Annotated in this window: 56 protein-coding genes and 1 pseudogene (1 of these 57 running past the window's edge); 26 read left to right on the top strand and 31 right to left on the bottom strand. The window is 63.0% G+C overall.

Features of this window, described 5'->3' with window-relative positions; all coding sequences use genetic code 11:
• The 3 genes from APH42_RS08530 to APH42_RS08520 form a co-directional block, all read left to right on the top strand.
• On the top strand, positions 1 to 515 hold the final stretch of the coding sequence (locus APH42_RS08530; protein WP_012272527.1) for an MFS transporter. Its footprint begins 691 nt before the window's first position; 515 of the gene's 1,206 nt are visible here — the last part of the coding sequence; its start codon lies beyond the left edge, outside the window; the stop codon is at positions 513 to 515.
• Positions 516 to 596: 81 nt separating this feature from the next.
• Entirely contained in the window at positions 597 to 1,142 is a 546-nt protein-coding gene (locus APH42_RS08525; protein ID WP_003248033.1) for a cupin domain-containing protein, read from the top strand.
• 2 nt (positions 1,143 to 1,144) lie between these two features.
• Entirely contained in the window at positions 1,145 to 1,444 is a 300-nt protein-coding gene (locus APH42_RS08520) for a hypothetical protein (protein ID WP_012272528.1), read from the top strand.
• On the opposite strand, the gene APH42_RS08515 is transcribed toward APH42_RS08520, so the two are convergent.
• Both APH42_RS08515 and APH42_RS08510 read right to left on the bottom strand, forming a co-directional pair.
• The gene (locus tag APH42_RS08515) at positions 1,417 to 2,031 is read right to left on the bottom strand and encodes a 2-hydroxychromene-2-carboxylate isomerase (protein ID WP_012272529.1); all 615 of its coding nucleotides are present in this window, start codon (positions 2,029 to 2,031) and stop codon (positions 1,417 to 1,419) included. The two genes, APH42_RS08520 and APH42_RS08515, sit on opposite strands and share 28 nt — an antisense overlap.
• A 29-nt stretch (positions 2,032 to 2,060) precedes the next feature.
• Positions 2,061 to 2,792: an SDR family oxidoreductase gene (locus APH42_RS08510; RefSeq protein WP_060493133.1), complete on the bottom strand. Its 732-nt coding sequence runs from the start codon at positions 2,790 to 2,792 to the stop codon at positions 2,061 to 2,063.
• 89 nt (positions 2,793 to 2,881) lie between these two features.
• Here APH42_RS08510 and APH42_RS08505 point away from each other — a divergent pair, with 89 nt between their 5' ends.
• On the top strand, positions 2,882 to 3,445 hold the full coding sequence (locus APH42_RS08505; RefSeq protein ID WP_012272531.1) for a TetR/AcrR family transcriptional regulator: 564 nt from the start codon (positions 2,882 to 2,884) through the stop codon (positions 3,443 to 3,445).
• Entirely contained in the window at positions 3,432 to 4,025 is a 594-nt protein-coding gene (locus APH42_RS08500) for a DUF4157 domain-containing protein (RefSeq protein WP_012272532.1), read from the top strand. Before APH42_RS08505 ends, APH42_RS08500 begins: the two co-directional genes overlap by 14 nt.
• Positions 4,026 to 4,071: 46 nt before the next feature.
• Here the strand turns inward: APH42_RS08500 and APH42_RS08495 are convergent, their stop codons facing one another.
• Positions 4,072 to 5,064, bottom strand: a complete 993-nt coding sequence (locus tag APH42_RS08495) for a bile acid:sodium symporter family protein (RefSeq protein WP_223296380.1) — start codon at positions 5,062 to 5,064, stop codon at positions 4,072 to 4,074.
• Positions 5,065 to 5,182: 118 nt separating this feature from the next.
• Here APH42_RS08495 and ampC point away from each other — a divergent pair, with 118 nt between their 5' ends.
• Positions 5,183 to 6,325, top strand: a complete 1,143-nt coding sequence (gene ampC, locus APH42_RS08490) for a class C beta-lactamase (RefSeq protein ID WP_012272534.1) — start codon at positions 5,183 to 5,185, stop codon at positions 6,323 to 6,325.
• 301 nt (positions 6,326 to 6,626) lie between these two features.
• The gene (locus APH42_RS08485; RefSeq protein ID WP_012272535.1) at positions 6,627 to 6,959 is read left to right on the top strand and encodes a hypothetical protein; all 333 of its coding nucleotides are present in this window, start codon (positions 6,627 to 6,629) and stop codon (positions 6,957 to 6,959) included.
• Positions 6,960 to 7,005: 46 nt separating this feature from the next.
• On the opposite strand, the gene APH42_RS08480 is transcribed toward APH42_RS08485, so the two are convergent.
• From APH42_RS08480 to APH42_RS08460, 5 genes are all read right to left on the bottom strand, one after another.
• Entirely contained in the window at positions 7,006 to 7,317 is a 312-nt protein-coding gene (locus tag APH42_RS08480) for a hypothetical protein (RefSeq protein ID WP_012272536.1), read from the bottom strand.
• Positions 7,318 to 7,457: 140 nt separating this feature from the next.
• Entirely contained in the window at positions 7,458 to 7,646 is a 189-nt protein-coding gene (locus APH42_RS08475; RefSeq protein WP_003253897.1) for a hypothetical protein, read from the bottom strand.
• A 138-nt stretch (positions 7,647 to 7,784) separates the two neighbouring features.
• Positions 7,785 to 8,105, bottom strand: a complete 321-nt coding sequence (locus tag APH42_RS08470; RefSeq protein ID WP_012272537.1) for a YbjQ family protein — start codon at positions 8,103 to 8,105, stop codon at positions 7,785 to 7,787.
• A 70-nt stretch (positions 8,106 to 8,175) separates the two neighbouring features.
• Positions 8,176 to 9,060, bottom strand: a complete 885-nt coding sequence (locus APH42_RS08465) for an O-acetylserine/cysteine exporter (RefSeq protein WP_012272538.1) — start codon at positions 9,058 to 9,060, stop codon at positions 8,176 to 8,178.
• A 240-nt stretch (positions 9,061 to 9,300) separates the two neighbouring features.
• Complete coding sequence (locus APH42_RS08460; protein WP_012272539.1) at positions 9,301 to 10,344, bottom strand: ABC transporter substrate-binding protein; 1,044 nt, start codon at positions 10,342 to 10,344, stop codon at positions 9,301 to 9,303.
• Positions 10,345 to 10,521: 177 nt separating this feature from the next.
• Here APH42_RS08460 and APH42_RS08455 point away from each other — a divergent pair, with 177 nt between their 5' ends.
• The 3 genes from APH42_RS08455 to APH42_RS08445 all read left to right on the top strand — a co-directional run bounded on the left by APH42_RS08455 (position 10,522) and on the right by APH42_RS08445 (position 14,396).
• Complete coding sequence (locus APH42_RS08455; protein WP_012272540.1) at positions 10,522 to 12,474, top strand: FAD-dependent oxidoreductase; 1,953 nt, start codon at positions 10,522 to 10,524, stop codon at positions 12,472 to 12,474.
• A 39-nt stretch (positions 12,475 to 12,513) separates the two neighbouring features.
• Positions 12,514 to 13,113 carry a helix-turn-helix domain-containing protein gene (locus APH42_RS08450; RefSeq protein ID WP_012272541.1) on the top strand — a complete coding sequence of 200 codons (600 nt, stop codon included), beginning with the start codon at positions 12,514 to 12,516 and terminating at the stop codon, positions 13,111 to 13,113.
• 80 nt (positions 13,114 to 13,193) lie between these two features.
• Positions 13,194 to 14,396, top strand: coding sequence for an NAD(P)/FAD-dependent oxidoreductase (locus tag APH42_RS08445; RefSeq protein WP_060493132.1), 1,203 nt, complete (start codon positions 13,194 to 13,196; stop codon positions 14,394 to 14,396).
• A gap of 63 nt (positions 14,397 to 14,459) precedes the next feature.
• Here the strand turns inward: APH42_RS08445 and APH42_RS08440 are convergent, their stop codons facing one another.
• Entirely contained in the window at positions 14,460 to 15,071 is a 612-nt protein-coding gene (locus APH42_RS08440; protein ID WP_012272543.1) for an FMN-dependent NADH-azoreductase, read from the bottom strand.
• Between the two features lie 133 nt (positions 15,072 to 15,204).
• Here APH42_RS08440 and APH42_RS08435 point away from each other — a divergent pair, with 133 nt between their 5' ends.
• Together APH42_RS08435 and APH42_RS08430 are read left to right on the top strand one after the other, a co-directional pair.
• Positions 15,205 to 16,107, top strand: a complete 903-nt coding sequence (locus APH42_RS08435; protein WP_012272544.1) for a LysR substrate-binding domain-containing protein — start codon at positions 15,205 to 15,207, stop codon at positions 16,105 to 16,107.
• The gene (locus tag APH42_RS08430) at positions 16,100 to 16,459 is read left to right on the top strand and encodes an MmcQ/YjbR family DNA-binding protein (protein WP_012272545.1); all 360 of its coding nucleotides are present in this window, start codon (positions 16,100 to 16,102) and stop codon (positions 16,457 to 16,459) included. The genes APH42_RS08435 and APH42_RS08430 overlap by 8 nt, the downstream gene beginning before the upstream one ends.
• A gap of 38 nt (positions 16,460 to 16,497) precedes the next feature.
• On the opposite strand, the gene APH42_RS08425 is transcribed toward APH42_RS08430, so the two are convergent.
• Both APH42_RS08425 and APH42_RS08420 read right to left on the bottom strand, forming a co-directional pair.
• Positions 16,498 to 16,911 (bottom strand): DUF1294 domain-containing protein, encoded by a 414-nt coding sequence (locus APH42_RS08425; protein ID WP_012272546.1) that lies wholly within the window; start codon positions 16,909 to 16,911, stop codon positions 16,498 to 16,500.
• The gene (locus tag APH42_RS08420; RefSeq protein ID WP_012272547.1) at positions 16,904 to 17,734 is read right to left on the bottom strand and encodes an undecaprenyl-diphosphate phosphatase; all 831 of its coding nucleotides are present in this window, start codon (positions 17,732 to 17,734) and stop codon (positions 16,904 to 16,906) included. The genes APH42_RS08425 and APH42_RS08420 overlap by 8 nt, the downstream gene beginning before the upstream one ends.
• 299 nt (positions 17,735 to 18,033) lie before the next feature.
• Here APH42_RS08420 and mcpP point away from each other — a divergent pair, with 299 nt between their 5' ends.
• The 11 genes from mcpP (at position 18,034) to APH42_RS08365 (ending at position 29,843) form a co-directional block, all read left to right on the top strand.
• Positions 18,034 to 19,668: a methyl-accepting chemotaxis protein McpP gene (gene mcpP / locus APH42_RS08415; protein WP_060493131.1), complete on the top strand. Its 1,635-nt coding sequence runs from the start codon at positions 18,034 to 18,036 to the stop codon at positions 19,666 to 19,668.
• A 194-nt stretch (positions 19,669 to 19,862) separates the two neighbouring features.
• Positions 19,863 to 20,429, top strand: coding sequence for a nicotinamide riboside transporter PnuC (gene pnuC / locus APH42_RS08410; RefSeq protein ID WP_012272549.1), 567 nt, complete (start codon positions 19,863 to 19,865; stop codon positions 20,427 to 20,429).
• Positions 20,426 to 20,995 (top strand): AAA family ATPase, encoded by a 570-nt coding sequence (locus APH42_RS08405; RefSeq protein WP_060493130.1) that lies wholly within the window; start codon positions 20,426 to 20,428, stop codon positions 20,993 to 20,995. The genes pnuC and APH42_RS08405 overlap by 4 nt, the downstream gene beginning before the upstream one ends.
• Before the next feature lie 297 nt (positions 20,996 to 21,292).
• Complete coding sequence (locus APH42_RS08400; RefSeq protein ID WP_012272551.1) at positions 21,293 to 21,733, top strand: hypothetical protein; 441 nt, start codon at positions 21,293 to 21,295, stop codon at positions 21,731 to 21,733.
• A gap of 1 nt (position 21,734) precedes the next feature.
• The gene (locus APH42_RS08395) at positions 21,735 to 22,313 is read left to right on the top strand and encodes a hypothetical protein (RefSeq protein WP_012272552.1); all 579 of its coding nucleotides are present in this window, start codon (positions 21,735 to 21,737) and stop codon (positions 22,311 to 22,313) included.
• Between the two features lie 49 nt (positions 22,314 to 22,362).
• Entirely contained in the window at positions 22,363 to 23,814 is a 1,452-nt protein-coding gene (locus APH42_RS08390; RefSeq protein ID WP_012272553.1) for a hypothetical protein, read from the top strand.
• 62 nt (positions 23,815 to 23,876) lie between these two features.
• Entirely contained in the window at positions 23,877 to 24,557 is a 681-nt protein-coding gene (locus tag APH42_RS08385) for a C39 family peptidase (RefSeq protein ID WP_012272554.1), read from the top strand.
• A 45-nt stretch (positions 24,558 to 24,602) separates the two neighbouring features.
• Positions 24,603 to 25,355, top strand: a complete 753-nt coding sequence (locus APH42_RS08380) for a hypothetical protein (protein ID WP_060493129.1) — start codon at positions 24,603 to 24,605, stop codon at positions 25,353 to 25,355.
• A 46-nt stretch (positions 25,356 to 25,401) separates the two neighbouring features.
• A complete protein-coding gene (locus APH42_RS08375) occupies positions 25,402 to 26,682 on the top strand; it encodes a hypothetical protein (RefSeq protein ID WP_012272556.1) in 1,281 nt (426 codons plus the stop codon).
• Positions 26,683 to 26,818: 136 nt separating this feature from the next.
• Complete coding sequence (locus APH42_RS08370) at positions 26,819 to 29,020, top strand: LTA synthase family protein (RefSeq protein ID WP_060493128.1); 2,202 nt, start codon at positions 26,819 to 26,821, stop codon at positions 29,018 to 29,020.
• A 94-nt stretch (positions 29,021 to 29,114) separates the two neighbouring features.
• Positions 29,115 to 29,843: a thioredoxin family protein gene (locus APH42_RS08365; protein WP_060493127.1), complete on the top strand. Its 729-nt coding sequence runs from the start codon at positions 29,115 to 29,117 to the stop codon at positions 29,841 to 29,843.
• Between the two features lie 18 nt (positions 29,844 to 29,861).
• Here APH42_RS08365 and ureG read toward each other — a convergent pair whose 3' ends face one another.
• The 9 genes from ureG to xerC form a co-directional block, all read right to left on the bottom strand.
• On the bottom strand, positions 29,862 to 30,485 hold the full coding sequence (gene ureG, locus APH42_RS08360; protein ID WP_010953755.1) for an urease accessory protein UreG: 624 nt from the start codon (positions 30,483 to 30,485) through the stop codon (positions 29,862 to 29,864).
• Positions 30,486 to 30,496: 11 nt separating this feature from the next.
• Positions 30,497 to 31,171: an urease accessory protein UreF gene (locus APH42_RS08355; protein WP_012272559.1), complete on the bottom strand. Its 675-nt coding sequence runs from the start codon at positions 31,169 to 31,171 to the stop codon at positions 30,497 to 30,499.
• Positions 31,171 to 31,716, bottom strand: coding sequence for a HupE/UreJ family protein (locus APH42_RS08350; protein ID WP_012272560.1), 546 nt, complete (start codon positions 31,714 to 31,716; stop codon positions 31,171 to 31,173). Before APH42_RS08350 ends, APH42_RS08355 begins: the two co-directional genes overlap by 1 nt.
• An 18-nt stretch (positions 31,717 to 31,734) precedes the next feature.
• Complete coding sequence (gene ureE, locus APH42_RS08345; RefSeq protein WP_012272561.1) at positions 31,735 to 32,232, bottom strand: urease accessory protein UreE; 498 nt, start codon at positions 32,230 to 32,232, stop codon at positions 31,735 to 31,737.
• 10 nt (positions 32,233 to 32,242) lie between these two features.
• Entirely contained in the window at positions 32,243 to 33,946 is a 1,704-nt protein-coding gene (gene ureC / locus APH42_RS08340; protein WP_060493126.1) for an urease subunit alpha, read from the bottom strand.
• Positions 33,943 to 34,260, bottom strand: coding sequence for an urease subunit beta (locus tag APH42_RS08335; protein ID WP_060493125.1), 318 nt, complete (start codon positions 34,258 to 34,260; stop codon positions 33,943 to 33,945). The genes ureC and APH42_RS08335 overlap by 4 nt, the downstream gene beginning before the upstream one ends.
• Positions 34,261 to 34,279: 19 nt before the next feature.
• Positions 34,280 to 34,582 (bottom strand): urease subunit gamma, encoded by a 303-nt coding sequence (locus tag APH42_RS08330; RefSeq protein ID WP_060493124.1) that lies wholly within the window; start codon positions 34,580 to 34,582, stop codon positions 34,280 to 34,282.
• Positions 34,583 to 34,591: 9 nt separating this feature from the next.
• Positions 34,592 to 35,425, bottom strand: a complete 834-nt coding sequence (locus APH42_RS08325) for an urease accessory protein UreD (protein ID WP_060493123.1) — start codon at positions 35,423 to 35,425, stop codon at positions 34,592 to 34,594.
• A gap of 273 nt (positions 35,426 to 35,698) precedes the next feature.
• Complete coding sequence (gene xerC, locus APH42_RS08320) at positions 35,699 to 36,613, bottom strand: tyrosine recombinase XerC (protein WP_012272565.1); 915 nt, start codon at positions 36,611 to 36,613, stop codon at positions 35,699 to 35,701.
• 214 nt (positions 36,614 to 36,827) lie between these two features.
• Here xerC and APH42_RS08315 point away from each other — a divergent pair, with 214 nt between their 5' ends.
• Complete coding sequence (locus tag APH42_RS08315; RefSeq protein ID WP_060493122.1) at positions 36,828 to 38,009, top strand: NnrS family protein; 1,182 nt, start codon at positions 36,828 to 36,830, stop codon at positions 38,007 to 38,009.
• 31 nt (positions 38,010 to 38,040) lie between these two features.
• On the opposite strand, the gene APH42_RS08310 is transcribed toward APH42_RS08315, so the two are convergent.
• The 9 genes from APH42_RS08310 to APH42_RS08270 all read right to left on the bottom strand — a co-directional run bounded on the left by APH42_RS08310 (position 38,041) and on the right by APH42_RS08270 (position 50,730).
• Positions 38,041 to 39,072 carry a hypothetical protein gene (locus APH42_RS08310; RefSeq protein WP_256217803.1) on the bottom strand — a complete coding sequence of 344 codons (1,032 nt, stop codon included), beginning with the start codon at positions 39,070 to 39,072 and terminating at the stop codon, positions 38,041 to 38,043.
• Positions 39,073 to 39,206: 134 nt separating this feature from the next.
• Positions 39,207 to 41,468 (bottom strand): ATP-dependent DNA helicase, encoded by a 2,262-nt coding sequence (locus APH42_RS08305; RefSeq protein ID WP_060493121.1) that lies wholly within the window; start codon positions 41,466 to 41,468, stop codon positions 39,207 to 39,209.
• Entirely contained in the window at positions 41,465 to 43,114 is a 1,650-nt protein-coding gene (locus tag APH42_RS08300) for a VRR-NUC domain-containing protein (protein WP_060493120.1), read from the bottom strand. Before APH42_RS08300 ends, APH42_RS08305 begins: the two co-directional genes overlap by 4 nt.
• A gap of 228 nt (positions 43,115 to 43,342) precedes the next feature.
• Positions 43,343 to 44,644: an MFS transporter gene (locus APH42_RS08295; protein WP_049773234.1), complete on the bottom strand. Its 1,302-nt coding sequence runs from the start codon at positions 44,642 to 44,644 to the stop codon at positions 43,343 to 43,345.
• A 99-nt stretch (positions 44,645 to 44,743) separates the two neighbouring features.
• Positions 44,744 to 45,961: a fumarylacetoacetate hydrolase family protein gene (locus APH42_RS08290; RefSeq protein WP_012272570.1), complete on the bottom strand. Its 1,218-nt coding sequence runs from the start codon at positions 45,959 to 45,961 to the stop codon at positions 44,744 to 44,746.
• A 20-nt stretch (positions 45,962 to 45,981) separates the two neighbouring features.
• Positions 45,982 to 47,040 carry an Ldh family oxidoreductase gene (locus tag APH42_RS08285; protein WP_060493119.1) on the bottom strand — a complete coding sequence of 353 codons (1,059 nt, stop codon included), beginning with the start codon at positions 47,038 to 47,040 and terminating at the stop codon, positions 45,982 to 45,984.
• A gap of 34 nt (positions 47,041 to 47,074) precedes the next feature.
• Positions 47,075 to 48,616, bottom strand: coding sequence for a UxaA family hydrolase (locus APH42_RS08280; protein ID WP_012272572.1), 1,542 nt, complete (start codon positions 48,614 to 48,616; stop codon positions 47,075 to 47,077).
• A 185-nt stretch (positions 48,617 to 48,801) separates the two neighbouring features.
• A complete protein-coding gene (locus tag APH42_RS08275; RefSeq protein ID WP_060493118.1) occupies positions 48,802 to 49,755 on the bottom strand; it encodes a LysR family transcriptional regulator in 954 nt (317 codons plus the stop codon).
• Positions 49,756 to 49,782: 27 nt separating this feature from the next.
• Positions 49,783 to 50,730 carry a LysR family transcriptional regulator gene (locus APH42_RS08270; RefSeq protein ID WP_012272574.1) on the bottom strand — a complete coding sequence of 316 codons (948 nt, stop codon included), beginning with the start codon at positions 50,728 to 50,730 and terminating at the stop codon, positions 49,783 to 49,785.
• A 101-nt stretch (positions 50,731 to 50,831) separates the two neighbouring features.
• Between APH42_RS08270 and APH42_RS08265 the strand changes: the two genes are divergently transcribed.
• Positions 50,832 to 52,145, top strand: coding sequence for an L-fuconate dehydratase (locus tag APH42_RS08265; RefSeq protein WP_012272575.1), 1,314 nt, complete (start codon positions 50,832 to 50,834; stop codon positions 52,143 to 52,145).
• A gap of 66 nt (positions 52,146 to 52,211) precedes the next feature.
• Complete coding sequence (locus tag APH42_RS08260; protein WP_060493117.1) at positions 52,212 to 53,513, top strand: MFS transporter; 1,302 nt, start codon at positions 52,212 to 52,214, stop codon at positions 53,511 to 53,513.
• A gap of 111 nt (positions 53,514 to 53,624) precedes the next feature.
• Here APH42_RS08260 and APH42_RS08255 read toward each other — a convergent pair whose 3' ends face one another.
• Complete coding sequence (locus tag APH42_RS08255) at positions 53,625 to 54,977, bottom strand: GntR family transcriptional regulator (protein ID WP_012272577.1); 1,353 nt, start codon at positions 54,975 to 54,977, stop codon at positions 53,625 to 53,627.
• Positions 54,977 to 55,829: pseudogene (locus APH42_RS30125) on the bottom strand (hypothetical protein); the annotation flags it as partial. The pseudogene APH42_RS30125 and the gene APH42_RS08255, both read right to left, overlap by 1 nt.

The following is a 55,829-nucleotide window of genomic DNA, read 5'->3' as shown; positions in this document are numbered from 1 at the left end:
TCAGCGCCATGCTCAGCGTGACCGTGTCGCAGATCATCGTCGGTTTCTTTGCCCTCGACCGCTTGCATCTGGGCCCCGCCGAAGCGGCCCAGGCTGCCGGCATCGCGCTGACCACGGTGGGCGTAGCGCTGATGCTGGCGCAGGTATTGCTGCGCCAGCTGGAGTGGCCACCGCTGAAGATGATCCGGGTAGGTGCCACGGTATCGGCACTGGGCTTTGCCTGCGGGTCGCTGGCCACCACGGCCCCTTGGCTATGGGCTTGCTACTTTGTTGCGGCAGCCGGCATGGGCTTTGTGTTCCCAGCGTTTTCGGCACTGGCAGCCAATGCCATGCACGCCTCCGAGCAGGGCGCCACAGCCGGCTCCGTGGGAGCTGCCCAGGGCATGGGTGCGGTGATCGGGCCGCTGGCCGGCACCTTGGTATATGCCCTTGATCCGCGCCTGCCATTCTTGGCCGTAGCCGTGCTGTTGCTGCTCGTCGGACTGTGGCCGATGCCACGTGAACAGCGGGTTTGACAAGCACAGCGCGCAAGCGCGCAGAGTGTGTTTTAATGCGCATCGCTCATTATTATTGACACCTCTGATTACAAGGCGGCTATGGACACGGGGACGCGACTCAAACTGGTGCGTGAACGCAACAACCTCTCCCAACGGGAACTGGCCCGCCGCAGCGGGTTGACCAATTCGACGATCTCGCAGATCGAGCAGAATCGCGTCAGCCCTTCGGTCAGCTCCCTGAAAAAGCTGCTCGAAGGCATACCCATGAGCCTGGCGGAGTTTTTCAGCTTCGACGAGCCGGTGCGTGAAGAGCGCTACGTGTTCCGGGGTGGCGAACAACCGGATCTGGGCCGCAACGGCCTGCGCATGCTGCTGGTCGGCGCCAGCGTCGAAGGCCGGCAGATGCGCATGCTGCGCGAGCTGTATGCACCCGGCGCCGATTCGGGCGAGCCGATCGTGCATGCCGAGGGCGAAGAATGTGGCCTGGTCACCCGCGGCACCGTAGAGCTGTGGGTCGATGGGCAGGTCAGCGTGCTCAACTCGGGCGACGGCTACTACATCCCCACTACCCTGCCGCACAGTTTCAAGAACATCGGCCCGGACGAGGCCGAGATCATCAGCGCCAACACGCCGGCCAATTTCTGATCTTGGCGCGCAGCGGTGCACTGAACACTCGGGATATTTACCAGCGCCTACGCAACGCGGCCCTTGGTGTGCAGCACCTGGAGGTGAGTGCACGCCACGATGGCGGTCTGGTCGATGTCGACATCCAGGGCTGGCGATTGACGCTGGCCCTGGATGCCGAAGGCTTGGCACATTGCATTCATTGCCAGGCCCCCGACGGTGAACAGGCCGGGCTTGAGGACTGGCAGCGCTACGGCACCAACCCCACCGACCTGCTCAGCCTGTGGGAGCGCACTCAGCTGGAGAAGCTGCTGGCGCCCTGACGCAGCGCTTCTTCGACAAAGTCCAGGCGGTCCTGGCCAAAGAACATCGCATCGCCCACAAAGCAGGTGGGCGCACCAAACACCCCGCGCGCCACAGCCGCCTCGGTTGCCTGCTTCAGCGCAGCTTTTACCTCACCGTCAGCCGTCAACCCGTGAAATACCTGCGGGTCGAAGCCTGCCTGGGTCAGCGTCTCATCCAGAACTGCGTTATCGCCCAGGTTGCGGCGTTGTGCCCATAGCCCATTGAACAGCGCCGACAACAGGGCCTCGAACCGCTCCGGTGAACGCAACTGGGTACCCAGCACGCCGCGCATCAAGGCCAGGGTATTGATCGGGAACCCTGATGGCATCCCGAACGGTACCTCGTAGCGTGCGGCAAAGCGTGCCAGGTCGGTAAACATGTAGCGCCCCTTGGCCGGGATCGTCGCCGGCGAGGCGTTGCCGGTGGCCTGGAACACCCCTCCAAGCAGAATTGGCTGGTAGCGCAGTGTGGCACCTTGGCGGGCACACAGGCTCGGCAGTTGGGTCCAGGCCAGATAGCTGGCCGGGCTGCCCAGGTCAAAATAGAAATCGACAGTCTTGTTCATGCTTAGGGTCCTTGCGGGGTGATAGGGGCTTACCAGCGTTCCATCCAGGGGCGCAGGTCCAGCTCGAACGTCCACGCATCGCGAGGCTGGGCGTGCAGGAACCAGTAGCTGTCGGCAATGTGCGCCGGATCAAGGATGCCATCCTGGTCCTTGAGGGCATAGCGCTCGGGAAAGCTGTCGCGGATGAAGGCCGTGTCGATGGCACCGTCCACCACCACATGGGCGACATGGATGTTGCGTGGCCCCAACTCGCGCGCCATGCTCTGCGCCAGGGCACGCAGGCCATGCTTGGCCCCGGCGAAGGCAGCAAAACCAGCCGCGCCGCGGGTACCGGCAGTGGCACCGGTGAACAGAATCGTGCCGCGCTCACGCTGGACCATGCGCCTGGCCACCGCCTGGGCCGTCAGAAAGCCGGCAAAGCAGGCCATTTCCCAGATCTTGAAGTACTTGCGTGGGGTTTCTTCCAAAATGCTGCACGGCACATTGGCGCCGATATTGAAGACAAAAGCTTCGATTGGGCCAATATCGCGCTCGATGGTCTCGATCAGTGCAGCTACCTCATCTTCTTTTCGCGCATCAGAGCCAAACCCGTGGGCCTGGCCGCCAGTGGCGCGTATCTCCTCCAGCAGCGGCTGCAATTTCTCAGCCTGGCGCCGAGTTACGCAGGCGATGTAGCCCTCACGGGCAAAGCGCTTGGCAATCTCGCCCCCGGTGGCGTCCCCTGCCCCGATCACCAGCACCACTTTTTGTTGTTCTGTCATGCCCGCCTCCATTGGTGAATGATCGTTTAGTAAACGAACGCTATGTTATGATCGCGGTCTTCGTCAAGCCCGCTTGCAGAGGCATGTGAATGCGCTACTCCAACGAACACAAACAGCAAACCCGCGACCGGTTGCTGGCCAGCAGCGGCGCGCTGGCCAAACGCGGGGGGTTCGCCAGTACCGGCGTGGCAGGGCTGATGAAGGCGATTGGCCTGACCGGCGGTGCCTTCTACAACCACTTCCCGTCAAAGGACGACCTGTTCACCGAGGTAGTACGCCAGGAGCTGTGCAACAGCCCGCTGACACGCCTGACCAGCCAAGGTGCCAACCGCGAGCGCCTGGGCCGCTGCCTGCAGCAGTACCTGAGCCTGGCCCATCTGCACAATGCCGAGGGTGGCTGCCCACTGCCGCCACTGGGAGTGGAAATTGCCCGCGCCGAAGCACCGGTGCGTGAAGTGGCTGAGCACTGGCTGCTGGAACTGCACCGTGCCTGGAGCACAACCCTGGAGGATGAACAATTGGCCTGGGTGCTGATCAGCCAGTGCGTCGGCGCACTGCTGGTCGGGCGCATGTTGGCCAGTGAAAGCGTACAAGCGCAGGTACTGGACGCCAGCCGCCAATTTGTCGAACAGGCCTTGCATGAGGCGGATTAGTGCCCTGCTGGGGTTGCTGCTGGCCCTGCCAGCGTTCGCCGAACAGGCCTGCCCGCCAGGCCAGTACCAGGTGTGCCTGATGGGCTGCTTCTGCGCCCCGATCGACCCTGGCCAGGCCGGGCAGATCCTCAAGGATGTTGAGGTGATGGCCTCGTCCAGTCTGACCTACGCCTTGCGCCAGGCTCGCGACGAGGCCACGGCCAGCGGAGTGCAGCCGATTCCGTTGCATATTCGGGCGCAACTTGAACCTTGGTACGACTTTGCCGTGCTCGATGCGGCGCGCTTTCGGGTGGGGGATGAGCAACAGATGAGCGCAGCCAATGCGCTATTGCAGAACCCCGATGTGAACGCCGTGACACTGATCGACACGATCATCTTCCGCCGTGCCAACGATGCCGAGGACAACGTGGCCTTGTGGGCGCACGAACTCAAGCATGTGCAGCAGTACCAGGAACTGGGCGTGGAGGAGTTTGCCCGACGCTATACGCGCAACTATGACGACCTGGAAGGCCCCGCTTACAAGATCGAGGCCGAGGTGAGCAAGGCGCTGCGCGAGCGTACTTCCGGGCAGGCCAGATAGCAGCAGTTGCCGCTGCGCGGGTGCGGCATCTGCTGCTACGTGACAGTCAGGGCGCCGCCGAAGCCTCTTGCGCCACCTGCTCACGGCTGGCGTAACGCTGCGCCAGCACAGCACACACCATCAGCTGAATCTGGTGGAACAGCATCAGCGGCAAGATCATCGCGCCAATACCACTGCCCACGAACAACACCTGGGCCATGGGTACGCCGGTAGCCAGGCTTTTCTTGGAACCGGCGAACAGGATGGTGATGCGGTCCTCGAGGTCGAAGCCCAATGCCTTGCCAAGCAGGCGAGTACCAAACAGCACCACCGCCAGCAAAATACCGCACACCACGAACAAGCCGGCCAGGTGCTGCGGCGATACGGTGTGCCACAGGCCGGTCACCACAGCCTCGCTGAAGGCCGTGTACACCACCAGCAAGATCGACCCCTGGTCCACCACCTTGAGCCACCGCGCATTGCGCTTGACCCAGGCGCCAATCCAGCGCCGCGCAATCTGGCCAGCAACGAACGGCACCAGCAGTTGCAGGGTGATCTTCAACACCGCATCCAGCCCAGAGCCCGTATCACCACTGGCGCCCAACAACATCATCACCAGCAACGGCGTCAGGAAGATACCCAGCAGGCTGGAAGCCGCCGCGCTGCAGATCGCCGCCGGCACATTGCCACGGGCCAACGAGGTGAAGGCGATGGCCGACTGCACGGTAGCCGGCAAGGCGCACAGGTAGAGCACGCCCAGGTAAAGCTCGTTACCCACCAGTGGCACGAACAGCGGCTTGAATGCCAGGCCCAGCAGCGGGAACAGCACGAACGTACAGGCGAACACCAGCAGGTGCAGGCGCCAGTGCCCGGCACCGGCAATGATCGCTTCACGCGACAGCTTGGCGCCATGCAGGAAGAACAGCAGGCCGATGGCCAGGTTGGTCAGCCAGCCGAAATACACCGCGCCATCGCCCGAGCAAGGCAGCACGGTGGCGATAAGCACCACCCCGAGCAAGGCCAGGGTGAAATTGTCGAATAACATGCGTAGATACTTCATCACTGTGTCCATCTTGTCATTGTGCAAGGGCAGACGATAAGGTCTGCGGCTTTTCGCTGCTAACGCCGGAACCCCCAGCGGTATCGCTCAACGGACACGCGCCATAAAAGGACCCGCCATGCCCCGCCCTCGCCTGGCTGCACTTGCAGCCGCCATCACCCTCACTTTGGGTCACGCCTGCGCACAGGCCGACGACCAGTTGCAGGCCAAGGTCGACCAGATCATCCGCCCGCTGATGCAGGAACAAGGCATCAGCGGCATGGCCGTGGCCATCTATGCCCGCGACCATGCGCACTACTTCAGCTACGGCGTGGCCAGCAAGGCCGACAACGTGCCGGTAAGCCGCGACACGCTGTTCGAGATCGGCTCGCTGAGCAAGACCTACACCGCCACCCTCGCCGCACTGGCCAGTGCCGAAGGCAAGTTGGACCTCGATGCCCCGGCAAAGCGCTATCATCCGGCACTGGCCGGCGTACCCATTGGCGACGCGACCGTGCTGGAACTGGGCGCCTACAGCGCCGACTGCCTGCCGCTGCAGTTCCCGGATACGGTGCAAACACCACAGCAGGTGGTCGATTTCTTCCGCCACTGGCAACCTCGCGCCAAACCCGGCACCCAACGCTGCTATTCCAACCCCAGCCTGGGCTTGTTCGGTGACCTGGCCGCCCGCGCACAGCACCAACCGTTCGCCACGCTGATGCGCGAAGGCCTGTTGGCGAAAATGGGCCTGGAGAACACCTACTTGCAGGTTCCAGCCAGTGCCCACGGCCTTTATGCCCAAGGCTACGACGCCACCGACAAGCCAGTGCGCGTCGGCCCCGGCCCTTATGCCGACGAGGCCTACGGTATCAAGACCAGCGCCAGCGACTTGCTACGCTATGTGCGCCTGCAGATGCAGCCACAGGGCCTGCCAGCGGCGCTGGTGAAAGCCACGGCCATTACCCAGCAGGGCTACTTCCAGGTCGGCGCCATGACCCAAGGCCTGGGCTGGGAACGCTACCCCTACCCGGTTACGTTAAGCACCCTGGTCGATGGCAACAGCCCACGGCTGATCCGTGAACCGCAGGCAACCACACGCTTGCAACCGGCCCTGCCCGCGCTGTCGGCAGCCTGGTACAACAAGACAGGTTCAACCAATGGCTTCGGCGCCTATGCCGCGTTTGTCCCCTCCGAACAGCTGGCAGTAGTGCTGCTGGCCAACCGGAATTATCCGAACGAAGCGCGGGTTCGCGCGGCCTTCGAAATACTGTCCGGGCTGTAGCCGAAGCCGCGATTGTCGAACAAAACGACAGAAATGTAGTGCTCGAAAATATTCACTACAAAATAGTTGACGCCGTTCATCGCGCTTGTGCATGATGAAGCCGTCTCCCCGATCGGGAGCGGTGGCAAGGGTGTTCCAGACGGCCTGCGCGGTAACGCAGGCCGTCCGTGGAGAGGGAAACTGTCCAAAAGGCAGCGTGAGAAAGCCCCTGTTGCGATGCTGCTGTAGCAGCCTTGGTAGTGCGCTACACCGTGGTAGCGCCAACTGTGAAAATCACCTACGAATGGGTAATGGGGGCTTTATGATGAACTTGAACAACAATCCGACTATCGACCAATTGGCTCAGCTGTTCGCCATCCGCAAGGACAGCCTCGACGACCACCTGCTGTGGGTTAGCCAAACCGGTGAAGTGCGCCTCGACCGCCTGCCACCGAACACCGTCGAAGATGAATTTGAAGAGCACCTGCCCAGCATGCGTGCCCGCTTCAAGGTCTACCGCCGTGGCCAAGGCTACGTCGGCAAGAAGGCCGCCGCCGACACCGAGTTCGTTGGCCGCGTGCTGCAGACCCTGCAACAAGAATGGCCCGCTGCCCGTGAGCAGCAGGCAGTCAAGGTGATCGAACCGCTTAACTGAGGGTTCGCACCCTTACCAGAGCCCGGCCAGCATAGGCCGGGCTTTTTCATGCCTGGCGCCGCTGCAGGCGGGTTTCCGGCAAGGGCAAGGCGCCCGTTGCCATCGCTCGGGCGCGGTCGACACCCCATACCAGCGCGCGGGTCATGGTCTCGCCTGGCCGGGCGGGGTAATACTCTTCCAGCAACGCCCGCCCATCCCCGGCGTACAAACCCAGAAACAGCTGCGTCGCCCCAAGGCGCGACAAGCGCACCTGTACGTCCAGTGTGGTGCCGTCGCTGAGTGCTTCGTCGTGGCAGCGGCTGTGCAGCTGGGCGTCGGCCCACTGCCAATAGGTCTGTTCCCTGACTCGCATGAGCATTCAATCCTCCGTTACTGGAATGCCGCATCAGAAAACCACAGCCTTGGCCATCCGGCGAGCGTTACCCGGCAATACCATGAGGCGTATCAACGAATGGCAAAAAAAACCCCGCCATTGGGCGGGGCTTTGCTGGAGCGGGCTTACTTCTTCAGTGGTACCCGCGGCATGAAGCGGCCTTTTTTGCTGCGCTGCAGATGTGCAGGCTGGAGCTGTTCGGAATCATCCAGCGTCATGTGGGCGAACCCCAGGCGGAATGCCGCCTGGCCGCAACGCACCTGGCTGTTGATCGGGAACGCATCGTTCAGGTCTTCGAAAAAGGATTCGCTCATGCCCTGTCTCCCTCCAGTGGCGGTCGCGCCGGCAACCAGAAAAGTTGCCCAGGAAACGCGGCCTGTGAAAGTGAGACTAGCTGGTCATTTGCAGACCGCTCGGACAAGCACCTTGCCGCCGACCAGTGGCAGACGGCTCTACTTCAGGCGCACTGCCGTACCGGTTGCAAATACCACGACCATGCCGCCCTGTACCGACGGCATGCTGATCTCGAAATCCACCCCCACTATCGCATCGGCTTGCAACTGGCGTGCCCGCGCCATGAGTTCTTCGGTGGCCTGTTCGCGGGCCTCGCGCAGCGCGCTTTCCAGGGTTTGCGAACGGCCGCCGAAGAAATCGCGAAAGCGTGTAAAGAAATCGCGCACGAAGTTGATGCCTTGCACCGATTCGGAGCTGACCACGCCCAGGTACTCGGCAATCGGGCGGCCTTCGAGTTGGCTGGTGGTGGAAATGATCATGAATGCGCTCCGCAGGTCTGGCCAAAAGAGACCGATTCTAACAGAGCGCAGCTCAATGAATTTAAGCCCTTTATGCCATGGCAGCCCGCAAACGCTGGCCGATCCGCGCACCAAACACGTTTACCAGCAAACCAGCCATCACCAGCAATGCGCCCCAGCCCTGGGTAGTGGTCAGGCGTTCGCCCAGCAGCAACGCCGACGAGCTCAAGCCGATCACCGGTACCAGTAACGAGAACGGTGCCACCTTGCCTGCCGGGTGACGCGACAGCAGTGTGCTCCACAGGCTGTAGCCAAGCATGGTGGCGACAAACGCCAGGTACGCCAGGGCCAGTACCGAACTCCAGCTGATGTTGGCCAGGGCATGGCCGATGCGTTCAGGGCCTTCCAGCCACCAGGACAGCGCCAGGAATGGCAGCGGCGGGATCAACCCACCCCAGATCACCAATGCCACCAGGTCAACCGAGCCAAAACGCCGGGTAATGATATTGCCCAGCCCCCACATGGCACCGCCACACAGGGTCAGCACCAGCGCCAGCATTGGCACGTGGCCGCCGTCCTCGCTGCCGATCAACGCCAGGCCGCTGGCCGCCACCAACAGCCCAAGCACGCTGGCCAGGCGCAGCCGCTCACCGAGGAACAGCGCAGCGAAACCAAGGGTAAAGAAGGCTTGCGACTGCAGGATCAACGAAGCCAACCCTGGCGGCATGCCGCTGTACATGGCCTGGAACAGGAACGCGAACTGGCCCAGCGAAATGGTCGCGCCGTAGGCGATCAACCAGCGCCACGGCAGTTTCGGCCGCCTGACCAGCAATACCGCCGGGAACGCCACCAACAAGAAGCGCAATGCCCCCAGCAACATCGGCGGCAAGCCATCGAGGCCAACTTTGATGACCACGAAGTTGACTCCCCAGGCGACAATCACCACCAGGGCGATGAGCAGGTCCTTGAGCGGCATTGCGACTTCCTTCTGCAATCTTTCTAGACATATTTCGTTACAGCATAAGGCTATTCCTTGAGTTGGGACCAGCACAGTTGTGGCCAAGGGTTGCGCAACAGTGACTGTTCCTACTCACCAGTATCGGCACGTTCATGCTTGATAATCGGGCGAGACCTTGCTCAGCATCCGTAGCCAGGCCGCCAGCGCCTGCCGCTGGCTTTTTTGTTGCAGTCATCATGGTTGTGCCTGTGCTGAGCGCTATTTACTGGCCCAGGCATTGAAGCGCTGCTCCAGTTCTTCGCCATGATCGACCCAGAATTCCACATTCATCGCCAGCGCCCCCTGCAGGTTTTGCGGCGACGTAGGCACCCAGCTGGCCAAGGCCGGGTCAAGCTTGGCGGCTGCCTGGGTGTTGGTCGGCCCATAGGGGATCTGTTGCACATACCGCACCTGCGTATCTGGCTGGTTGGCGTAGGCGATCAGCCGTTTCGCCTGGTCGACATGCCGCGAGCCTTTGATGATTGCCCAATAGTCCATGCCGTACAGGCTGCCAGGCCAGACCACGGCCAGCGGGCTGCCCTGCTGCGCGGCCACAGCGATACGCCCGCTGTAGGTCGACGTCATCACCACATCCCCCGCCGCCAGCCATTGCGCTGGCTGGGCGCCGGCGTCCCACCACTGGATGTAGGGTTTGAGTTCACTGAGCTTGGCGAACGCCCGCTCGACACCCGCCGGCGTGGACAGAACCTGGTAAACGTCCTCGACCTTGACCCCGTCAGCCAACAGAGCGAACTCCAGGTTGTACACCGCGCGCTTGCGCAGGCCCCGCTTGCCCGGGTACTTGTTCACGTCCCAGAAATCGGCCCACGAAGCCGGCGCCTGGGCTAGTTTGCTACGGTCATAGGCGATGGCCACGCTCCACACCAGCGCAGCCGAACCACAGTCCTGCGCCGCGTCAGGGACCAGCTCGGCGGCATGGCCCAGGCGCTGCCAGTCCAAGTGCTCGTAGACGCCCTCATCGCAGCCGCGCATCAAGTCCGGCCCCTCGATCTGCACTACGTCCCAGTCGACATTACCGGTGTCGGCCATTACCTGAATGCGCGCCATCTCGCCGTTGTACTCACTCTGGATCAGCTTGCTGCCATCCTGGGCGCTGAAGGGCTTGAAGATCGCCTCATCCTGGGCTTTCTGGCCTGCGCCGCCGTAACCGACCACGACCATCTGCGGCGCGGCATGCGCATTGCCCAGACCAAGGGCCAGCAAGGCTGCACAAAGGCTGGTCACACGTGGAAATAGCTGCATCGTAGTTTCCCTCTGCTGGTGCCCTACGGGCCCGTTTTCTTGTTGTTGTGAGGTCACACCCTCGCTGAGAGGGTGACGAAAACCTAGTCGTGCACCATTAAAAAAACAAGTTGATTTTTTACTGTTGCTACACTTTCATAATAAAAACAAGAACAACACCGCACCGGAGCCGCCAGAATGCAAACCGCCTTCCCTCACCTGTTCGAAGCCTTGCAGATCCGCGGCAAACGCTTGAAGAACCGCATCATGTCAACCGGGCACGACACCTGCCTGCCCACCGACAACCTGGTCAACGACAAGCTGATCGCCTACCAGCGGGACCGTGCTGCCGGTGGCGTCGGCCTGATCGTGCTGCAGGTCGCCGGGGTGCACGACAGTGCCCGCTACACCTCACACGTACTGATGGCCACCGACGATGCGTGCATTGATGGCTACCGCCAGCTCGCCGAGGCTTGTCATGCGCACGGCACCGTGGTGCTGTCGCAGCTGTTCCACCCCGGGCGGGAGATCATGGAGTCGGCGGACGGCCTGCTGGCGGTGGCCTACTCGGCCTCAGCAGTGCCCAATGAGCGCTTCCGGGTAATGCCGCGCGCGTTGGACCAGGCGATGATTGACGAAATCGTCCAGGGCTATGCCAGCGCCGCCCGCCGCCTGCACCAGGCCGGGCTGGATGGCGTCGAGGTGGTCGCCAGCCATGGCTATCTGCCCGCGCAGTTCCTCAACCCGCGGGTGAACCTGCGCAGCGATGGCTACAACGGCGAACTGGCGCAGCGCTTGAGGTTCTTGCGCGAAGTGCTGGCCGCTGTGCGCGCCGCCACCGACGAACATTTCATCATCGGCCTGCGCATCAGCGCTGACGAGCGCGACACCCAGGGCCTGAGCGAAGACGAGTCACTGGCGGCCGCCGTGGCCTTGCAGGGCCAGCTCGATTACCTGCATATCGTCGCCGGCACCTCGGCATCGCTGGGCGGCGCCGTGCATATCGTGCCGCCGATGGCGATCGAGGCGGCTTACTTGGCCCGCGAGGCCGGCACCTTCAAGCAACAGCTCGATATACCGCTGTTCGTCACCGGGCGCATCAACCAGCCCCAGGAAGCCGAGCTGATCCTGGCGCGCGGCCAGGCCGATGTGTGCGGCATGACCCGAGCGTTGATTTGCGACCCGTTGATGCCGAGCAAGACCGAACGCGGCCAGGTCGAGGACGTACGTGCCTGCATCGCGTGTAACCAGGCCTGTATCGGCCATTTCCACCGTGGTTTGGCCATTTCCTGCATTCAGCGTCCAGAAACCGGTCGTGAGCTGCAATACGGGCAACTTACGCCCGCCATTTCGCCCAAGCGCATCATGGTCGCAGGTGGCGGGCCTGCCGGTATGAAGGCCGCCGCCGTGGCCGCCGCGCGCGGGCACCAGGTCACCCTGTACGAGGCCGGCCCGCAGCTGGGTGGGCAGGTGTTGCTGGCCCAGCTGCTGCCACGGCGTAGCGAGTTCGGCGGTGCCAGCACCAACCTGCAGCGGGAAATGGCCCTGGCCGGTGTAGAGGTAGTGCGCAATACCCGGGTCGACCGCGCCCTGGTCGAACGCGAGCGCCCGGACCTGGTCATCGCGGCAACCGGTGCCACCCCATACTGGCCGGCGTTCGAGCGTACCGGGGAGCTGCAGGTGGTGGACGCCTGGCAAGTCCTGCGCAATGAAGTGAAGCTGGGGCGTTCGGTGCTGGTGGTCGACTGGCGCTGCGACTGGATCGGCCCCGGTATCGCCGAACGCCTGGTACGCGAGGGCCATCAGGTGCAATTGGCGGTAAACGGCACCCATTGCGGCGAAAGCCTGCCGCTTTATGTACGCGATCAACTGGCCGGCGAGCTGCATCGCCTGGGCATCCCCATCACCCCTTATGCCCGCCTGTATGGCAGCGACGACAATACGGTGTACCTGCAGCACACCGCCAGCGGCGAACCAATGATCTTCGAAGGCATCGACACCCTGGTGCTGTGCCTGGGCCATCAACCGGAAGACCGCCTTGCCACTGAACTGGCAGGCCTGGTGGAGGTACGACGGATTGGCGACTGCCTGGCGCCGCGCACGGCCGAAGAGGCCATTCACGATGGCCTGACAGTTGCCTGGGCGCTCTGAGGCTGTACATACTGCGGCTTTTGCGATGGACCGACGTGCATGAGCCAACTCCCCCAGCCCCCCGCCAGCGAAACCGGGGGCGCCGCACCGCAGTTTCTCGGCACACGCATCCGCGGCCTGCGCAAGCGCCGCGGCATGACCCTGGCGGAGCTGGCCGCACACAGTGAATTGACTGCGGGCTACATCAGCCAGCTGGAACGCAACCTCTCCTACCCGTCTATCCCGGCGCTGTTCAACATCGCCCGCAGCCTGGGCGTGACCATCCAGTGGTTCTTCGCCAGCGAAGCCACCACCGCGCCCGAGGACCAGGGCTATGTGGTGCGGCGCAACAGCCGCCTGAGCGTGCACTATGAAGACGGCATCGTCGATCAACTGCTCACCCCGCAGCCCAACCGCCAGCTGGAGATCCTGCACTCACGCTTCCCCCCGGGCACCTACAGCCAGCAAAGCTACAGCCATGACGGCGAAGAAGCCGGCTACCTGCTGAGCGGCACCTTCGAGCTATGGGTAGGCGAGCGCCATTTCCAACTGAGCGAAGGCGACAGCTTCAGCTTCTCGAGCCAGGAACCACACCGTTATGGCAACCCCGGTGAAGTGGATGCCGTGGTGATCTGGGTAATCACGCCGCCAACATTCTGAAGCACTCCTGCAGACGCTGGTAACACCGTTGACCCCCAATTGGGTCTACCTTGTCATCCGAACTTCAAAGGAGCACAACCATGAAGCAGATCCTGATCATTGGCGCGGGTTTTGCCGGCCTGTGGAGCGCGCTCAGCGCCATCCGTCAGCTTGACCTCAACGGCAGCAAGGATGTCGAGGTCACCCTGCTTGCGCCTCAGGCCGAGCTGCATGTGCGTCCGCGTTTCTACGAGCCCGACGTACACACCATGGCCGCGCCGCTGCACGCGCTGTTCGATGCCGTCAATGTCCGCTTCGTGCAAGGCACCGCCTGCCATATTGATGAAGGGGCGCGCCGAGTCAGCTATCGCACCCCCAGCGGCACGTCGTGCGCCCTGCCCTACGACCGCCTGATCGTGGCCTGTGGCAGCGAGCTGAACCGGCCTGACAGGGTCGGTATCGAACATGCCTTCGATGTCGACAAACTCGAGAGTGCCGCACGCCTGGAAACCCATCTCAAGTCGCTGGCAAGGCTGCCCGACACACCGGCACGCAATACCGTGGTGGTGGCCGGGGGCGGCTTTACCGGCATAGAGACCGCCACCGAACTACCGGCCCGCTTGCGCGCGATACTGGGTGAAGACGCTGCGTTGCGTGTGGTGATAGTCGACCGAGGCGCAAGAATTGGCGCGGCCCTGGGTGACGGCATCCGCCCGAGCATCGAGCAGGCAAGCGAGGCGTTGGGCGTTGAATGGATCTGTGGCGCTACGGTGGCTTCGGTAGACCCTGCCGGCGTGCTGCTGGACAACGGCCAACGCATCGACGCGGGTACGGTGATCTGGACTGTGGGCTTCAAGGCCAACCCGCTCACCGAGCAGATCAGTGGCGAGCGCGACCATCAGGGGCGCCTGCACGTCGATGGCAACCTCAAGGTCAAGGGTAGTGATTCGGTGTATGCCGCTGGAGACGTGGCTTACGCCGCCTGTGACGAACTTGGCAACCATGCGGTGATGTCTTGCCAGCACGCGATTGCGCTGGGGCGTCATGCGGGCAACAATGCGGCCGCCGAACTGGTTGGCGTGGTGCCGAAGACCTATAGCCAGCCCAAGTACGTGACTTGCCTTGACCTGGGCGCCTGGGGTGCGGTGTATACCGAGGGATGGGAACGCACGGTGTCACCACCGCAGGACAAGGCCGAGGCCAAAGTACTGAAATCGCAAATCAATACCGTGTGGATTTACCCGCCAGCAGCCGATCGCACAGCAGCACTGGCTGCGGCTGATCCGGCGATCCCGGTAGCGTAAGGCTGTCGCGCCCCCCCGCTGTGGGGGCGCGAAAACCTTCATGTTCCGAGCAGGGCCGTTGAATCAGGCCACAGCAAACAGCTCATTGGCAATCTGCGCCTGTGCAGCATCAATCGCCTGGCTGCGCTGCTCCGGGCCATAGGCCAGGCCATGGGCGCGAACAATTTCCAGGTCGGTGACACCGATAAAGCCCAGGAACACTTTCAGGAAATCTTCATGCCCGGCGCCAGTCGGCTGGCCAGCGTGCAGGCCACCGGCGGTGGAAACCAGCACCACTTTCTTGTCACCGCACAGGCCTTCGGGGCCAGCTTCGGTGTAGCGGAAGGTCTTGCCGGCGACAGCGACGCGGTCGATCCAGGCCTTGAGCTGGGTCGGCACGGTGAAGTTGTACATCGGCGCGCCAATCACAACAGCGTCGGCAGCCAGGAATTCTTCCAGGGTCTCGGCGCTCAGCTTGGCTTCGAAAGCCTGGGCGGCGTCACGCACGTCTTCAGGGGTGCCCGCAGCTACCAGGGTAGCGGCAGAGAAGTGGGCGATGGCATCGGCCGCCAGGTCGCGGTAAACCACCTCGACGCTTGGGTCTGCAGCCTTCCAGGCCTCGACCACTTCGCGGCTCAGCTGGCGGGAGGCGGAATTGTCGCCCAGGATGCTCGAATCGATGTGCAACAGTTTCATGGGACTCTCCTGTTATTGAAGACCGCATCAGTGGGCGATCACGATGGGGAGAATCCTACCGAGGTGAGCAATGGCTGATAAGCTGGCAAAAATGCGTTAGTTTGTCCCACAGGTGGAACAGTGAGACATTCCCATGCAAGACCTCAACGACCTCTTTTACTTCGCACGCGTGGTCGAAGCCGGCGGGTTCGCCGCCGCCGGGCGCCAGCTAGGCATCCCCAAGTCGCGCCTGTCACGGCGTATCGCCGAACTTGAAGAGCGCCTGGGCACACGCCTGCTGCAACGCACCACCCGGCAACTCAAGCTTACCGCGGTAGGTGAGCGCTACCTGCATCATTGCCAGGCCATGCTGTTGGAGGCCGAAGCTGCCGATGAAACCGTGGCCAGCATGAGCAGCGAACCACGCGGGCGTTTGCGCGTGTCATGCCCGGTAGCTCTGGCGCATGCGTTCCTGCCGGATGTGATCAGCCGCTTTCTTGAGCAGTACCCGCTGGTGCAATTGGACATGGTGCTGATCAACCGCCGGGTAGACCTGATTTCCGAAGGTATCGATGTGGCGTTGCGCGTACGCGACCTGGGCGACGAAGACCCGGCCCTGGTTACCCGCCGCCTGCGCCAGGCGCAAATGCAACTGGTGGCCGCGCCCGGTTTCGCTGACCACATTCGTGAACCAGGCGAGTTGGCGTCATTACCGGTGCTGGGCGCCGCCGAGGCAGACCGGCTGGTGCACTTCCGCCTGCTCGGCCCCGATGGCAAGCAGCAGGAAATCGCCCTGGAGCCACGCTTGGCGATCGATGATTTCGTAGTACGTAATGCTGCTGTACGAGCCGGCCTGGGTTTCACTGCGTTGCCCAGCATGTTTTGTGAAGAAGAACTGGAGCGCGGCGAACTGGTGCGCCTGCTGCCAGACTGGTCGCTACCGGGTGGCTATCTGCAGGCGGTGTATCCCCATCGGCGTGGTTTGCTGCCTGCAGTGCGGGTGTGGATCGATCACCTGGCGGCATCATTCGAAGCCTGTGGAGAGCGGTATGTCTGAGCGAAAGATGAGCCAAGCCCAAGTGGCGGCGTTTTGCCTGAGCCTGCCGGGTGCGCGGGAAGACTACAAATGGGGCGGCATCCGGGTGTTCTCGGTGGCGGGCAACAAGATGTTCGCGGTACTCGACCTGGCCGGCGCAGGCTTGTCGTTCAAGGTGGCCGACGAGCTGTTTCTCGGCTATTGCGACCGCCCGGGGGTTCGGCCGGCACCATACCTGGCGCGGGCGAAGTGGGTCAGCATGGCACTGCCCTACCCAATGGGGCGTGATGAGCTGTGTGACTTATTGCAGCGCTCGCATCAGTTGGTGGTGCGACGCCTGCCCAAGCGGTTGCAGGTGGGGCTGGTCATGTGATCGACCTGTACCCGCGTAAAGGCCGGTACAGGTAAACCTCAAGCAAAGGGCAGATAGCGCCCTTCAAAAAACAGCCAGTCGGCCCAGAACACTTGGTGCACCAGCACAATCCCCCAGCACACCAACTGGTACGAGACCTTGCGGGTCTTGTGTCGGAACAGCTGCTGCGCCAACAGCGCCCCCGGCCAGCCGCCCAGCAATTCACTGGCATGCAGCACTTTTTCCGGTGTGCGCCAGGCCTGGGTGCGCGCCTGCTGTTTATCCTGCCAGTACAGCAACAGGCTGATCAGGCTCATCGCCGGGTACAGCGCCAGCGGCCACCAGGCCTGGTCGTTCCAGGCCATGCGCGCCGCACCCAGGCCTGGCAACAGGCACAGCAGGCCTAACAGCAACAGCTTCAGGCGCACATTGCGCACGCCTTCGGCTCGTTGCCCGCGCAGTGCCTCAGCCATGTGCGGTCGACCAGTCAACCCAGCCAAACTGCCAGGTCGCCAAAATCAGCAGGCCGAACACGATACGGTACCAGGCGAATGCCGCGTAGCTATGGTTGGCAATGAATTTGAGCAACGCCCGTACGGCGATCATGGCGAAGATGAACGAAGTCACGAAGCCAATCGCAAACACCGGCAGGTCAGCGGGCTGGAACAGGTCGCGGTACTTGTAGCCCGAATACACCGCTGCACCGACCATGGTTGGCATTGCCAGGAAGAACGAGAACTCGGTCGCTGCCTTGCGCGACAGGCCAAACAGCAGGCCACCGATAATGGTCGAGCCGGAGCGTGACGTGCCCGGGATCATCGCCAGGCACTGGACAAAGCCGATTTTCAACGCATGGCTCCAGCGCATGTCGTCCACATGGTCCACCTGCACACGATGCTCGCGGCGCTCGGCCCAGAGCATGATGACGCCGCCGACCACCAGTGCCGTTGCCACGGTGATCGGGTTGAACAGGTACTCGTGAATCAGGTCGGCGAACAGCACGCCCAGGACCACCGCCGGCATGAACGCCAACAGCAGGTTGCCCGTGAAGCGGCGCGCCTTGGGCTGGCTGGTCAGGCCGAAGACCACTTCGAGAATCTTGCCGCGAAACTCCCACACCACCGCCAGGATCGCCGCCAGCTGGATGATGATATTGAAAGCCATGGCCCGTTCGCCGCCAAAACCGATCAGGTCGGCGACGATGATCTGGTGGCCGGTACTGGAGATCGGCAGAAACTCCGTCAACCCCTCGACCACGCCCAAGATGATTGCCTGGAAGGCAGTCCAAAAATCCATCATTCCCCCGATGGAGCGCTGCTCGTTGCAGGCCCCTTGTTCTTGATTTGCTTGTGATTGCCGCACGCGGCCCGGCTGTTTTACAGCGACTGTTGGGCGCAACGCCAGTAGAAAAGTTCACGCTTGTTAAAGGTTTCATCTTGCGCGGCCGAAATCCTAGCAGAGCGCCTTTGCAATCGCTTTACGCGACCTGCTGCAGACTATTACGAAGATAGCACTTAGCCATTAGTCGAGTGGGGGCTTGCTGCAAAGCATGCTTCGATGCACCTCAATAAAAAGAACAATGCGGGAGCTGGTGGATGAACACTCTGAGATCGATGTCGATCAGTCGTCGCCTGTGGCTGATCCTTGTAGTGGCGGTGGCCATGCTGGTGGTGCTGGGCCTGCTGATGCTGCGCCAGATCCACGGTGACCTGTACCAGGCCAAGGCAGAAAAGACCCGCCATGTGGTGCAGACCGCCGCCGGTGTGCTGGCCTATTACCAAGGCCTGGAGGCGGCCGGCACGCTCAGCCGCGAAGCCGCCCAGCAGCAAGCACTGCAAGTGGTGCGAGCGCTGCGCTACGACCACGACGACTATTTCTGGATCAACGACCTGGGGCCGACGATGATCATGCATCCGGCCAACCCCAAGCTCGACGGCCAGGACCTTTCCGCCATCCGGGACCCCGATGGCTTTGCCGTGTTCAACGAAATGGTCGCCCTGGCCCGCCAGCAGGGCGCCGGCCCCGTCAACTATCGCTGGCCCAAGCCCGGCGCCAGCGAGCCGGTCGCTAAAACCTCCTATATACAGCTGTTCAAACCGTGGGGCTGGATCATCGGTTCGGGCGTGTACGTCGATGACGTACAGGCCGAGTTCGCTCGCCAGCTACGCGACGCCTCGCTGGTCGGCGTGGGCATTGCCCTGTTGATGGCGCTGTTGGTCATGCTGATTGCCCGCAGCATCGCCCGCCCGTTGCAAGAAGCGGTGCAGGCGATGGGCAACATCGCCAGCGGCGAAAGCGACCTTACTCGACGGCTGGACACCCATGGCCGCGATGAAATCACCCACCTGGGCGAGCACTTCAACCGCTTCAACGGCAAGCTGCAAGGCGTGGTCGGCCAGCTGCAGGGGGCGGCCCATGCGCTGGCCCAGTCCGCTGGGCACGTCGGCGACAATGCGGGCGCCGCACAACAACACAGCGCCCAGCAATCGCTGCAGATGGACCAGGTGGCCACGGCGGTGAATGAGGTGACCTACGCCGTGCAGGACGTGGCCAAGACTGCCGAACAAGCCGCCGGGGAAATGCGCACCGCACAGCAGCAGGTGACGCACGGCCAGCAGGCCATTCACGGCAGCCTGGCGCAAATCGATCGGCTGTCGCTGACCATCGAGCAGGCCGTGCAGGTAATCCGCGACCTGGCCGGGCACAGTACACGCATTGGCGGCGTGCTGGAGGTGATTCGCTCCATTGCCGAGCAGACCAACCTGCTGGCGCTGAACGCGGCCATCGAGGCAGCACGGGCCGGCGAGCAAGGCCGCGGTTTTGCCGTGGTCGCCGACGAGGTGCGCCTGCTGGCCCAGCGCACGGCGCAGTCAACGGCCGAAATCCACACCATGATCGAGCACCTGCAAAGCCAGTCGGATGCTGCGGTCAAGGCCATCGACACCAGCAGCGAGGCGTCACGCCAGACCGTCGAGCAAGCCCGCGAGGCCGGAGCAAGCCTGGACGCCATCAACCAGGCACTGAACAACCTCACTGCATTGAATGCATCCATCGCCAGTGCCACCCTGCAGCAGGCGCATGTGGTCGAAGAAATCAACCGCAACGTGCTGGACACCGCAGGGCTGTCCCAGCAGACCGCTGATGCGGCGCGGCAGTCCAGCGATGCCGGGATGGCGTTGGGGCAGTTGAGCGAGGAATTGGAGCAGTTACTGCGGCAGTTTCGAGTATAGCGATAGAACGCAGCGCAGCCCTTGTGGGAGCCTTGTGCCGCGAAAGGCCGGCAATCTATGCGTTAACGCCGTAATCCTGGGGCCGCTTTGCGGCCCTTTCGCGACGCAAGGCCGCTCCCTCACGGCCCTACACCTTCCCCGGCCGACCCGTTACAATCGCGCCCCTTCCCCGATAGTCTCTCCAAGGATCGCCGATGTCCGGCCTTGAACTCATCGCCGCCGTCCTCGGCGTCACCGCTGTCTGGCTCACGGTCAAGCAGAACGCCTGGTGCTGGCCGATCGGTCTGGTCATGGTGCTGATCTACGGCTGGCTGTTCTACGAGGTAAAGCTGTACTCGGGCATGCTGCTGCAAGTGGCCTACGCCATCCTGCAACTGTACGGCTGGTGGCAGTGGAAGCGCCCCGAGCACGCAGAAGAAGCCCGCCAGGTCTCCCGCCTGCAACGCCCGGCGCTGTTCACCGGCCTGGCCGCCGGGGTGCTGCTGAGCGCCGCCCTGGGCGCGGCCATGGCCAATTGGACCGATGCTGCCCTGCCCTGGCTGGACGCCACCCTGACCGGCTTCAGCCTGGTGGCGCAACTGTGGATGGCACAGAAACGCCTGCAGTGCTGGCCATTGTGGGTGGTGGTCGACATCATCTATGTAGGCCAATACCTGCACCAGCAGCTGTATTTCACCGCAGGCTTCTTCGCCGTACTCACCCTGATTGCCCTGCGCGGCTGGCTGGAATGGCGCCGTGACCCGGCATTGGTGCAGCCATGAACGCAGAGCAGGCCATGAAGGTACTGGTGCTATGCGGCCCCGAGTCCAGCGGCAAAAGCTGGCTTGGCGGGGTGATCCAGGCGCATTTCGGTGGCGTGGTAGTGGCCGAGTACGTGCGCCATTTCATCGACCAGGAACGCCGCGATACCTGCTACGCCGACATTCCCGCCATCGCCCGCGGGCAACTGGCCTGGGAAGACCGGGCACGCGAGCAGGCACCGCCGCTGCTGATTCTGGACACCCACCTGCTCAGCAATATGCTCTGGAGCCAAGCGCTGTTCGATGACTGCCCGACCTGGCTTGAACAGGCACTGCTGGTGCGGCGTTACGACCTGCACCTGTTGCTTAGCCCGCAAGGGGTGGATTGGGTTGGCGATGGCCAGCGTTGCCAGCCCGACCTTGGCGACCGCCAACGCTTTTTCGACGACAGCCTGGCCTGGCTGAAGCGGCACAATCAGCCGCACCAGATACTTGAGGGCAATTGGCCGCAGCGCCAATTGCTGGCCTTGCAAGCAGTTGCTACGCTGCTTGATAGCGATACGCCAGCCTGCCCGACCGAGTGTTAAGCCCCTGACACACTCCGTTGGGGCAAAGCCCCCGAAATTGCGGGGCTTTCCCCCGCTTCGGGCACAGTGTCAAGCTCATGAAACACCCTTGCAAAAACCCTTCCAATCAAGGCCACTGCTGGCTTGCCTAGCAACGCTTGCGGCCGGCTGTTTCATCACTGAGACAGAATACGCCGCAGTTTGTTAGCCATCCAGGCTAACCGCTTGATCTGCAAACGCTTCTCAAAAACGGCACACCTTCTGCTCTGTTGTTCGCATCGCTGAACAGGGCCAGCGCTCAAAGAAGGAGTTGCCGTCGTGAGGAAAAGAGACAAACGCCTCCATCACCTGCTGTTGGTAGGTTGCGTATTGGGGTCATTGAGCCTGACGGCCCAAGCGGACAACGGGATCATCATCATCAAGCGCGACGTGCAGGTACGCAACGCGACGATCCCTCCCCTGATCCCAGACCCAAGCCCTACCACGGTCAACGCCAACCCTTCTGCCTACGTGCTCAAGCAAACCAACGAACTGAGTGATGGCGACTTCGCCAGCATCAGCAGCGGCGCAGGCATCAGCAACATGATCACCCAGCAGACCAACAACCTGGGCGGTAACCTCGGTAACCAGAACCAATTACCCAATCTGTCGGGCGGGCGCGGCACCGGTGGCTCAGGTAACGGCATCGCCAACATGGTCAACTCAAGTGTGCAGCGTGGCCTCGCGCCGCTGCAGATCCTGACCGGCGGGGGCAAGTGAGATGAAGCACATGCTGCTGATTCTGGCCGCCCTGTGCAGCGCACCGGCCTTCGCGCAATCCTTGGTTCCAGTCATCAACAACGCCGACATCGACAGCTCCGGTAGCCGCTATCAGGGCAACCTGTCGGTCAACCAGGCCGCTGGCGACAAGCAGCAACAGGTCAATGCGCGCGCCATCGCCGTCGGCCCTGAAGCAAACGCCAGCACGCAGATCCGCCAACGCCTGAACACCCCCGCCGACCCCGCGATGGATGCCCGCTCGACCATCCAGGGCAACGCCTTCAGCAACGGCAGTGGCGCCCTGGGGGTCAACCAGAGCGCCGGCGCCAACACCCAGCAAGCCAACGCACTGAGCATCAGTATTGGTGCGCAGCCGCAAAGCATCGACGACAGCGTCCTCATGCAACAGAACGTGGCGCTGATCAACAACTCCGGAGCAACTGACATTCCAGCCGGCTATCGCCAGGTCACCACCAGTGATCAGGCCTTCACCGGTAGCCGTGGCGTGATCCAGTTGAACCAGAGTGCCGGGGTGGGAAACCGCATGGCCAACACCTTGAGCATCCGGGTCGCGGATTGACCCTTCAGTTAAGAACGACACTTAACCTAATAGAGTACGGAGAATCACCATGAAACCCTCGATGGCAATCAAGCCTCTGGTTTTCGCAATTGCTGCGGTCATGGCTGTTGCTGTACAAGCTGGGCAAAACGATCGGCGTAATGACCACCATAACGGCCACCATAACAATGGTCAGCACACGCCTCCACCCACCAAAATCCCTGTGTATGCAACGGCCAATGCCTGGGATACCCAATCCAGCACCGATAACCGCATCACCAACCAAGGCACCATCAACGAAGCCGAGATGAGTGACTCTGGCACAGGCTCCAGCGGCAACGTCGGCATCAACGTGGCGGCTGGTAACGGTAACCAGCAGGATAACGCCGCGGCCATTGCCAACGCCGGCTCCGAGTCGAGCCTGGACAACAGCTTCGTGTTCGGCATGGCCAACGCCACCGCCGACGTCGAGCAAACCAGCAGAAACAACCGGGTCGACAATTACTCGACCCAGTCTTCGGCTGTGATGAGCGGCTCGGCCAGCGGGGCTGAGGGCAACATCGGCATCAACATCGCCGGCGGCGACCTCAACCAGCAGAAAAACACCATGGCCATCGCCAACACCGGCGCCCCACTGGGTAACGCCACCGCCACCGCTTCGGCCAATCAGGACGGGCCAGGCCTGACGGTAAACAACGGCGCCGACCGCACCTACCGTGTGGATACGATCACCATCACCACCTCGGCCAGCGGCTCGAGCTCGCGTGATGGCACGTTCAACTCGACCGACGACCGCAGCTCGTCGTCGAGCTTCAGCGTGGCCGGCGCGCAAAGCGCCAGCTCCAGCGGCTCCAGTGGCTGGAATTCCAGCGGTTCGAGCAGCTCGAACGCCAGCGGCTCCAACAACTCCAGCGCCAGTGGCTCCAACAGCTGGGGCCTGAACGGCTCAGCCAGCGGCAGCAACAGCTCGTCGAGCAGCGCCAACCTCAACGCATCGCTGGATGCAGCAGCCAACGCTACCCGCACCCTCACCACCGATGATGGCCGTCGCGAGCGCACCCGCTCCAGCACCTTCGACGGTTCGTTGAATGCATCGCTGGATGTCTCGGTCGACAAGTCGCACGAAAGTGCCTACGACTCGTCGTTCGAGAAAGCCTTCGACTCCAACTACGACAAGTCGCATCAATCGTCGTACGACAAGTCCAAGGATTCTTCGTACACCAAGTCTCACGATTCTTCGTACGAGAATGCTTCGGCGTCTGACTTCTCGAAGTCTGGCGAAAAATCGAAACAATCCTCGAACGACGTGTCGAAGAGCTACAGCGAAAGCAGTGCTTACGACTTGAGCAATACCGTGTCCTTCCAAGTGCTGACCCCGACCGGCTGGGCCAACCCTGTTACCAACACTGCAACCCTTAGCGGTTCGGTGAACGGTGGCAGCGGCAACCTGGGCGTGAACGTGGCAGCCGGTGTGGGCAACCAGCAGAGCAACTCGCTGGCCATCTCCAACACCTCGTTCTGACCGTTGTGCTTGAGGCCCCCTTCGGGGGGCCTTTCTTCAACAGAACCGGAAGGCATCCGATCATGCGCATTATCGCCCTGGCGTTTCTGCTGTGCCTGGCCAGCGTGAGCGAAGCTGCACAAATGCCGCTGTCCGTCCTGCCGGGCGGTGCTGTGGTGTTCAAACCAATCCAGAGCGTTCGCGAGCGCAAGTTCGCCGACCTGGTGCAACAAAAGACCGACTTCAGCTGCGGCGCCGCTGCGCTGGCGACCATCCTGCGCCAGGCCTACTGGCTGGATGTGGACGAACACCAGATCATCGAAGGCATGCTGGCCCACGCCGACCAGGACCTGGTGCGCACACAAGGCTTCTCGATGCTCGACATGAAACGCTACGTCGAGAGCCTAGGGATGCGTGCCCGCGGTTACCGGGTGGCCCCCGACACCCTGCACAGCGTGCGCATTCCGGTCGTGGTGCTGATGGATGTGCGCGGCTACAAGCACTTCGTGGTCATGCAGAAGGTCGACAAAGGCTGGGTGTACGTCGGTGACCCGGTGCTGGGCCACAGGCGCTACAAGATCGACGATTTCCTCAAAGGCTGGAACGGCATCATCTTCGCCGTGATCGGCCAAGGTTACGACAAGAACAACGTCCTGCTCGACCCGCCCCTGCCACTGACCGCCAAGGGCCGGGTGAACAACTTCACCCCAGTGAAGGACACCGAGCTACTGGACTTCGGCTTCATCAAAAGCGACTTCTTCTAACGACTGTTCTAATGACAAGGAGCATGATGCTCCAGGGAGCATTTCATGAAGACTTCATTGTGGCTGGCCATGGCCTGCCTGGCAGCCAGCTTGCCCAGCCACGCAGAGGCGTTCAAACCCATCGAACTGAAGGACCAGGAGCTGGCGAACCTGCGCGGCCGTTACGTGATGCCCGGACGAATCGTGAGCTTCGGCATCGTCATGTCCAGCACCTGGCAAAATGCCAAGGGCGATGTGATCGGGGCAACGTCAACGCTGCAGGTTCAGCAGTCGACCATCAAGCCTCAGTTCTATGTCTCGATGATTGATGAAAAAGGCACCGGCACGGCACCGAGCGGTGCTTCCGCCGCCGGGACTGGCGTGGTCACAGGTGGCAACGGCCTTGCCACCACCGAGGGTGTGACCCAGGTGGTACGCGCGGCCGGCGACAACAATGCCGCCTACAACAACGTCGACATCAACGTGACCAAGGCCAACCAGGCTCCCGCCATACAACAGCAAGGGCAGGTACTGGCCGCCGGCCAGACCCTGGTTGGGGAGAACGGCGCTGGTGCGCTCAGTGTGTCTTCCAGCGGTGTGGGCGTGCAACTCAACATCAATGCCAGCAATAACCAAGGCAGCAGCATGCAGCGGCTGGCCCAAGGCGGCCTGATGCAGAACTCGACACTGCTCGGCAACGGCAACCTGGTCAGCAACGTCACATCATTGAATGTCGTGATGCGTGAGAGTGTGCCGACCGCGGCTTCGCTCAACGGCAGCCTTGACCAGCTCAAAGGTCTTCGCACCTTCGGATACTGATCTACGCTCAGTCTCATCAAAAGTAGTTGGAAGGGACGGCAACTCCATGTACCGATCTTTTACGCTTAGAGCTTTTGTGTGTTTCGCTACCCTGGCCCCCGCCACAGCACTTTACGCAGCCGCCGACCCTCAGGTCGAAGCGCTGAAACAGGAACTGATCGAACTCAAACGTCGGTACGAGGCACAGCAACAGGCACTGATGGTGCTGGAGCAACGCGTGCGCCAGGTTGAGGAGGCCCCTGCAGCGGCGCCGCCCAAACGCCTGGTCAAGTCCCCCGCCGAGGGGGTGAAGGGTGCGCAGACTGTCGCTTCTGGCACGCCTGGCACCACTGGTAGCTCGTACGGGCAGGCGCTGACGGCCGATTCCGAACCGGCGCAAAGCGTTTCCAACCTCTATGACGAAGCCAGCGGGTTCTTTGGCGGCGGCAAGTTCAGCTTCGAAACAGGCGTCACGTATACCCATTACGATACCCGGGCGCTTACGCTCAATGGCTTCCTGGCGCTGGACTCGATCTTTCTGGGCAGCATCAACCTTGACCGGATCAAGGCCGACAACTGGACCCTGGACATGACTGCGCGCTACAACCTGGCGCAGCGTTGGCAGTTCGATATCAACGTGCCCGTGGTGTACCGCGAGTCCACCTACTCGTCTGGCGGCGCCGGTGGCGCCGGGGCCAGTACCTCCGATGCAACCGTCACTCGCGACCCGGAAATTGGCGATGTCAACGTTGGAGTGGCCTACAAGTTCCTCGACGAGGACGAAACCTGGCCTGACGCCGTCGCCACCCTGCGGGTCAAGGCGCCGACCGGCAAGGACCCGTATGGCATCAAGCTGCGCGAGGTAGACGGCAACAGCAACCTGTCGGTGCCGGAAAGCCTGCCCACCGGCAACGGTGTATGGTCGATCACACCGGGTATCTCGCTGGTCAAGACCTTCGACCCGGCTGTGCTGTTCGGCAGCCTGTCCTACACCTACAACATGCAGGACTCGTTCAGCGACATCAGCCCGCAGGTCAACAGCAAGGTGCCGGGTGACGTCAAGCTCGGCGACTCGTGGCAGATCGGCGGCGGTATCGCCTTTGCCCTGAACGAGAAGATGAGCATGTCGTTCTCGGTGTCCGACCAGTTCGCCCGCAAGAGCAAGATCAAACCCGATGGCGGTGACTGGCAATCGATCTCCAACAGTGACTACAACGCCGCCAACTTCAACATCGGCCTGACCTTCGCCGCCACCAACAACCTGACCATCGTGCCCAACCTGTCCATTGGTCTGACCGACGATGCCCCAGACTTCTCCTTCAGCCTGAAATTCCCTTACTACTTCTGAGACTTGCCATCGGCCGAGCCCGTGCGAACGGGCCCGGCTTTTGGTTACCAGCCTTGTAACCGCCCGCCTTCCCTGCCCCGGCCTGTTATCATCAAGCACAGATGCATGACGATTTAATGGCAAAAGGGAAGTTTTTGTGAAGAACCTGTCCGACCACCCACGCACCCGGCTTGCCGCTTTGGCAGCCTTGGTGTTGGTGATCCCACTGGGTACGCGCGCCATGCTGGGTTGGTCCAACCCGCTCGGTTACCTGTCCGACCTCGCCCTCGGCAGCCTGCTGGTGCTGTTGCTGCACCGCCGGCCGTGGTGGCTGGCACTGCCCGTGCTGCTGGCCTGGGCGGCCCTGTGGGTAGCCTCGGCCGAACTCGTAAGCGCGGTGGGCCGGTTGCCCACCAGCGCCGACCTGACCTACCTGCTCGACCCGCAGTTCATGGAGAACTCCACCGGTGGCGGCCTGGCCCATGCCTGGCTGCCTTGGGTGCTGGGCAGTGCTCTGCTGGCCTGGCTGGCCTGTGCCTGGCGCAGCCGCGCACAGCGTAGCCAGCCACTGCCGCGCAAGGCCTGGGCCATCCCCGTACTGCTGTTTGGCGCCCACTGGGGCAGCCAGCAACTGGTACCTTCCGATGCCGACCAGTGGCGGCAATACAACCTCACCCACCAGCTGATGTCTGCCGGGGCTGGCAACCTGCAACGCCAGGTCGAAGGCTGGCTTGGCCGTACGCAACCCTTCACCCCGCTGGCCAGCAGCGGCTTGACCCAATCCGACCTGCATGGGCAAAGGCTGTTTACCGGCCCGGGAACTGCCCGCAACCTGCTGGTCATCACCATGGAAGGCATCCCCGGCGCTTACCTGCGGCCCAACCGCCAGGCGCTGAACAGTCGTTTCGACGAAGACCTGATGCCCAAGCTCAGCAAGTGGGCCGAGCGCGGCATGAACACCCCGGACTACGTGCTGCACACCCACCAGACCATCCGCGGCCTGTACGCGATGCTGTGCGGCGACTACGACAAGCTGGCCAATGGCACGCCCAAGGGCGTGGAGCTGCTGACCCAGAACGAGCGCAACCAGGCTTGCCTGCCAGCACAGTTGCGCCAGGCCGGTTTCACTACCCACTACCTGCAAGGCGCGGGCCTGCGCTTCATGGCCAAGGACCGCATCATGCCGCACATCGGTTTCGATTCGGTGCATGGCCTGGAATGGTTCCGCAACAAGAACTACCTGGACTTCCCATGGGGCAAGGATGACCGCGCCTTCTTCGAGGGTGCCCTGGGCTACGTCGGCCAGTTGCAGAAGCAGGACAAGCCATGGATGCTGACCCTGCTCACCGTGGGCACCCACCAGCCCTACTCGGCGCCGGCCGAGTACCTCGAGCGCTACGACACGCCGAAACAGGCAGCGGTCGCCTACCTGGACGACGCCGTCGGGGCATTTCTCGACAACCTCGAACGCCAGGGCGTACTCAAGGACACGCTGGTGGTGCTGACGTCCGACGAGTCCCATGGCATCGATGGCGTGCGCCTGGCTTCGTCCTGGGGCTTCAACCTTACCCTGGCGCCGGAGCAGGCCCAGCTACCGACCATCAAGCGCGGCACCTACGGCCACATCGACCTGGCCACCTCGTTGCTCGACTACTTCGCACTGCCCATTCCTGTCGCGCTTGGCGGTCGCTCGCTGTACCGTGACTACGACACCGGCCGCGAGATGATCTCCTACACCAACGGCATGCTGCGCTACCACAACGGCCAGGGCGTGTTCACCGAATGTGACTTCCAGCAGCGCTGCCGGCGTTATGCCAGCGAGGGCTTCATCGCCGACCAGGCCCGCTACCTTGGGCCAGGCGACAGCCTGCTGGGCCAGCAGATCGGCGCCCTGGCCGGGGTGCTCGACCAATCCCTGCTGCAAACCCCGCTCAACCTGCGCTACCAATTCGGCGGCCCTTCGCCGATCAAGTTGCGCAAGCGCATCCACGATGACTGGGCCGACAACCTGATTGGCGCACAGTACCTGGAAATGCCGGAAGGCTCGCACACCCGTGTGCGGGTCAAGGTACGCTCGCTAGACCCTAAACGTGCGGCCTATATCCAGCTCAAGGCCAAGCAGTTGGAGCAGGACGTACCCTTGGGCCTGCCACACGAGGTAAAGGTCACCGCCGACGAGCCGCTGGAGATGGAGTTCAGCTTCGACAACCCGACCGAGCGCAAGGCGTTTTCCTTCCATTTGCTGGGCTATGGCGGCGGCAAGGTGGAAGTCAGCGATTTCAGCGTGATCACCGCCCTGCCTGGCGAGGATGACGGCGCCGATGAGCTTGCCGAGGGGCATATCGCCCACTCGGGCTGAGCAAGGTACCGCTCATCGCCCGGCCACCGGTGCCTGTCGATTCGACCTGGGCGTGCTCGACTAAGGTGTGAATCCCCAGCGTGGAGACAGCACCATGAGCACTAGCGACAGCAGGCACCCGGTGGTTTCTCGCAGCCAGTGGCTGGCAGCTCGCCGGCAACTCTGGCTGCACGAAAAAGCCTTTACCCACCACCGCGACGCGCTGGCCGCAGCCCGTCGCGCCCTACCTTGGGTCAAAGTCGAACACGACTATCGTTTCAACGGGCCGGACGGCGAATTGAGCCTGGCCGACCTGTTCGCGGGTCGCAGCCAATTGCTGCTTTACCATTTCATGTTCGCCGAGGGCTGGAGCGAGGGCTGCCCCGGTTGTTCGTTCCTGGCTGACCATTTTGACGGTGCCAACTTGCACCTTGCACACCACGACGTGTCCCTGGTAGCGGTATCGCGGGCACCGTATGCCGAGTTCCAGGCGTTCCGTCGACGCATGGGCTGGCAGTTCCCGTGGTACTCGTCACACGGCAGCGGTTTCAACGAAGACTTTGGCGTAAGTGTCGGCAACGAGGGTGAACGGCAGTACAACTATGAGCCGTATGACGGCAGTGAAAGCGAGCTGCCTGGCTTGAGTGCGTTCTACCGCGAAGCGGACGGCAGCGTGTACCACACCTACTCAACCTACGCCCGCGGGCTGGACATCCTGGTCAATACCTACAACTTCCTCGACATTGCGCCACTGGGACGCAATGAAGGCGGGACCATGGACTGGGTGCGGCACCATGACCGCTATGAAGGGCAGCCAGACAAGGCACACTGCTGTCACAACTGATACAGGGGCCGCACGATGTCAGCCACGCACACCCAGCATCCCGCGCTCGACGATGAAGTCGATCACCGCCTGCAGCCCTTCGCCCTTCTTCAGGTTGCTGAAGGTCCAGGGCCGCTGCGGCCGCATGCGCTGGGTGTCGCGCTCCATCACTTCCAATGAAGCCCCTACATAAGGCGCCAAGTCGGTCTTGTTGATCACCAGGAAGTCCGACTTGGTAATGCCCGGCCCGCCCTTGCGGGGGATCTTTTCGCCCTCGGCCACGTCGATCACGTAGATGGTCAAGTCAGCCAGCTCCGGGCTGAACGTAGCGCTGAGGTTGTCACCGCCGCTTTCCACGAAGATGACTTCGAGGTTACCGAACTTGCGTGCCAGCGCTTCGACCGCCGCCAGGTTCATCGAAGCGTCTTCCCGAATAGCCGTATGTGGGCAGCCGCCGGTTTCCACGCCAACGATGCGCTCAGGCTCCAGGGCGCCGGCCTCGGTGAGGATGCGCTGGTCTTCCTTGGTGTAGATATCGTTGGTCACCACGGCAATCTGGTAGTGATCACGCATGGCCTTGCACAGCGCTTCCAGCAGCGCGGTCTTGCCAGAGCCGACCGGGCCGCCGACACCGACGCGCAGGGGTTGTTGATAGCTTTGCATGCAGGCAGTCCTCAGGAACGGAACAAACGGGTGTATTGGGTTTCGTGACGCGATGAAGCAATGGCCAGCAGTGGCAGGCCACCGCCGAGCTGGTCGTCGCCCAGGCCCAGTGCCTGGTCGAGCGCAGCGGGCAATTCGTTGCCGAGGTCGCGCAGCAAGGTCTGGGCAGCCTGCTGGCCGAACGGTACCAGCTTGACCCCGGCCATGACCGCGCCCTCCAGCCAGGCAAAACCATGGCCCAATGCCAATTGGCGCAGCGGGATGGCCCAGTGCGCGGCCAGCCAGGCCATGCCGCCCAGCTGGCTTAACTCAAGGCTGGCGCGCCAGGCCGGTGCCTGGCCCAATTGCCAGCCGTCGAGCAACCGCGCCAATGCCGCACCGCGCTGCTGTTCTTCCAGCCGCAGCTCGGCCGTTTCACGGTTGGCCAGCAAGAACCGGCTCCAATGGCCGAACGCTGCGGCATCTTCGGCCTGGCATGCGTGGTACAAGCGCGCCAGAACCGGCCAGTCGAGGCAAGCCAGGGTGTCGTGAACCTGCTCGCGTTGCCAGGCAACGAAGCCGTCCACGCCACGCACCCAGCCGGCCTCGACCGCCCACTCCAGGCCTTGCGAGTAGGTGAAGCCGCCCACCGGCAAGCCGGGGCTGGCCAGCTGCAGCAGGCGCAGCAACGCCAGGTCGCTGTTCATCAACCGGCCAGTACCAACGCGGCGCCGGCCAGCAGGCCACCGCCAAAAGCCTTTTGCAGGCCGCTGTGGCGGCGCAGCAGGCAACCGACCGCGAAGCCGGCCGCCAGCAGCAGACCGCTGACGGTGACGAAGCCAGCACTGAACTGCCAGAACGCGCTTGGCGTGGCTTCTACACCGTGGGCCCAGCCATGGAACAAGGCAAACACCGGCATGGCCATTGCCAGCAGCAACTGGCGGCTCGGCAGCAGCACCGCCCCGGCAGCCACCAGCAGCGACGCGGCAATCAGGGCTTCCATGCCCAGCACATCGCCGAACAGGTGCCCGCACACAGCGCCTGCGAACATTGCAGCCAGCGTAGCCAGGGGCAACGTCAGGCTGCGCCGAGTCAACGCGGCAAGCACCCCAGTGCCCAGCAGCATCAGCAAGTGATCGAGCCCGGTAAGCGGGTGCAACAGGCCGTCCTGCAGCGGGTTGCTGTCATGACCAGGGTGGGCAAAGGCTGGCAGCGCCAGCATCAGCAGAAACAGGGCGAAAGTCTTTTTCATCGGTTGCTCCAGGGCAGTTCAGGAATGGGCAGGCAGGCGTACGAACGGGTGATCGTGGCCATGAGCATGGCTGTGGCCATGGGGTGCACTTTGGTAAGCGCCCGCTTCCGGCTCGAACGGGGCCTGTTCGGCCTCGACCGTCAGGCCCAGGCCACGCAGCATGTCGTCCAGCACATGGTCGTGTTGAAAGCGCAGCAGGCCGGGTTCGATCTGCAGCGGCACATGGCGGTTGCCCAGGTGGTAGGCGGCGCGGGCCAACAAGTGCGGGTCGGCGCAGCGCACCGTGGACACTGCCTCGGGCGCCGCCAACACGCGGATCAGGTGGGTGCCATCGGCATCGGCCAGCAGTTCACCGCCGCGCAACAGGTGGCCGCGTTCGAGCATCAAGCCGGCCTCGCGGCCATCGTCCAGGGTTAACCGCAAACGACTCTTGATGCGACTGTCCACATCGAGGGTGACGGTGCCACTCACAGCAAGCGTGCCGGGGTCGCTGATACGGCGGGTCAAGACAATCATCGGTGCTCCTTCAGAACAGAAAGTAACGCTGGGCCAGCGGCAGTTCGCTGGCCGGCTCGCACACCAGCAGCTCACCATCGGCACGCACCTGGTAGGTCTGCGCATCGACTTCTATCAGGGGCTGCAGGGTGTTGTGGACCATGTCGGGCTTGCGTACCCGACGGCAGCCGTTGACCACGCCAATCAGGCTGCGCAGGTTCAGTTCCTCGGCCAGGCCACGGTCCATGGCAGCCTGGGGCAGAAAGGTCATGCGCGTGGCATGGCGTGCCGCGCCCAACGCGCCGAACATCGGCCGGTAGTGCACCGGCTGTGGCGTTGGAATGGAGCCGTTGATGTCGCCCATCGGCGCCGTGACAATCATCCCGCCCTTGAGCACCAGGGCCGGTTTGACCGCGAAGAAAGCCGGCGACCACAGCACCAGGTCGGCCAGCTTGCCCACCTCCACCGAGCCCACTTCGTGGCCGATGCCATGGGTGAGTGCCGGGTTGATGGTGTACTTGGCGATGTAGCGTTTGACCCGGAAGTTGTCGCTGTAATAGGTGTCCGGTGCCAGCGGCCCACGGCGTAGTTTCATCTGGTGCGCGACCTGCCAGGTGCGCAGCACCAGTTCGCCAACCCGGCCCATGGCCTGGGAGTCGGACGAGGTCATGGCAAAGGCGCCCATGTCGTGGAGGATGTCCTCGGCGGCGATGGTCTCGCGGCGGATGCGCGATTCGGCAAAGGCCACGTCCTCGGCGATGCTCGGGTCCAGGTGATGGCAGACCATGAGCATGTCCAGGTGCTCGTCCACGGTGTTGATCGTGTACGGCAGGGTCGGGTTGGTCGAGGACGGCAGCACGTTGGCCTGCCCCGCCGCGCGGATGATGTCCGGTGCATGGCCGCCACCGGCCCCCTCGGTGTGAAAGGTGTGGATGGTGCGGTCGCCAATGGCCGCCAAGGTGTCTTCGATGCAGCCCGACTCATTGAGGGTGTCGGTGTGAATCGCGACCTGGATGTCCATTTCCTCGGCCACACCCAGGCAGCAGTCGATGGCCGCTGGCGTCGAGCCCCAGTCCTCGTGCAGCTTGAGGCCAACTGCACCGGCCGCGATCTGTTCTCGCAGCGCTTCAGGCCGCGAGGCGTTGCCCTTGCCGAGCAAACCGATGTTGATCGGCAGGCTGTCGGCGGCCTGCAGCATGCGCGCCAGGTACCAGGGGCCCGGCGTGCAAGTGGTGGCATTGGTGCCGGTGGCAGGCCCGGTGCCGCCGCCGATGAACGTGGTGACACCGCTGTTCAGGGCCTCGTCCACCTGCTGCGGGCAAATGAAGTGGATATGCGAGTCCACCCCACCGGCGGTGACGATCTTGCCCTCGGCCGCGATTACTTCGGTCCCCGGCCCGACCGGCACGTTCACCCCTGGCTGCACATCGGGGTTGCCGGCCTTGCCGATCACCGCGATGCGCCCGTGCTTGATACCGATGTCGGCTTTGACGATGCCCCAGTGGTCGATGATCAGGGCATTGGTCAGCACCAGGTCCATGGCCTCGGCAGCCAGCATCTGGCCCTGCCCCATGCCATCGCGGATGACCTTGCCGCCGCCGAACTTCACCTCTTCGCCATAAACCGTGAAGTCCTTCTCTACCTCAACCCACAACGCGGTATCGGCCAGACGCACGCGGTCGCCCACGGTAGGGCCGAACATGTCGGCATAGGCCTGGCGGGAAATACGGCTCATGCCCTGCCCTCCAGCGCGCCCATCACCTTGCCCTGAAAGCCGTACACCTCACGTTTTCCGGCATAGGCCACCAGTTGCACGGTGCGTGCCTGGCCCGGCTCGAAGCGCACGGCCGTGCCGGCCGGTATATCCAGGCGAAAGCCCAAGGTTGGCGCACGGTCGAACACCAGCGCCTCGTTGACTTCAAAGAAGTGGTAGTGCGAGCCGACCTGCACCGGTCGGTCACCATGGTTGGCCACCGTTGTAGTGACCGTTTCACGGCCACTGTTCAACTCGATGTCGCCTGCGGCGACCTGGACTTCACCTGGGATCATGCTGCCCTCATTGGTAGTTTCAGACGATGGGGTTATGTACGGACACTAGTTTGGTGCCATCCGGGAAGGTCGCTTCGACCTGCACGTCGTGGAGCATTTCGGCGATACCGGGCATCACCTGCTCACGGGTCAGCACCTCGCGCCCCAGGCTCATCAGCTCGGCGACCGTCCGGCCATCGCGGGCACCTTCGAGCACAGCGGCACTGATCAGCGCCACCGCTTCCGGGTAGTTGAGCTTCAGGCCACGGGCCAGGCGACGCTCGGCCAGCAGCGCGGCAGTGAACAGCAGCAGTTTGTCTTTCTCTCTCGGGGTAAGCTCCATGGGGCTCTCTCAGGTGGCCCAGATACGCGGTGGGCAGGCTGGCAGGCCGAGGATGGCCGGGCGCAGTACATGCCACAGGCGTTGCAGGGTGCGTTGCAGGTGTTGGTTGTCGTGGTCGAGCAGGCGGATCACCAGCAGCGACCCGAGCAGGGTCGCGCCAGCCGGGTTGCCCAGTTCGTCGAGCAATGAGCGGACCTGCTCCAGCACGGCCTGATCGGCCGGTGCGGCACAGAAGGTGGCAAGCAGCGGATGCCCGCCAAGCTTGTCCAGATGCCCGCCGGCGATACGCAGGCGCTCATGCAGGCCAACCTCGCCGGGCAGTTCGATGTGCAACAGGCTGTCCAGGGTGCCGTGGTCGAAACGCTCGTGCATGACCGGGCGGCCCAGGCACAGGGTTTCCCAGGCCAGCAGGCGGGCGCCCGGCTCAAGGCTGAAACGGCTGGCAAGGCTGGCGCGGGCGCCCGAGAAGAAGATGCTGTCCTGCGGCAACCACTCCAGGGTGCTGCCAGCGGCCAGGTGAAAGCGTTGGGTCAGCCGCGCGGTCGGGCCGATGCTGCGGTAGAACTTGCTGGCGCCGGGCATGGTCAGCAGCGCGTGGCTGCCCGGCTCCAGGTGAATGTTCAGCTCCAGGCGGTCGCCGGCGACGATGCCTCCCGGTGGGTGCAATACATAGACATGGCACGGCAAACCTTCGGGATAGAAAGGCCGCTGCACCAAAAGAGGTCCGAAATGTTTCCACGCACCAAGGCGGGTCACGTCGCCACGCTGGACAAAGCGCAGTTGCAAGTGAGCGCTCCAGCCCGCATCGCCTTGTTGTTGTTCGATCTGCTCCGCGAGCGACATCCTGCGGCCCCTGAAATACGTGGCCTGCTGGCCGTTTAGAGGGTACGGCGCGGGCGGCTGCTAGCGCGCACGGCCTGACCACTCGATCAAATTCGCAGGCTGGATATAGCAGGTTGCGGGCCAACTTCGCAGGTGAACGATGATGAAACTTTTGCCGCGACCGCTCTGGCATCGGGCATACAGGAGATGGCGCACAAAGCGGGGGCGCGCTTGGGCCCTGTTTCGGTGCTATACGTGCAGATGGGGCTGCTCTGCAGCCCAAACAATCAAAGCTCAGTAGTCGAAGCGGTCCACCGCACGCCGGCGCTCGTTGTCATCACGCCGGTCATAGATGGCCGTGGTCTGGATATTGGCATGGTGCGCCAGCTTCTGCGCGATCGACAGGTCGTGCTCTTCGATCACACGGGTAATGAACGCCCGGCGGAAGTCGTGCGGCATGATCTTCACCCCCACCTGCGCGCCGCGCTGGCGGGCGATGTAGTAGATCGCATGCTTGGTGATTCGCGCTCGGGTGATGTGGCTGCCACGACGGATGCGGTTGAACAGGAACGGGTCATCTTCCGCCCCGGCAGGCAGGTCCTGGCGGCGCAGGTCAAGCCAGGCTTGCAACTTCTCGAACGCCCACGGCGGTGCGTACTTGACCAACTGGTGGTTGCCCTTGCCCACCACCTGCAAGCTGCGCGCTTGGAAGTCGACCTGGTCGAGGTCGATGTCGACCGACTCCGACTTGCGCATGCCTGTGCCGTACAGCAAGGCAATGATCGCCGCGTCACGCACCCCCTGTGGCCTGGGGTCGGCCGCGCACACGTCCATCAACTCGCGAATCAGGCTGCGCCGCAGGTTGCGCCCTGGCGGCAGGCGGGTGCCCGTGGCCGGTTTGACCTCGCGAATGCGCAACAGCAGCTCATGGTCGATCAGGCCTTGGCGCCAGGCCTCGTTCATCACCCCGCGAATCGCGTTGACATACAGCGATGAGCTGTTGGGCGCGTAACCGTCGGCCCGCAGCGCCGCCACCAGCGCGATCACATGGCCGGGCTCGAGCCGATGCCAGGGCACATCGACGATGTTGCAGTCGACAAAGCCGAGCCGATCGGCGGCGTCCTGAAGGATGTAGCGCATGGTTTGCTGGCTGGATGGGGCCAGGCGGGCCATGTACTGCAGCAGCGGATTTTTCGAGAGGTCGGACAAAGCGTGAATCCTGTAGCGAAGCGTCAGCCGGGAGCAAACCGGCAAACCCTGAAGCAAGTCAAAACGACATACAAGCAAGTCCCAATGACCGCGAAACGCGCATGTCATTCGGACCCTGAGCAGTGCCATCACCTTGATATTCAAGGGCTTTGCAATTGGCACGGATCGTGATCTTACCCCAATTGAAGCCTACTGAACGAACCAAGGACCGCCCATGCTCGTGCAACCGATCGCTTCACGCCCACGCCAGGCCGTCTGGGGCCTGGGTTTTCGCCCGTTCTTCCTGGGGGGCAGTTTATTTGCGTTGGTCGCCTTGTTGTTGTGGGTCGGTGTACTGACCGGGGCGCTGGCCCCTGCCCCGCCGGGCGGCATGCTCGCCTGGCACCGCCACGAAATGCTTTACGGCTTCGCCGCTGCCGTTATCGCGGGTTTCCTGCTGACCGCCGTGCAGAACTGGAGTGGCATCCCTGGCTTGAGCGGGCGGGCGCTGCAGGGTGTGTTCCTGCTTTGGCTGCTGGGCCGGGCAAGTTGGTTCCTGCCGTTACCGGGTGGCTTGCTGGTGCTGATCGAAGGCAGCTTCCTTCCGCTGGTGGCGCTTAGCCTGGCGCGACCGATCGTGCAACGGCGCCTGCGCAACAATTACCCGATCGTCGGCCTGGTAATGTTGATCGCCGCCTGCCAGTGGCTAACCTTGGCCGGCTGGCTGCGCCAGGACGAACTGTGGCAACGCCGGGGCGTGTTTGCCGGGTTGTGGCTGGTGGCGGCGATGATGACCGTGCTCGGCGGCCGGGTCATTCCGTTCTTTACCCGCCGAGGCCTGGGCAACATGAGCGCGGCCCCTGCCCGCCCATGGCTGGACCGGGCCTGCTTGGTGTTCAGCGTGGCCGTACCTTTGGCGTTTGTCAGTGGCCTTGCCGATACACCGCGTGCCAGCCTGGCGGTGCTGTTCTTTGCACTGTTCACGCTGCACTCGGCCCGCCTGCTGCTGTGGCACGACCGTGGCCTGTGGCACGTACCGCTGCTGTGGTCGCTGCACCTGGCCTACGCCTGGATCGCCCTCGCCTGCCTGGGCATGGCACTGTGGCACGCCGGGGTGGAACTGAACCCTAGCCTGGTGACCCATGCCCTGACGGTCGGGGCCATGACCGGGCTGATCCTGGCCATGATGGCGCGGGTCAGCCTGGGCCACACCGGCAGGCCATTGCAGGTGCCAACCAGCATGGCTTGGGCTTTTGCCCTGATGCAACTGGCGACCTTGGCGCGGGTGGTTCTGCCGCTGTTCTCATCGCTGGGGGTTAGCCTTTCGGCACTGTGCTGGTGCCTGGCACTGCTGCTATTCCTGCGCCATTATCTCCCCATCCTGTTGCAGCCGAGGACAGACGGCATGCCGGGCTAACGGGCTCGCCGAGATGGGCCAGTCGTTAACGTCAATCGCTTGTAGCCGCGTAGATGAATTCACCTACCTTCTCACCAAGCACTTCCCTCTCGAGGCCGCCAACAGCCCCTTCAGCTCCGACCCGTAGAACCCCACACACTGGAACGCTGATGCCGCCAGCCCCAACCGCAAAAGCCGCGCATAACGTACCGGCGGCCAATCCAGCGCCAGTGGAAACGAGCGCACTTAACCCAAGGCTTCCGGCAAAACTAACTGCCTCTGTCATTCGGATTTTTTTGCACACCTGCGTCTCACCGGCCCGGCAAACCTTCTGAATGTTCATGCAAGACGAAGTACCTCCGAGCCCAATTGCAGCATGCCCACCCTCTTTAAGGTACTTACCGAGCCGCGCCACCTTATCCAAATGCGTCGCATACCCCGCAATCTGCCCCGGGCCTCCCGCTTTCGACCAATGGTGCACCAGGCACTTGGTCGAAATATTCAAACGATTCTTCAGCCGTTCATAGCGCCCCAGATTCAACTGCTTGTTAAGGAATGCCGCCTTCAGCTGATCATCCAACTGCTGGAGTAACTGCCGGCGTTCGGCAAAGAAAGCCGGGCTGGAGTTGATGTGCAATTGCTCGATACGCATCAATGTATGACTGACCCGCTCCAAGCCTTGATCCAGCTTGTCCCTCCCCACGCCCATGGACAGGCTGGCGTTGCCGAGCAAACCGGCGATATCGGCCTGGTGCTGCATCATGAAGTCCGCTTCAGCGAAATCGAGCACCTTCAGCGCGCACCGCGCGTGCTGTGCAGCTGCCATCAGTTCTCGCTCCTCGCGCGCGCAGGCATGTTCGTTGTCAGGGTCACCCATGACGAAGATTTCACCTGCCTTGAACCCTTGTTCGAACGTCGGGTTGAGCCGCTGTAACAGGGAAATCGGCAGCGTGGCAGCGTGCTCGGCCAGTTGCAGCAGCACCTGGGGGAACGACATGCGTCGAGGAACCACGTAAAAGCCAGGCTCCAGCGTACCAGGCAATGCGTCGACTGCCTGACCTTGTCCTTCCAGATTGGCTCGCATAAACAAACTCCCTGTGCATGGTCCAGGTTGGAAAACCTAACATCAGCAAGGGAGTTGTAATCGTCACCCGTTGAAATTCAGATACGTCCTACAAGTCAGTCGGATTGCGAGTGATCGCCCAAGGCAAGAAACCGCTAGACGATAACCGCCGGCCACCACCCAGGGAACATCTGCTGAACCCTGGGCTCAGCGAAACGTTCGTCAATAAGCACCAACACCCCGCGGTCCTGGTCGCCACGGATAACCCGGCCAGCCGCCTGGATCACCTTGCGCACGCCCGGGTAGAGATAGGCATAGTCGAACCCCGCGCCAAACTGCCGCCCAAGGCGCTGCTTGAACTGTTCGTTGACCGGGTTGACCTGGGGCAACCCCAAGGTGGCGACAAACGCGCCGATCAACCGCGTGCCTGGCAAGTCCACCCCTTCGCCGAAAGCACCGCCCAATACGGCGAAGCCCACACCTCGGCCATCGGTGACAAAGCGATCGAGGAATGCCTGGCGGGCCGCCTCGTCCATGCCCGGTTCCTGAGCCCACAGTGGAATCTGGCCATGCTGCTCGGCCAACAGCCGGGCCACCTGTTGCAGGTACTCGAAACTGCTGAAGAACGCCAGGTAGTTGCCCGGCATGCGCTCATACTGTCGGGCAATCAGCTCGACGATAGGTGCCAGGGAGGCTTGGCGCTGCTGGTAGCGGGTGGACACCTGGCTGGCAATGCGTACTTCCAGCTGTTCGGCGCGAAACGGCGCGGACACTTCGAGCCAGGCGGTGTCAGCGGGCATCCCTAGCAGGTCGCTGTAGAAGTGCCGTGGGCTCAACGTGGCGGAAAACAGCGTCACACTGCGCGCCGCCTGCATACGTGGGGCCAGCAGGCGCGCCGGGGTGACGTTGCGCAGGCACAGTGTGGCCAGCCGCCGTTTGCGCGGGCCCTGGCGCTGGCTGATGTCGAACAGGAAGTGCTCATCGAACAGTTCGGCAACCCGGCTGAACTGCAAGGCCTGATAGAAGAACTGCAATACCTGCGGGTCCACGTGTGCCGGCGCTTGGTTCATTTGCTCCTGAATCAGCCCGATGCACTGCTGCAAAGCACGCAACAGCCCGTCGGGCAGCGACTCGCTGGCGTGGTACGGCGCACGCTGCTCTTTATACAGCGCGTTCCAGTACCGGTTTAGGCGGTCCAGCGCACTGACCAGCCCGGGCGGTTTGCTCTGGCGCAAGGCCAGCAGTTGCCCTTGGTCAAGGCTGGCGCTGTACATGCCGCGCCCACGCTCGACCAGGTTGTGCGCTTCGTCCACCAGCACCGCTACGCGCCACTGGTTGAGCTGGGTCAGCCCAAACAGCAAGGCATGCGCGTCGAAGTAGTAGTTGTAGTCGGCAACCAGCACGTCGGCCCAGCGCGCCATCTCCTGGCCCAGGTAGTACGGGCATACCTGGTGTGCCAACGCCACTTCGCGCAGGTTGGCGCGGTCGAGCAACGGCTGTGCGGCCGCAGCCTCGCGTGCTGCCGCCAAACGGCCGTAGAAACCCGCAGCCAATGGGCAGGATTCGCCATGGCAAGCCTTGTCCGGGTACTCACAGGCTTTGTCGCGGGCGATCAACTCCAGTGTGCGCAAGGCAGGTTGCGGCGTGGCATCGGTGATCTGACGGATGGCGTCCAGGGCCAACGCCCGGCCTGGGGTCTTGGCGGTGAGGAAGAACAGTTTGTCCAGCTGTTGCGGCACCATTGCCTTCAGTAGCGGGAACAAGGTGCCTAGGGTCTTGCCAATGCCAGTGCTGGCCTGGGCCATCAGGCAACGGCCGGTGCTCACCGCCTTGTACAAGGTTTCAGCCAGCTGCCGTTGGCCCTGGCGGAATTGTGGATAGGGGAAGCTCAGTGCCTGCAGGCCTTGATCACGATCACCCAGGCGTCGATGCTGATAGTGGGCCCAGCCGAGAAAGCGCTGGCATTGGATTTCGAAGAACTCCCGCAACTCGGCAGCCGTGTAGTGCTCGCTGAACAACGTTTGGCCATCGCTGTCCACGTCCAGGTACACCAGCGCCACCTCGATGCTCGGCAGTTGGCGTGCCTGGCACATCAGCCAGCCATAGACCTTGGCCTGTGCCCAGTGCAACTGGCGGTGATTGGCCGGCTGACGCGCCAGGTCGCCTCGGTGCGTCTTGATCTCTTCCAGGCGATTGCTGCCAGGGTCATAACCGTCTGCGCGGCCCCGCACCTTGAGGGTTTCGAATTGGCCTTCGAGGGTGATTTCGGACTCGTAGCCCGCAGCTCGCCGGGCCACTACCCGCTGATGCCCTTCAATGCCTTCCTGGGCGGTGGGCGACGGCGTGAAACGCAGGTCCAGGTCACCGACCTTGGCGCTGAACTCGCACAAGGCACGCACTGCCACGCTGTAGCTCAAGGCGTTTCGCTCCAGCGCACATGGCACACCGCGACGGGCAGGCCGTGTTGCCTGCAGAACTCCAGCCAGCGCAGTTGGTTGTCCTGCAGACGGTCACCGGGCCCCTTGACCTCGACCATGCGATAACGGCCCTGCTCGGGCCAGAACTGGATCAGGTCCGGCATGCCGGCGCGGTTGCTGCGAATGTCCTGCAGCAGGCGCAGAAAGCACTGCTTCAGTTGGGCGGCCGGCAGGCAAGCCAAAGCCTGTTGCAGCAGGTCTTCGCTGAGCATGGACCAGAACACGAACGGCGACTGCAGGCCCTGCTTGCCCTTGTAGCAGTCGAGAATCGCCTGGTGATGGCTGCCGTCATCGAGCCGCCCGAGGCAGCGCTGGAACAGTGCACTGCGCCGTTGCTGGAAGTCGCTGTCGTGCAGGTCCTGTGGCGCAGCCTGGAACGGGTTGAAGAATGCGCCGGGCACCGGGGCGAAGATGGCCTCCCAGCACAACAGGCCAAACAGGCTGTTGAACAACGTGTTCTCCACATAATGTGCCTGCCCCCCCTCTAGCGCCAGGTGCTGACGCACGGCTTCTTCCACGCCCAGTGCCGCGTGCTCGCGGGGCAGTTCAAGTTCGATCAGCTCCAGCGGCGCGACACGCTGGCGCCGCTGTGGCGGGCCGCCAAGCTTGCGCGCCAGGCGTGGCAGCATGCGTTCCAGGGCCTGCACTTCCAGCGCATTGGCCGGTGCCGCAGCCAGCTGTAGCGCCAGTGCATGGGCCTGGGGCCACTGTTCGCTGCGCTCCAGCACCCGCACCTGGCGAATGCGTGCCTGGGCATGGTCGCACTGCGCGTACACGGCCATGGCCAGATCCCAGTCACCCTGGCGCTCGCATTGTTGGCCCAAGGCGAATTGCAGCCGCGCATGGCGCCGGGCCAGCCAAGGGTTTTCACTGTTCAGCCCTTGCAGGGTCGCGAGGATCGACACTGGGTCGCCACCCTGCTCCAGGCGCTCGGCGCACTGGTGCAACGCCATGGCCAGGTCGAGCTCGTCACGCCGTTGCAAGGCTCGGGAATCGCTGCTGAACGGCACCTGCTCGTAGCGCAGCAGGCCAAGGTCGGCGAGGACGAAGTCTGACCAGTCCTGGTACAGGTTGCCGAAGAACAACAAACGCACCCGGTCGCACAGAGGCTGCAAGCACCACTGAAGGATGCGCACCTCGCTGTCGGGAAACCATTCGGCCAAAGGCCGGGCCGCCAGCTCCAGTGGCTTCAGCTGTGCCAACAGCTCATGCTTGGCGGCACGCGGGCGGCTCAGTTGTCGGGCGAAACAACGGGCCAGTTCGTCCTTGCGTAGCAAGGCGAACAGCTGCTCCAGTTCCAGTTGCTCGGGTTCCCGCACCCAGCCCAGGGCCTGCAATGGCTGCAGCGCCAGCGCAGTGTCGCCGATTTCGGCGTAGTCGAGCCGGTCGCTGCGAAACAACTCGCCTTTGCGCATGACCATACGCACCATCAAGGCTTGGGCTGGTGCTTGCAGTTGGCTGAATGCGCGGATGAAAGCCAGTTCCTGGTCATCGAGCAGGTCCTGGTAGCGCTGTTCGACCCACAGCACAACCTGGCGGAAGTTGTACAGGTAGTAGAACGGGTCGTCGACGGAATGGGCGATCACGGGCTAAGGTCAGTTTGTGGTAACAGGCACTGGTTATACATACAGACAAGCATGCCTGACAAGCGCCGTGGGTCAGCTCGATGGTGCTTTGTGTAGGAGCGGCCTTGTGTCGCGATGGGCTGCGCAGCAGCCCCCGGATATCGAGAACAACGCCAATATCACTGAGGCCGCTTGGCGGCCCTTTCGCGACACAAGGCCGCTCCTACAGGGGTTGCGTGACGTATCAAACTACTTGGTTGCTGGAACCATCCCCTCTGCCTCGACCTTGGCACTGCCGATCGGCGCCTGCAGCAGCAGGAAGTACGCCACTGCCGAGCACAACGCCACCACCGCGCTGATCATGAACGCCGTGGTGAACGAGCCCGAATACTGGATGCTGAACCCGGTCACGATCGGTGCCACGGAACCGGCGATGTAACCACCAAAGTTCTGGATCGAGCCAAACGACGCCACGCGCTGGCTGTCGACAATGGTGTTGACGATCATCCAGGCGGTGGCACTGGCCATGTTGATGCTGAACAGCGCCAGGCACAGCAGGATGATGCAGCCGGTCAGGCCGGTGACGAAGGACAGGGGCAAGGTGAACAGCGCGGCCAGCACCAGGCCGGTGATGACACTGAACTTGCGGCCACCCAGCACGCTCATGCCACGCTTTACCAGCCAGTCACAGAAGCGCCCGGCAACGATGGTACCCGCGGCACCAAAACCGTAGGCCAGCGACACGACCCAGGCGGTCTTGTACAGGTCCAGCCCATGTTCACGCTCGAAGTAGCCTGGCAGCCAGGTCAGGTGCAACCAGAGCATGTAGATCACCCCCATGAAACCCAGCACCGCGCCCCAGGTACTGCGGTGCTTGAACAGGTCGAGCCAGCCGGCGAAGTAGGATGCCTTCGGCGTGGCTGCAGCGGTTACCGGCGCCTGGTGCTCGCCCGGCAATGGCTTGCCTTCGGCCGCAAGCTCTGCCAGGTAACGGGCCTTGCTCTTGTAGAAGGTCAGCCAGCACACCGCCAGTACCACGCCGATCACACCGGTAATGATGAACATGCCGCGCCAGCCGAAGTTGACCATGAACAGCGTCAGCAAGGGTGGCGCCAGGCATGGGCCCAGGCACGTCGACGACCAGACCACGCCGGTCGGGGTGCCGCGTTCGTTGGCGTCGAACCACTCCGACAAGGCTTTGGCCGCCGATGGGAACATCGGCGCCTCGCCAATCCCCAGCAATACCCGCAGGCCCATGAATCCGGCAAAACTGTTGACCATGCCAAACGCTGCCTGGGCTACCGACCAGCCCAGCAACGAGGCACCCAAGGCGATCTTGCTGCCCAGGCGGTCGATGATCATGCCCATGGGCAATTGGGCAAAGGCATAGGCAATGGAAAACGCCGACAACAGAATGCCCATCTGCGACGGGCTGATCATCATGTCTTTCTGGATGGAGGTGTTGGCAATCGACAGCGCACTACGGTCCAGGTAGTTGACGATGCCGATCAGCAGCAGGAACACGACGGTGATGCGCTGGTACTTCTTCATAGGGTTCATGTGATGACCTTTCTTATTATTGTTGCCGCGCTATCAGCGCCTTGACGATCCCTCGATGCTGCTGCGCCCCTCCCTGACGCAGCGTGTCGTTCAAAACTGGCGCGCGGTGGCTGCAACCTCCAACAGGCCACGTTGGCCAAGGTTGTCGATCAGCGCGCGCAGGCCAAAGGCCCACTGCGGTGCCAGATCGCTGGTGGTCACGCGGTTGCACAGAGTACCCAGTTGCGGGTTGCTGATGCTCACCACGTCACCCGGTTTGTGGGTAAAGCCGTTACCCGGCTGATCGCGGTCCTGCTTGGGAGCGAACAGGGTACCGAGGAACAGCACCAGGCCGTCGGGGTATTGGTGATTCTCGTTGAGGGTTTGCTGCACCAGGTCTTGCGGGTCACGGCTGATCTGCCGCATTGAGCTACGCCCGGACAGGATGAAACCGTCCATGCCTTCGACCCGCAGGTCCACCTCGGCGGCGCGCACATCGTCCAGACCAAAGCTTTCGTCAAACAGCCGCAGCAGCGGGCCCAGTGCAGTGGACGCGTTGTTGTCCTTGGCCTTGGACAGCAGCAAGGCGCTGCGCCCTTCGAAGTCACGCAGGTTGACGTCGTTGCCGAGCATGGCGCCCTTGATGCTGCCATCGCTCGACACCGCCAGTACCACTTCGGGCTCTGGGTTGTTCCAGCTGGACTTGGGGTGGATGCCAATGTCGGCGCCGTGGCCAACGGCCGACAGCGGCTGGGCCTTGGTGAACACTTCGGCATCCGGGCCGATGCCCACCTCCAGGTACTGCGACCACAGGCCCTGCTCTACCAGCACCTTGCGTAGCGCTTCGGCCTGGGCCGAGCCAGGTACGATCTGCGACAAATCGGCCCCGATGCGGCTGGCCAGGGTGTCACGGATAGCGTCAGCCTTGGCCGGGTCGCCCTTGGCCTGTTCTTCCACCACACGCTCCAGCAGGCTGGTGGCGAAGGTCACGCCTGCGGCCTTTACCGCTTGCAGGTCGATCGGCGCCAGCAGCCAGGGTTGGCGTGGGTCCCGCTGAGCGGGGTCGCTGTTGCCCAGCAATGCCGGCAACGCAATCAAGGGTTCGGCCAACGGCAAGGCACGCAGGTAGGCCACCGGGTCGGCCACTTCCAGCAGGGCCGATACAGTCGCCACGTGGGTGCTGATATCGTAGACGGCACCGCCTTTCACCAGCACTACCGCCGGCCCTTGGTCCGGCAACCAGACCCGCCCTACCCAGCTGCCGTTATCGAACACGCTGGCATCATGTTTTAGCGTCAGCGGTTGATTGGCGTTCGATCGTTCAGTCATCGGTGTACCCTTAATGTGCATCAATGGGAAAGTGCCGGCAGTTGCAACTGCCCGGCCAGGCGGTCAAGGTCGGCCATCACCTGAGGCGAAAGATTCACGCCCTGCTCCAGGGCCTGGCGACGCAGGGCAAGGCCAGCTTGCCCAGGCAAACGCACCGGGCGCTCGGGGTCGAGCGGGCGGCTGGCAAGTACCAGTCGGCCCAGGAAGCTGGTTTCATCGGTGAACGCTTCCAGGCCGCCAAAGAAGCGCGGGTCGATGACCACGGCAGTAGCCGAGGCACCCCACTGCTCTGGTGCATCCTTGCGCCCGTGGCCGCCCAAGCCCGACGTCAGGGCTTCAACCAGCAGCGCAAGGGCGAAGCCTTTGTGGCCAAAGGCCTGGCCACCCAAGGGCAGGATGCTGCCTTGCGGGCGAGTGAAGAAATCACCTGGGTCGTCGCTCAGTTGCCCGTCATTGCTCACCACTACCGGGTGCGGCAGGCGGCTGCCGGCATCGCGGCATTGGCCGACCAGGCCGAGGGTGACGGTGGACATGCTGACATCGAGCAGAATCGGCTCGCCCTGGGTCGGGATACCGGCAGCAATCGGGTTGGGGGTGTACACCGGGTCAATGCCGCCATGGGCGCAAACCAGCCCCAACGAAGGGTCCGAAGAGTAAACCATGGCCACCAAGCCCTGGTCGGTGTAGGGCTTGAGGTAGGCAGCCAGGCAGCCGATATGCGCCGCACGGCGCACCACTGCAATACCGATGCCCTGTGCGGTCGCGCCCTTGGCCGCACAGTCCAGGGCCCGGCTGACGCAATACGGCCCCAACACATAATGGCCGTCGAACAAGCTGGAAATGCCACTGTCCGCGACCTGTTCCAGCGCCTGCGCGCGGGCCTTGACGTGCCCGCTGAGCATACCGTCGATGTAGCGGCTGACCAGGTTCAGGCCATGGGTACGATGGCCGAGCAATTCGCCTTCGAGCAGCACCCGGGTCACCGCCCGGGCGACATCGGCATCGGCACCGGCTTTGGTGAACAGTCGCTCGACGAACGTGGTCAGTGCTTGCGCGTCGTACTGCGTGTTTTGAGTCATGCAGTTACCTCGAAAAGGGGACGGGAGCGGTCGATCAGGTCACTGCCCCAATCTGCCAGGGCACGAATTCGTTCTGTCCATAGCCGTGCTGTTCGCTCTTGCTGCGTGCTCCGGAGGCAATGCGCAGCATCTGTTCGAAGATGAATGCGCCGCGCTCCTCGATACTGGTAGAGCCGTCGGCGATGCCACCGCAATTGACGTCCATGTCCTCTTGCTGGTGCTCGAACACCCGGTTGTTGGTCGCCAGCTTGATCGACGGTGCCGGGGCACAGCCGTAGGCCGAACCACGGCCGGTGGTGAAGGCGATCAGGTTGGCCCCCCCGGCCACCTGACCGGTGGCCGATACCGGGTCGTAGCCAGGGGTGTCCATGAACACCAGGCCCTGGGCACGCACGGCTTCCGCGTACTGGTACACATCGACCAGGTTGCTGGAGCCAGCCTTGGCCACCGCACCTAGGGACTTCTCGAGGATGGTGGTCAGCCCCCCTGCCTTGTTGCCGGCCGAGGGGTTGTTGTTCAGTTCGGCGTTCATGCGCTGGCAGTAGTCTTCCCACCAGCGGATGCGCGCCACCAGCTTTTCGCCCACCTCACGGCTTACCGCGCGGCGCGTCAGCAAGTGCTCGGCACCGTAGATTTCCGGGGTCTCGGAGAGGATCGCGGTGCCACCGGCTGCCACCAGGCGGTCGACAGCATTGCCCAATGCCGGGTTGGCGGTAATCCCCGAGTAACCATCGGAGCCGCCACACTGCAGGCCGACCACCAGGTGCCGGGCGCTGACCGGCTGACGCCGCACCTGATTGGCCTCGGCCAGCAGCGTCTTGACCTGTGCGATACCGGCTGCGATGGTTTTCGACGTGCCACCAATCCCCTGGATGGTGAATGCGCGCAGTTGCGCGCTGGCCTGCAGGCCCTGGGTTTCCAGCAGGCTTTCGATCTGGTTGGTTTCGCAGCCCAAACCAATGATCAGCACGGCAGCGAAGTTGGGGTGAACGGCATACCCGGCCAAGGTGCGGCGCAGCAGGCCAAGGGCTTCGCCGCTGGGGTCCACTGCGCAACCGGCACCGTGGGTCAGGGCCACCACGCCGTCGATGTTCGGATAGTCGGCCAGCACCTCGGGATGGATGTCACGGCGAAAATGGTCGGCCACGGCGCGGGCCACGGTCGCCGAGCAGTTCACCGAGGTAAGAATGCCGATGTAGTTGCGGGTAGCGACCCGGCCATCGGCGCGCACGATGCCCTGAAACTGTGCGGTGCTGCCCGGCTGAGTGCGGGTATCGACACCAAAGGCATAGTCACGGGCAAAATCGCCCATCTGCACGTTGTGCACATGGACATGGTCGCCAGCGTCGATAGCCTGCGAAGCGAAGCCGATGATCTGCCCATAACGGCGCAGCGGCTGGCCCTGCTCCACACGCTCGGTGGCGAGCTTGTGGCCCGAGGGAATTGGCTGGCGCACGGTGATCGCCTCGGCATCCAGGCGCAGCCCTTGCGGCAGGGCCTGGCGAGCAATGAGCACATTGTCCAGCGGGTTGAGGCGGATGACGGCTGGGTCACCGGATTTGGCAATCAGTTGCATGGGACCTCTCAGGGCGGTGCGGCTGACTTCTTGTTATGGCTGTCGCCACTGTAAGAAGCCTTGCGCAACATTCCCAATGAGATGATCCGATCGAACGATAACCTGGCGTTATCGCAACAAGATATCGGTGCGAAATCTTCAATCGACTATGGGGGCCATTGGGTCGTGCAGCAGCCCCCCGCTTCCTATGCTAGCGCTGCCCTGCGACGTTGTGCGCCCTCCAGCAAGATCTCGACAAACGCGCGGGCCGAAGCACTCAGCGGTTCATCCTTGCGGGTGACCACACCATACTCCAGCGCCGGCACATGCAAGGGGCTGTGCAGCTCCTTGAACTGCCCGCTGGCCAACTGCGCAGCAACCATCGAGCGCGGTAACATGGCGATCATCGGGGCTGATTGCAGCAGTTGCAGGAACATCGGCATGGAGATGGTCTCCACGCTGTCGGCGGGCGTTGCGATACCGGCCACCCGAAACGCCTGCTCCAGGCGGTTGCGGATCGGCGTGCCCACCGGGTACAGCACCCACGGCCAGTCGCCGAGTGCTTCCAGTGGCGTGCTGTCGAGCTGGTTGAGCGGGTGCTCGCTGTTCACTACCAGGCTGAAGGGCTCGGGCTCCAGCGGCTGGAAGTCGAACAGTTGGCTGAAACGCTCTTCGGTGAAACGGCCAATCATGATGTCCAGCTTGTTCTGCTCAAGCATGGTCAGCAGGTGATCACTGGAATGCTCCACCACTTCAATCGACAGCAATGGGCTGCGTGCCTTAATGGCGGCGATGGCCTGCGGCAGCACCAAGGCGGTTGCGGCAAAGATCCCACCAACGCGGATAAAGCCATGCCCGCCGTTACGCAGGCGGTTGACCTGGTCGACAAACTGTTGCGACTCGGCCAGCGCACCCTGGGCGTAACGCACCACGTATTCACCCAGCTCGGTGGGCGGCATGCTGCGTGGCAGGCGCTCGAACAGGGCAAAGCCGAACTGCTCCTCAAGGTCACGCAGCATCTTGCTGAGTGCTGGTTGGCTGAGGTTCATGCGTGTGGCAGTAGCGTGCATGTTGCGCGTGCGCGCCAGGGTATCGATCAGCACCAGGTGCTTGTAGCGGATCCAGTTGCAAAAACTGGAATGGGTCATGTCCGACGGCATAGACGCAGGGCCTCGTGCGGGTGAAAGTTATTGAGCGCGCAAATAGCCCAGCAAGGTATCGAGGGCAACCGAGTTGGGCCGCGAACGCAGGGTCAGCACGCCAAGGTTGGCCATGGCCAGAGGAAGTTCCACGGGCAGGATGGCGACCATGCCATAGCGGGCATAGTGCTGGGCCACGTCATTGGGCACCACCGCGATCATTTCAGACGCTTCGAGCATGGCAGTGGTCGCCAGGATCGAGGCGGTTTCGACGATATCCAGCGACTGCACCATGCCCCCGGCCTGCAATGCGCTTTCGACGCGGCGGCGCATCGGGCTGCCGATGGGGTGCAGAATCCAGGTCAAGTGCACCAGATCGGCTAGCTGCAGGCAGGCGACTGTAGCCAAGGGATGGCCTGCGCGGGCAATCACGCGCATTTGTTCACCGCCTTCGAACAGCTCGATGTTCAACGCCTGGCTGTCGCTCTGGTCCGGCAGGCGCCCCACCACCATGTCGAAGTCGCCACGCAGCAAGGCGGGCAGCAAAGTATCGCTGGTGCCTACTTCCAAGGCGATGCGCACGTTGGGGTGGTCGCGTTTGTAGGCCAGCACCGCCTTGGTCAGCACACCCGGTACCGGGCCCATGACGCTGCCCACCCGCACCAGGCCGGAAGCCCCGCGCGCCAGTTCGGCAATTTGCGCCTGGGCATGCTCGAACTCATGCAACGCGTTCTGCGCATAGCGGATCATCACCTCGCCATACAGCGTCGCTTGCATACCCCGTGGCAGGCGTTCGAACAAACGCACCCCCAGGCGCTCCTCGAGCTGCTGCAGCAACAGGCTGGCAGCCGGTTGCGTGGTGTGCATCGCGGCCGCCGCACGGCGCAGGTTGCCGAATTCGCCCAAGGCATTGAGCAACGTGATCTGCCGGCTGGAGATCTTCAGTGCGCCGAGGCTGGCAGGCACCTGGGTGTTGTCGGTTGACGAGCGAGACATATCGAATCCGGTATCGCTGGTTAAGATTTGGCGATTATGCCTGTATCGCTCGACAACCTACAGTCAGCGCTCCCAGTGCTTGAACAGAACAAGAGCCGACCATGAGCATACGTATTACCCACCTGAGCGTTCGTGACATCCGTTTCCCCACTTCGCTGTCGCTGGATGGCTCCGACGCCATGAACAGCGCCCCCGACTATTCGGCGGCCTACGTGGTGCTGCACACTGACGCAGCAGCCCTTGAAGGCCACGGCCTGACCTTCACCATCGGCCGTGGCAACGAGATTTGCGCGGCAGCGGTGCAGTCGCTGGCCCCCCTTATCGTCGGCCTTACCCTTGAAGAAATCACCGCCGACATGGGCGCTTTCTGGCATCGCTTTACCGTCAGCGACAGCCAGCTGCGCTGGCTGGGCCCGGAAAAGGGCGTGATCCACCTGGCCACTGCCGCCATCATCAATGCCGTATGGGACCTGTGGGCCAAGCACGAGGGCAAGCCCGTCTGGAAGCTGCTGGCCGACATGACACCCGAACAGCTGGTGCACTGCCTGGACTTCAGCTACGTCACCGATGTGCTCACACCCGAAGAAGCCATCGCCCTGCTGCGCCGTCAGGCACCGGGCAAAGCCCAGCGCGAGGCGCAGATGCTGCGTGAAGGCTACCCAGGCTACACCACTGCACCGGGCTGGCTGGGCTACAGCGAAGAGAAAATGCGCACGCTGGCCCGCGAGGCCGTGGCAGACGGTTGGACCCATATCAAGCAGAAGATCGGTGCCGACCTGGAAGAGGACATCCGCCGCGCCAGCATCCTGCGCGAAGAAATTGGCTGGGACCGCACCTTGATGATGGACGCCAACCAGGTGTGGAGCGTGGAGCAGTCTATTGCCAACATGCGCCGCCTGGCTGCCTTCGAACCGCTGTGGATCGAAGAGCCGACCAGCCCCGACGACATCCTCGGCCACGCCACCATACGCCAGCGCATCGCGCCGATTGGCGTGGCCACCGGTGAGCATTGCCATAACCGGGTGATGTTCAAGCAGATGTTCCAGGCCGGTGCGCTGGACTTCTGCCAGCTGGACGCAGCCCGCCTGGGTGGCCTGAACGAAGTGCTGATCGTACTGCTGATGGCGGCCAAGTACGACGTGCCGGTGTGCCCGCACGGCGGTGGCGTCGGGCTGTGCGAATATGTGCAGAACATTGCCTTGTTCGACTACATCGCGGTGTCGGCCTCGTTGCACAACCGGGTGCTGGAGTATGTCGACCACCTGCACGAGCACTTCATCGACCCGGTGGTGATCCGACGCGGGCGCTACATGCCGCCACAACGCCCCGGTTACAGCATTGAAATGCACGCCGAGACCCTGGAGCGCTACCAGTACCCCAATGGCGCAGTGTGGCTCGACATCAACCGCTCCTGACCCACAGACCTGGGTGTGCCGTGGCCACACGGCACGCCACCAGCACTTTTCATGGGGAAAAAAACAATGACAACCCTCACCCGCGCAGCGGCTTCGGCCCCTGCCGCCACGAACGAACAGCGCCTGAACAGCTTGCTGCTACGCAGATTGATGCCACTGCTCATCGTCGTCTACGTGATGAGCTTTCTTGACCGCACCAACATCGCCCTGGCGAAAGCGAGCATGGGCATCGACCTGGGCCTTTCGGCAGCAGCCTATGGCCTGGGCGCTGGCTTGTTCTTTCTCACCTATGCCCTGGCCGAAGTGCCCAGCAACCTGATCATGCACCGGGTGGGCGCGCGCTTCTGGATCACCCGCATCATGATTACCTGGGGCCTGCTCTCGGCGGGCATGGCCTTCGTCCAGGGTGAAACGTCGTTCTACATCATGCGCCTGTTGCTGGGGGTGGCCGAAGCGGGCCTGTTCCCCGGTGTAATGTTGTACCTGACCTACTGGTTCGACCGCGAACAGCGCGCCCGCGCCACCGGTTACTTCCTGCTGGGCGTGTGCCTGGCCAACATCCTCAGTGGCCCGCTGGGCGGTGCCCTGCTGGAAATGGATGGTGTGCTGGGCTGGCACGGCTGGCAGTGGCTGTTCGTGCTCGAGGGCCTGCCTGCCGTGGCCTTGGCCTTCGTGGTGTGGAAAAAGCTGCCGGACGGCCCGGCCTCGGCGCCCTGGCTGTCGGCCGCCGACGCCCAGGACATCGAACGCCGCCTGGCCGCCGAACGGGCTGCCGCACCGCAGCAGAGCAAGCTGGGGCAGATGTTCCGCGACCGGCAGATCTGGCTGGCGATCGGGGTGTACTTCGTGCACCAGATCACCATCTACACGGTGATTTTCTTCCTGCCCGGCATCATCAGCACCTACGCTGCCCTATCACCCTTCCAGGTCGGCCTGCTGACAGCAGTGCCCTGGATTGCCGCTGCCATAGGCGCCGCCACCCTCCCACGCCTGGCCACCTCACCGCGCCGCTGCCGCACGCTGCTGTTCTTCGGCCTGTTGACCATGGCCACCGGGTTGCTGCTGGCATCGCTGAGCAGCTCCTTCATTGGCCTGATCGGTTTTTCCCTTACCGCACTGATGTTGTTCGTGGTGCAGTCGATCATCTTTGTCTTCCCCTCCAGCCGTCTGAGCGGTAACGCACTGGCGGCGGGCCTGGCCTTCGTCACCACCTGTGGCCTGTTGGGTGGCTTCGTCGGGCCGTCGGTGATGGGGTTGATCGAGCAGACCACCGGTAGCACCCGCCATGGTCTATGGATCATTGCAGCATTGCTCGTATTGGCGGCACTGGTCAGTACCCGTTTGCGCCAAGGGCAGGAACAACACTAAGTAGTACGCAATTTCACGCCCCTGCCAGGAGCAGCCTTGTGTTACGAAAAAGCCATGAATGCCTCATGCAGTTATTTGGCATGCCGACCCTTTCGCAGCACAAGGCTACTGCTACAGGTTGCGAGTACGACGCCCGCAACGCGGCTCCAACGCCTGTGCCAAGCGCGTTACCGCCTGTTGCAGATCATCCGGGTGCCCCCCCAACCACATCAATGCCAGGTATTGCGTGTAGCGCCCCTGCAGGCTGAACTGCTCGCCGGACAGCACATGCAACGGTGAGCCTGCCAACGCTGCGTTAATACCCTCCCACACCAGCGGCTGACGGAAGCGCACCCACAGCATCTGCCCGCCTTGCGGCATCTCCAGCACCACCCGCTGGCCGAATTGCAACGCCAGCACACGCGCCAGGCATTGCGTGCGCCTTTGCAGGTCCAGGCGTAACTGTACCCATTGCGTCTCGATTTCCCCCTTGCCCAGCATGTGCGCAAGCGCCTGCAAGCGTAGCGGCGCCAGCCGAAATGCTCGCTCGGCGAACGCCTTGGCCAACTCGGCGTCACGGCTCAGTAAATAGGCATACGGCGCTTCGGGCCCCACCGCAGCCTCGAACGTGCCCATCACCAACAGCCAACGCGGGTCCACCCAGTCGCGCAAGCGTTTGTTCGGTGGCCCGCTGTAACAGAGTTCGCTGTCCAGGTCGTTTTCCAGCAACCACACAGGGTACTGGCCAAGCAATAGACCAAGCTGCTGCTGATAGTACGGTGAAAGCAGCCGCCCTTGTGGCATGCCCAGGCACGATGGCATGACCAGCATGTTTACCGGCTCGCTCCCCAGCAACCTGGCCAAGGCAGGCAGGTCTGGGTTGCCCTGAGCATCCAGTGGCACCTCCAATACGCGCATGCCAGCACGCGCCAAGGCGCGTAAAACCTGCCAGCAACAGGGCGAATGTACCAGCACAGTACCGCCATGCAAGGCCAGCGCCGCGAGCAGTGTCTCGATCAACGCCAGCACATCGGGGGCCAGTTGCACATCATCGGCACGCCAGTACTGGCTGGAGGACCGGGTATAGCGTTCAGCAATGGCATTGCGCAATCGGGTGCTGCCAAGCGCATCCCAGGGTGCAACGCTGCAGTCACGTTGGCGGGCCAGGCGCCGCTCGTGGCCTAGCAGAATGCGCTCCAACAGCGGCTGCGCCGGCAAGGGAGGCTGTCTGTGCGTAGCCACGGCCTGTTCTTTGCCAGCGTTATCCACGTAATAGCCCGACCTCGGCCGGCAGTGCACGCGGCCCTCTTCTTCCAGCAGGCTATAGGCATTCTGTACCGTGGCCAACGACACCCGCAGCCGCCGGGACAGCGCACGCAATGACGGTAACCGGCATGGGCCATCGCCAGCAGCCTGATCGATCAATGCTTCCAGGTAGCGATACACCTTGCGATACGCGAACTCGCCGGCGGTCGCTCGCCCCATCAAGGCAGCCCCGCAAAGCCGCGCCGCCGCCCCGACGCCTGCCGCGGCAACAACCTCAGGTGCACATCGCGGCGGGCCAGATAGTTAAGCAGACGCCAGGCAGTCAGCGGCAACTGCCCGGCATAAATCGCCCGCAATTGGCCCAGCGGCATGCCACTTGTGTTCACCAACCAGGCTTTTACCGCATCGGGGCAGGGTTTGCCTTGCAAGGCCCTGTGCAGGTACGGCAACGCTACCAGCATGTCGGCATGCCGACACTGCAAGAACCGCTCGAGGTTTTTCCCCTGCCTGGCAAAGGGGCTGAACAGCAAGCACACCAATTGGGTCTGATTGATGCCGTAGGCTTTGCCGAGTTGCAACTGATGTGCCTCGCGCTGTTTGCTACCGGCCACCTGCCCTGCCAGCCGCAGCGCTGGACGACCAGCCTGTGGCTCCAGACTGCGCGCACGCAGTTGGTGCAACTGTGCCATGGTTAGCGAGTCGACGAATTCCGACAGTGGCAAAGCATCCGGGACGGCCTCGAAACCACACCCCAGCATGGCATCAAGCGGCTGCTCTTCAAGCAAGTGCGGCAGCAAGTCATCAAGGGCTAACAGCCGCACCGTCGCCCCTTCCGGTGCAGCACCCAATGCCGGCTCTGCCAGGCTACCCTGCGCGCCACCGGCAGCGCCATGTAACCGGCCCAAGCCATTCACCAGCGCCGCCAGGCACTGGTGTACCGCATACGGACCGCGCTCCCCGGCAAGGCGCAGGCTACGCCTCGCCCACGCCAGGTATCGACGGCGCTGAAAGGCGGGTATAGCCGTGACCAATGCATCGGCGGGCGCCTCTGCCAGCAGCGCAAAACCAACG

The organism is Pseudomonas sp. NBRC 111140 (assembly GCF_001320885.1).
Classification (GTDB): Bacteria; Pseudomonadota; Gammaproteobacteria; order Pseudomonadales; family Pseudomonadaceae; genus Aquipseudomonas; species Aquipseudomonas putida_P.
The sequence above is the reverse complement of the archived record's forward strand: the minus strand, read 5'-3'. Positions and strand labels throughout refer to the sequence as shown.

Excerpts from the sequence above, each read along its gene's own strand:
- APH42_RS08525 (WP_003248033.1), top strand. The coding sequence starts at position 597 with ATGGACACGGGGACGCGACTCAAACTGGTGCGTGAACGCAACAACCTC.
- APH42_RS08515 (WP_012272529.1), bottom strand. The coding sequence starts at position 2,031 with ATGAACAAGACTGTCGATTTCTATTTTGACCTGGGCAGCCCGGCCAGC.
- APH42_RS08510 (WP_060493133.1), bottom strand. The coding sequence starts at position 2,792 with ATGACAGAACAACAAAAAGTGGTGCTGGTGATCGGGGCAGGGGACGCC.
- APH42_RS08505 (WP_012272531.1), top strand. The coding sequence starts at position 2,882 with ATGCGCTACTCCAACGAACACAAACAGCAAACCCGCGACCGGTTGCTG.
- APH42_RS08500 (WP_012272532.1), top strand. The coding sequence starts at position 3,432 with ATGAGGCGGATTAGTGCCCTGCTGGGGTTGCTGCTGGCCCTGCCAGCG.
- APH42_RS08495 (WP_223296380.1), bottom strand. The coding sequence starts at position 5,064 with ATGAAGTATCTACGCATGTTATTCGACAATTTCACCCTGGCCTTGCTC.
- ampC (WP_012272534.1), top strand. The coding sequence starts at position 5,183 with ATGCCCCGCCCTCGCCTGGCTGCACTTGCAGCCGCCATCACCCTCACT.
- APH42_RS08485 (WP_012272535.1), top strand. The coding sequence starts at position 6,627 with ATGATGAACTTGAACAACAATCCGACTATCGACCAATTGGCTCAGCTG.
- APH42_RS08480 (WP_012272536.1), bottom strand. The coding sequence starts at position 7,317 with ATGCTCATGCGAGTCAGGGAACAGACCTATTGGCAGTGGGCCGACGCC.
- APH42_RS08475 (WP_003253897.1), bottom strand. The coding sequence starts at position 7,646 with ATGAGCGAATCCTTTTTCGAAGACCTGAACGATGCGTTCCCGATCAAC.
- APH42_RS08470 (WP_012272537.1), bottom strand. The coding sequence starts at position 8,105 with ATGATCATTTCCACCACCAGCCAACTCGAAGGCCGCCCGATTGCCGAG.
- APH42_RS08465 (WP_012272538.1), bottom strand. The coding sequence starts at position 9,060 with ATGCCGCTCAAGGACCTGCTCATCGCCCTGGTGGTGATTGTCGCCTGG.
- APH42_RS08460 (WP_012272539.1), bottom strand. The coding sequence starts at position 10,344 with ATGCAGCTATTTCCACGTGTGACCAGCCTTTGTGCAGCCTTGCTGGCC.
- APH42_RS08455 (WP_012272540.1), top strand. The coding sequence starts at position 10,522 with ATGCAAACCGCCTTCCCTCACCTGTTCGAAGCCTTGCAGATCCGCGGC.
- APH42_RS08450 (WP_012272541.1), top strand. The coding sequence starts at position 12,514 with ATGAGCCAACTCCCCCAGCCCCCCGCCAGCGAAACCGGGGGCGCCGCA.
- APH42_RS08445 (WP_060493132.1), top strand. The coding sequence starts at position 13,194 with ATGAAGCAGATCCTGATCATTGGCGCGGGTTTTGCCGGCCTGTGGAGC.
- APH42_RS08440 (WP_012272543.1), bottom strand. The coding sequence starts at position 15,071 with ATGAAACTGTTGCACATCGATTCGAGCATCCTGGGCGACAATTCCGCC.
- APH42_RS08435 (WP_012272544.1), top strand. The coding sequence starts at position 15,205 with ATGCAAGACCTCAACGACCTCTTTTACTTCGCACGCGTGGTCGAAGCC.
- APH42_RS08430 (WP_012272545.1), top strand. The coding sequence starts at position 16,100 with ATGTCTGAGCGAAAGATGAGCCAAGCCCAAGTGGCGGCGTTTTGCCTG.
- APH42_RS08425 (WP_012272546.1), bottom strand. The coding sequence starts at position 16,911 with ATGGCTGAGGCACTGCGCGGGCAACGAGCCGAAGGCGTGCGCAATGTG.
- APH42_RS08420 (WP_012272547.1), bottom strand. The coding sequence starts at position 17,734 with ATGGATTTTTGGACTGCCTTCCAGGCAATCATCTTGGGCGTGGTCGAG.
- mcpP (WP_060493131.1), top strand. The coding sequence starts at position 18,034 with ATGAACACTCTGAGATCGATGTCGATCAGTCGTCGCCTGTGGCTGATC.
- pnuC (WP_012272549.1), top strand. The coding sequence starts at position 19,863 with ATGTCCGGCCTTGAACTCATCGCCGCCGTCCTCGGCGTCACCGCTGTC.
- APH42_RS08405 (WP_060493130.1), top strand. The coding sequence starts at position 20,426 with ATGAACGCAGAGCAGGCCATGAAGGTACTGGTGCTATGCGGCCCCGAG.
- APH42_RS08395 (WP_012272552.1), top strand. The coding sequence starts at position 21,735 with ATGAAGCACATGCTGCTGATTCTGGCCGCCCTGTGCAGCGCACCGGCC.
- APH42_RS08390 (WP_012272553.1), top strand. The coding sequence starts at position 22,363 with ATGAAACCCTCGATGGCAATCAAGCCTCTGGTTTTCGCAATTGCTGCG.
- APH42_RS08385 (WP_012272554.1), top strand. The coding sequence starts at position 23,877 with ATGCGCATTATCGCCCTGGCGTTTCTGCTGTGCCTGGCCAGCGTGAGC.
- APH42_RS08380 (WP_060493129.1), top strand. The coding sequence starts at position 24,603 with ATGAAGACTTCATTGTGGCTGGCCATGGCCTGCCTGGCAGCCAGCTTG.
- APH42_RS08375 (WP_012272556.1), top strand. The coding sequence starts at position 25,402 with ATGTACCGATCTTTTACGCTTAGAGCTTTTGTGTGTTTCGCTACCCTG.
- APH42_RS08365 (WP_060493127.1), top strand. The coding sequence starts at position 29,115 with ATGAGCACTAGCGACAGCAGGCACCCGGTGGTTTCTCGCAGCCAGTGG.
- ureG (WP_010953755.1), bottom strand. The coding sequence starts at position 30,485 with ATGCAAAGCTATCAACAACCCCTGCGCGTCGGTGTCGGCGGCCCGGTC.
- APH42_RS08355 (WP_012272559.1), bottom strand. The coding sequence starts at position 31,171 with ATGAACAGCGACCTGGCGTTGCTGCGCCTGCTGCAGCTGGCCAGCCCC.
- APH42_RS08350 (WP_012272560.1), bottom strand. The coding sequence starts at position 31,716 with ATGAAAAAGACTTTCGCCCTGTTTCTGCTGATGCTGGCGCTGCCAGCC.
- ureE (WP_012272561.1), bottom strand. The coding sequence starts at position 32,232 with ATGATTGTCTTGACCCGCCGTATCAGCGACCCCGGCACGCTTGCTGTG.
- ureC (WP_060493126.1), bottom strand. The coding sequence starts at position 33,946 with ATGAGCCGTATTTCCCGCCAGGCCTATGCCGACATGTTCGGCCCTACC.
- APH42_RS08335 (WP_060493125.1), bottom strand. The coding sequence starts at position 34,260 with ATGATCCCAGGTGAAGTCCAGGTCGCCGCAGGCGACATCGAGTTGAAC.
- APH42_RS08330 (WP_060493124.1), bottom strand. The coding sequence starts at position 34,582 with ATGGAGCTTACCCCGAGAGAGAAAGACAAACTGCTGCTGTTCACTGCC.
- APH42_RS08325 (WP_060493123.1), bottom strand. The coding sequence starts at position 35,425 with ATGTCGCTCGCGGAGCAGATCGAACAACAACAAGGCGATGCGGGCTGG.
- APH42_RS08315 (WP_060493122.1), top strand. The coding sequence starts at position 36,828 with ATGCTCGTGCAACCGATCGCTTCACGCCCACGCCAGGCCGTCTGGGGC.
- APH42_RS08310 (WP_256217803.1), bottom strand. The coding sequence starts at position 39,072 with ATGCGAGCCAATCTGGAAGGACAAGGTCAGGCAGTCGACGCATTGCCT.
- APH42_RS08295 (WP_049773234.1), bottom strand. The coding sequence starts at position 44,644 with ATGAAGAAGTACCAGCGCATCACCGTCGTGTTCCTGCTGCTGATCGGC.
- APH42_RS08290 (WP_012272570.1), bottom strand. The coding sequence starts at position 45,961 with ATGACTGAACGATCGAACGCCAATCAACCGCTGACGCTAAAACATGAT.
- APH42_RS08285 (WP_060493119.1), bottom strand. The coding sequence starts at position 47,040 with ATGACTCAAAACACGCAGTACGACGCGCAAGCACTGACCACGTTCGTC.
- APH42_RS08280 (WP_012272572.1), bottom strand. The coding sequence starts at position 48,616 with ATGCAACTGATTGCCAAATCCGGTGACCCAGCCGTCATCCGCCTCAAC.
- APH42_RS08275 (WP_060493118.1), bottom strand. The coding sequence starts at position 49,755 with ATGCCGTCGGACATGACCCATTCCAGTTTTTGCAACTGGATCCGCTAC.
- APH42_RS08270 (WP_012272574.1), bottom strand. The coding sequence starts at position 50,730 with ATGTCTCGCTCGTCAACCGACAACACCCAGGTGCCTGCCAGCCTCGGC.
- APH42_RS08265 (WP_012272575.1), top strand. The coding sequence starts at position 50,832 with ATGAGCATACGTATTACCCACCTGAGCGTTCGTGACATCCGTTTCCCC.
- APH42_RS08260 (WP_060493117.1), top strand. The coding sequence starts at position 52,212 with ATGACAACCCTCACCCGCGCAGCGGCTTCGGCCCCTGCCGCCACGAAC.
- APH42_RS08255 (WP_012272577.1), bottom strand. The coding sequence starts at position 54,977 with ATGGGGCGAGCGACCGCCGGCGAGTTCGCGTATCGCAAGGTGTATCGC.